Here is a 56,960-nt window from a genome sequence, read left to right as displayed (position 1 = left end):
CACATGTCGAAATCCTTCAGACGGGTCAACGGGCGGTCGATTCCGGGCGAGGATACTTCGAGCGTATAGTTGTCATCGATCGGATCGCTGACATCCAGCACCGCCGAAACGGCCGTGGAAATCGCGCCGCAATCATCGACCTCGATCCCGCCCTCGGGCTTGTCGGCCATGATCTGCAATACGCGTGTCTTGCCGCCCATCAGGCGGATACGAACCAGCTCGAATCCCAGATCCTCGATCGTAGGGGTCACGAGTTCCGCGAGGCGCTGGTCAATAGCGGTCTTGGCAATAAGGTCGCTCATCATCGGGTCCAGACATAAAAAAACGGGCCGTAGCGGCCCGTATGTGCATCCGGTTGGAGCCTCGGGTTTGGACCCCGACGCGCCGCTGTTGCGCTGCATATAGCGCAGCAGCGCAGCAGACGCAAGCTTGCTAGACGCCCCAGCTCATGGAGGCATAGCGGCGGGTGTAGAAAATGCCCATCATCCCGATCACGAGGCAGACCAGCGTCACCTCTACCGGATAGGCAAGCTCGGTGTTGTGGGGGCTGTAGTTCAGAAAGACGAACCCGCGGATCTGGTCGATGATGTGGAACAACGGGTTCCAGTCGAACATCCCCAGCATTGCGGCGCTCAGGGTATTGGCCAGAAACATCTTGCCCGAGGCGACCATGTTGATCCGTGTATAGAGCGACACCAGCAGCTTCACCAAGCTGGGGTTCCACGGCGTTGCCGCATATCCGATCAGCCCGATGGCCGCGCCGCTGGCCCATGCCAACATGAACATCGCACCGGTCATCACGGGGTTGTCGATATGGATGGGCGTCACTACCGAATGATATATGAACAGCACCACTGCCGCAGACAGCGCCTGATTGTAGAGGGAGCCGAAGGCAGCCGCCGCCACCGCGATGATCGGGTTCATCGGGGCGTGTTTCATCATCTGCGAGGTCGGCCCCTCGGCCGAGGCGACTGCGGAAACGGTCTTGATGTGGGTCATGTAGATGAAGATGCCCGACATTACGTAAAGCACGAAATCCCCGCGGATCGCAAAGCTGCGCATGCTTGCCACGCTCATCAGCAGGTAGAACACCGTGACCAGCATCAGGGTCTGGAGCATGTTCATGATCAGGCCGATGATCGCGTTCCCGTGCCCCTTGCGGATGGAGCGTACGGTCGCGTGGAATATCGTTTCGCCGGTGATGAAGGCGGATCGCAGAATGCCTCGGCGGGCCGTCGGTGTGTAAAACATCGCGATCTCCTGATGGGGCGGGCTATGCTTGCCGTTTGGAACAGTTCGCATAATAGTGGGATACAGCCCCGTAAGCAACGCACCCCTTCGTCAGGTGCGTATGGCCATACCGGCCTGCGGGCAAAAGAGGAGATGCCGATGGATTTCGACGCCTTGGTTCCAACAATGCGCAAGCTGGCCTTGCTTGCTGGTGACCGGATTATGGAGATTTACGATTCGGCCGATTTCGAGATGCGTGTGAAATCCGATGACAGCCCCGTCACCGCCGCAGATGAAGCGGCGGATGAGATCATCTCCGAAGGGCTGCGCGCGGCATTTCCCGATGTGACGCTGATTACCGAAGAGCAGGCCGACAGCCATGCCCTTAGCGCCAAGACGTTCCTGATCGTCGATCCGCTGGATGGCACCAAGGAATTCATCCAGCGTCGTGGCGATTTCACGGTCAATATCGCCTATGTCGAAGATGGCGTGCCGTTGCGCGGAATTGTCTATGCACCTGCCAAGGGCCGTCTGTTCTACACGGATGCTTCTGGCCAGTCGGTCGAGGAGACCGGTGCCCTGCACAAGGATGTCGTGGGGGATCTGGTGCCCATGGCGGTGTCCAAGCCCGACAATGCCGCACTGATGGTTGTTGCGTCCAAATCCCACCGCGATCAGGCAACCGATGATTATATCGGCAAATACATGGTCCGTGACATGACCAGCGCCGGTTCCAGCCTGAAGTTCTGCCTCGTCGCAACGGGGGAGGCCGACATCTATCCGCGCCTTGGTCGTACGATGGAGTGGGATACCGCTGCCGGAGACGCGGTCCTGCGCGGCGCAGGCGGAACGGTCGTGCGTTTTGATGACCATACACCGCTGGCCTATGGCAAGGGCGGCTGGGACAATCCGTTCTTCATTGCATATGCGCCGGGTGTGGAACTGAAGTAATGTCCGTTCTGATCGCTATTCCTGCCCGCTATGCCTCTACCCGCTATCCGGGCAAACCGCTGGTGGAGCTTCGCGGCCCCGACGGCGCTGCCAAGACCCTGATCCGCCGCAGTTGGGATGCCGCCATGGCCGTCAGGGGGGTGGACCGGGTGGTGGTTGCCACGGATGATGCCCGCATCCGCGACCATGCCGAGGGCTTCGGTGCCGAGGTCGTCATGACCTCTGCCGAATGCCGCAATGGAACGGAGCGTTGTGCCGAGGTGGCAGCCAAGCTGCCGGGGTATGATATCGTGGTGAACCTGCAGGGAGATGCGCCGCTGACACCCGCCTGGTTCGTCGAGGATCTGGTGGCAGGGTTGCGGGCCGATTCGCAGGTGGAAATTGCAACACCGGTGCTGCGATGTGACGGCGCCGCCCTGAACGGATTGCTTGCGGACCGGCGTGCGGGCCGCGTGGGCGGAACCACGGCGGTTTTCGGGGCGGCACGTCAGGCAATGTATTTCTCCAAGGAGGTGATCCCCTTCACCTCCAGAACCTACGCCGAGGGCGAATCGACGCCGGTTTTCCACCATGTCGGGGTCTATGCCTATCGCCCCGAAGCACTGGCCAAGTACCCCGGCTGGAACATTGGCCCCTTGGAAACTCTGGAGGGTCTGGAGCAGCTCAGGTTCATGGAAAACGGCCACCGCGTTCTATGTGTAGAAGTAGAAGCGCGGGGGCGCGAATTCTGGGAACTGAACAACCCAGAGGATGTAGAACGTATAGAGTTAATGCTCGCGACACAGCGTGAATGCGCCGGTTGAAAATCGCCTATCTGCCAGCGAAATTGTTGATTTCGTTGGCAGTCATACTATTGTTCGCAAAATCACAGGGCAAAGGGTTGTCATAAGCCGTGGCAAGGTCCTAACCTGAAGATCAATTCCGCGTGTTAACGCAAAAAGTGAGAGCCATGAGCATTAAAAAGGTAACGAAAGCCGTTTTCCCGGTCGCTGGCATGGGGACACGTTTCCTGCCTGCCACGAAATCGGTCCCGAAAGAAATCCTGTCGCTGGTTGATCGTCCTTTGGTGCAATACGCAATCGATGAAGCCCGTGCGGCAGGTATCGAGGAGTTCATCTTTGTCACCTCTCGCGGCAAAAGCGCTCTCGAGGATTACTTCGATGTATCGCCCACGCTTGAAGCGTCGCTCAAGGCATCGGGCAAGACCGAGTTGCTGGACGTCCTGAACAGCACGAACATGGATGACGGCAAGATCGCCTATGTGCGTCAGCACCGCGCCCTTGGCCTTGGCCATGCTGTCTGGTGCGCCCGCCGCCTGATCGGCGACGAGCCTTTTGCCGTGATGCTGCCCGATGATGTCATCACCGGTGACACGCCCTGCCTGAAGCAGATGGTCGAAGTATATGAGCAGACCGGCGGCAACGTCGTAGCTGCCATGGAAGTGCCGACCGAGGCGACCAAATCCTACGGGATTCTGGATGTTTCCGAAGATATGGGCAACATGGTCCGCGTGAAGGGCATGGTTGAAAAGCCGAAATCCAACCCGCCATCCAACCTTGCCGTGATCGGCCGCTACATTCTGACCCCGTCGGTGCTTGAGACGCTGGACAAGAAGGAAACGGGCGCCGGTGGCGAAATCCAGCTGACCGATGCCATCGCGCAGGAAATCAAGGCATCGAACAACGTCTACGGTTTCCGTTTCCGCGGTGAGCGTTATGATTGCGGTTCCAAAGCCGGCTTCCTTCAGGCAACCGTTGCGTTCGGCCTTGCCCGCGAAGATCTGCGTGAGGAATTCAGCCACTTCCTGCAGGACATCGTTTCCAGCCATAAAGTGGCCCAGTAATCGGTGGCCAAGGCAAAGGCTGGCCCGCCTCCGGCGGCCATTCAGGAGCTTTCGCCTTTGAAGCCATCCGCGCAGACCGCGCGGGTGGCTTTTTCATTGTTCCTGCGGCGGATACGGCTGCTGCGCCGGGCAATGCGGCATCGCCACGATCTGACAGCCGTGCGGGATGTAACCGCTGGTATCCACCCGGAGGCCATTCTGGGGTTCGCCTGCATCCGGAACGAACGTCTGCGGTTGCCGTATTTTCTGGATCATGCCCGCCGCCTGGGAATCAATCATTTTCTGGTGGTGGATAACGGCAGCGATGACGGATCGCTCGAATATCTGGCCGAGCAGCCCGATATCTCGCTTTGGCAAACGGGGGCAGGATACAAGGCCTCGCGTTTTGGCGTGGATTGGACAACCTGGCTGCAGGCGCGCTACGGGCACGGGCATTGGTGCCTGACGCTGGATGCCGACGAACTGCTGATCTACCCGCATTGGGAAACCCGCGATCTGCGGGCATTGACGGGATGGCTGGACGGGCAGGGGCAGCCGATGTTTCCGGCGATGATGCTCGATCTTTTTCCCAAAGGGCCGCTGACCGCGCATCCCTATGCGGCCGGGGATGATCCGCTGGTGCATCTGCATTGGTTCGACCATGGCAATTACTCGGTTCAGGTGCAGCCGCGCATGCGCAATTTCTGGATACAGGGCGGGCCGCGCAGCCGTGCGCTGCTGGCCGATCCACGTCGCGGGCCCACGCTGAACAAGGTACCTCTGGTCCGGTGGCGTCGCGACTACGTCTATGTCAATTCGACGCATTCGCTGTTGCCCGCGCGTCTGAACCGCTTTTATGCCGAAGACGGCGGAGAGCAGGCATCGGGTGTTCTGCTTCATACAAAGTTTTTGTCCTCCGCCCCTGAACGCTCCGGGATAGAAAAGGCACGCGGGGAGCATTTTTTCGACAGCAGCCTGTTTTCGGGGTATTATGATGCATTGATTGCCGATCCCGACCTGTGGCATCGCCACGCGCAGCGTTTTCAGGGCTGGCGTCATCTGGAGGCCTTGGGCCTTATGTCGCGGGGCGGATGGGTATAAGGTGCTGTTTACATTCAACGCATGTGTTTCTAACGTTCTGAAAAGCGGCAATGGGACGGCTCAAGTCTCCGCCTCGTCAGGAGGGGTTTTGTGGGTTTGAAGGAGAAGGTCCGGTTGCGTGTCCAGCGCGAGGTCCGCCATATGCGTGCGCGCAGGCGGCAGCGGGATCTGGCGATCGTGGCAAACCGGACGGGGCGGATCCAGCGGGGGGATATCCTTATCTTCTGCACCCTGCGGAATGAGCGGATCCGGTTGCCCTATTTCTTCGAATATTACCGCAAGATGGGTGTGAACCACTTCATCTTTGTCGACAACGGAAGCGATGACGGCACCCGCGATTATCTGGTCCGGCAGGAAGATGTCTCGCTGTGGTCCACTACGGCAAGCTACAAGCGGGCGCATTTCGGGATCGACTGGCTGAACGGACTGATGCGGCGTTACGCCCATAACCATTGGTGCCTGACGGTCGATCCGGATGAGTTTCTGGTCTATCCCTTTTGCGATACGCGGCCCTTGCGTGCCTTGACCGACTGGATGGACAGCTGTTCCCTGCGGTCGATGTCGGCAATGCTGCTGGATATGTATCCGCGCGGTGCCATCGGCGAGGAGCCTTATCGCGAGGGGCAGGACCCGTTCAAGATCGCCTCATGGTTCGATACGGGCAATTACCAGATCAGCCGGAACGGGCAGTTCGGCAATGTCTGGATACAGGGTGGCCCCCGTGGCAGGGCCTTTTTCGGTGATAATCCGTTTGCCGCCCCGGCATTGAACAAGATTCCGCTGGTGCGATGGCACAGGCGCTATGCCTATATCAGCTCTACCCACATGATGCTGCCGCGTGGTCTGAACAACACCTATGACCGCTGGGGCGGAGAGCAGGTGTCAGGCTGCCTGATGCACGCGAAATTCATCGATACCTTTGGTGCCAAGGCCGAGGAAGAGATGCGACGGGGTGAACATTACGCCCAGAGCCGCGAATATGCCGCCTATCAGGAACAGCTGTCGCAAGAGCCGAAGCTATGGACCCGGTGGAGCGAGCAATATGTGAACTGGCGGCAGCTCGAAATTCTGGGCCTCATTTCCAAGGGGAATTGGGCATGAGCGTCGGATTTGTCATGCTGTGCCATACCGCACTGGATCGCGCGGCCGAGGTTGCACGGCATTGGGCCAAGCAGGGCTGCCCCGTGGTGATCCATGTAGACAGCCGCGTGCGATACCGTCTGGTACGGGAAATGCGCGACGAACTGTCCGATGTGCGCAAACTGGTAAAGTTCAGCCCCCGCTATCGCTGCCAATGGGGAGGGTGGAACCTGGTCGCGGCCACGCAGGCAGCATCGCAGGTCATGCTGAAAACATTTCCCGATGTGCAGCATGTCTATCTCTGCTCCGGCTCGTGTCTGCCATTGCGCCCTGCGGCTGATTTGATCGCCTATCTGCAGGATCGCCCCGATACCGATTTTATCGAGTCCGTCACTACCGAGGAGGTGGGCTGGACGATAGGTGGTCTGAACATCGAGCGGTTCCGCTTGTTTTTCCCCTTCTCCTGGCGCAGGCATCGTCGGCTGTTCGACATGTCGGTCCGGCTTCAGCGCCGTCTGGGCATCAGGCGACGTATCCCTTCGGGCATGGTCCCGCACCTTGGCAGCCAATGGTGGTGTCTAAGCCGCAGGACGTTGACAGCCATTCTGGACAACCCCGAACGGCAGGCGCACGATCGCTATTTCAGCCGGGTGTGGATCCCTGATGAAAGCTATTTCCAGACTTTGGTCCGCCGCTATTCCACGGCCATCGAGAGCCGTTCCCTGACGCTGTTCAAGTTCGATTTCCAGGGTAAGCCGCACATCTTCTATGACGATCACATTCCGCTTTTGCGGCGGTCGGACTGCTTTGTCGCGCGCAAGGCATGGGCGCATGCCGATGAGCTGTATGAGACATTCCTGGGCGATTGCCCCGAAGGCGTTCAGCGGTCAGAGCCCAATCCGGGGCGGATCGACCGGCTGTTTTCCGCGGCCAGAGAGCGCAGGCTGCGGGGCCGGGCGGGGCTTTATAACCAGGGGCGTTTTCCGGTCGACAATTTTGAGAACGGCAAGACCGCAGGTCCCTATTCGATGTTCCAGGGGTTCTCGGATCTTATGCCCGACTTCCCCGACTGGCTGGCCAAGGTCACCGAAAGCCGTGTCCACGGGCATCTGTTCGCGCCGGGGCGGGCCGAGTTTTCAGGCGGTGACACGATCATCGAAGGGGGGCTTTCCGATTCCGCCTCCTTGCGCGATTACAATCCCAAGAGTTTCCTGACCAGCCTGATCTGGAACACGACACCGGAGCGGCAATGCTTCCAATTCGGGCCTGCCGATAACCAGAAGCTGAACGGCTTCATTGCGGCGGATCCGAATGCCCAGATTTCGGTTATCAGCGGTGCATGGGCGGTGCCTCTTTATCGGTCCGGCCTGCCGTTTTCGGAAATCCGGCGTGAGGCCGCACGTCTGCAGCGGATCGAGATGGAGTTTCTGGAGCTTCTGTCCCGCCACTGGGTCAAGGCCCGTGTGCGCGTGTGGAACCTGTCCGAATTTCTGGATGATCCGCTGGAGCTTCTGCAGCTTCTGGTCGAGGAAATTGCCCCCCGCCTGCGCCCCCGGCTGACGCAGCCCCCCGAGATCGTCGATCTGGCCGGATTTGGCCGCTTCTTGCAGGATCTTCGCAATCAGGGCATGCAGCCTATGGTCATGGGGGATTATCCCGCCAATGACCAGTTTCACACGCCCGACCGGCACGGCCACCCCTTACTGGTAAGTTGAGATGACCTTCACAAGTTTTGCAATGTTTGCCGCGATGCGGACCGGTTCCAATTTTCTGGAAGCGAATCTGAATGCGATGGAAGGCGTCACCTGCCATGGGGAGGTTTTCAATCCGGCCTTCATGGGGCAATTGAACCAGACCGAGATGTTCGGCATTTCCCTGGCGGAACGTGACCGGGATCCGCTGGCGACATTGGCCGCCATGCGCGACCAAACCAAGGGCCTTGCCGGGTTTCGCCAGTTTCAGGACCATGACGTCCGCATTACCGAGGCGGTCCTGAACGACCCCAGCTGTGCCAAAATCATCCTGACGCGCAATCCGCTGGAATCCTATACCTCACTGTTGATCGCGCGGGCGACGGGGCAATGGAAGCTGACCCATGCGGGCAATGTCCGGAACGCCAAGGTGCATTTCGACCCCGAAGGGTTCGAAGAGCATCTGGACAACCTGGGCCATTTTTATGCGGGTGTCATGCGGCAGTTACAGATAACGGGCCAGACCGCCTTCCATATCGACTATGAAGATATCCAGGACATCAATGTTCTGAACGGCCTTGCAAAGTTTCTGGGGGTCGAGGCGCGGCTGGCCGAACCCGACAGCAAATTGAAAAAACAGAATCCGGCCCCTCTGTCGGAAAAGCTGGAAAACCCCGAGGCCGTCACCGAGGCACTGGCCCGCATCGACCGGTTCGATTTTGCGCGCATTCCGAATTTCGAGCCGCGCCGCGGTCCGTCGGTTCCGACTTTTGTCGCAGCCAAGGATGCCCCGGCCATGTATCTGCCGATGCGGAACGGGCCGGATGAACAGGTCGTGGCATGGCTGTCCGAATTGGGGGATGGCGTCATCGAACGGATGGACCAGCGTTCGTTGCGCCAATGGCGGGAGGCACAGGGTGCCCCGTTGAGCTTTACCGTATTGCGGCACCCCTTGGCGCGGGCCTATGCGGCGTTTTCCAACCAGTTGATCACCGGCGCCCTGCCGGGAATACGCCAACAGCTAGTACGCCGCTTTGGTGTGCCCTTGCCGCCCGTGGGGCAGGAGATGCCGTTCGAAGAGCATCGGGCCGCCTTTGTGGCTTTCTTGCGGTATCTGAAACTGCATACGTCGGGGCAGTCGGGGGTTCGGGCCGAGGCAGGCTTTGCCACGCAGCAAGCTATGCTGGAAGGGTTTGGCCAGTTGCGTGCGCCGGACCTGATCCTGCGCGAGAACCGCTTGGCCGAAGGGCTGGCCTATCTTGCCAGCCAGCTGGATCGTCCGGCCCCGGTTCTGGGGGCCTCGGTCCCTGTGGGTAGCGTGCCGCTGGCGGCGCTGGTGGATGACGAGATCGAGGATACTGCCCGCGAAGCCTACCAGCGTGATTATGACGCCTTCGGCTTCGGGCAGTGGCGCGACGAGAGTTAGGCTGCCTGCGAGGCGCGCGCCTCGGTCAGGATGGCATAAAGCTTGGCCGGATCGGTATTGGCGCGCAGCTTCTGGCAAATCTGTGGGTCGCGCATCGTGCGCGATACCAATGCCAACGCCTTTAGGTGATCAACACCTGAATCCTTGGGCGCGAACAGGGCAAAAATCAGATCGACAGGCTGACGGTCGACGGAATCGTAATCCAGCGGTTTTTCAAGACGGATGAACATGCCCTGAATACCCGGCAGGCTGTGCAGCCGGGCATGGGGCAGGGCGATGCCATGGCCCACACCGGTGGGGCCAAGGCCCTCGCGTTCCTGCAACCCGTCGGTCGCGCTGGCGGGGGTCATGCCGTAGGCAGTGCCTGCGAGGTCCCCCAGCTCCTGAAACAGGCGCTTCTTGCTGGTCAGATGGCCGATCACACGAACGGCCTCCGGGGCGAGAATTTTCGTCAGTTCCATGGCATCTCCGACCGGACTTGGTATCTATCCGGCGTTGCGCGGATCGATCCAGCCGATATTACCGTCATCGCGACGATATACGACATTCACGCCTCCGTGTCCTTCATTTCGGAAGACCAGCATCTTCTGGCCTCCAAGCTCTAGCTGCATGACTGCTTCGCCTACGGTAATGGCAGGCACCTTCGCCTCCATCTCTGCGATAATCATGGGTTCATCCCCCTCTGATGTCGCACTTTCAGCCTCGTCAGTCGGCGCGAGGATATATGAGGATGCGCCGCCGAATTCAACAGGCGTCGTACGGTCGCGATGGTGATCGCGCAGGCGACGTTTGTAACGACGCAACTGTTTGTCCATTTTTTCGCGCGCCGCCTCGAATGCGGCATAGATCTCGGTCGCGCGGCCCTTGGCGGAGGCATTCAGGCCGGTCGAAAGGTGGATCATCGCCTCGCAGGTATATTCGTGTGCCATGCGTGAGAAAATTATGACAGCGTCGGTCGGGCGCTGGGCATATTTTTCGACCACTTCGTTCAGTTCGGATTGTACATGGGTCTGGAGTGCCTCGCCGATGTCGATCTGCTTGCCACTAATCTGGTAACGCATGGTTTTTTCCTCCTTCGAACTTACGGGACACGAAAGCCCCATGATTCAATGATGGGGGGTTCGCGGGCAAAATCCAGTCCACCGGGCATGGGGCGGCGAATTTACGCACCCCCTGATTGGGCGTCAGGCCCCGTCAAACGTCAACGATTCGTGACAGACACAGATTCAGGAAAGAGAAAAGCTATCGCCCAGATAAACCTGACGAACCATCGGATCCGCCACGATTTCCTCGGTCGTCCCGTTTTTCAGGATCGTCCCGTCGTGCAGGATATAGGCGCGGTCCACGATGCCCAACGTCTCGCGAACGTTATGGTCGGTGATAAGAACGCCCAGTCCACGTGTTTTCAGATCATGCACCAGATGGCGGATTTCGGCCACCGCGATGGGATCCACGCCGGCAAAGGGCTCGTCCAGCAGAACGTAATGCGGATCGGCGGCAAGGCAGCGCGCAATCTCGGCACGACGACGTTCCCCGCCCGAAAGGGCCAGCGCCGGAGAGCGGCGGATATGCGTAATCGAGAATTCGGTCAACAGCTCTTCCAGGCGTTCGCGTCGGCGATGTCGGTCGGGCTCGCGGATCTCCAGCACGGCCAGGATATTGTCCTCCACCGTCAGTCCGCGGAAAATAGAGACTTCCTGCGGAAGATAGCCGATCCCGAGCCGTGCGCGACGATACATCGGCAGCGCCGTCACGTCGCGCCCGTCCAGCACGACCGCGCCGCTTTCGGGTGTTACAAGCCCCGCGATAGAATAGAAGCAGGTGGTCTTGCCCGATCCGTTCGGTCCCAGCAGGGCCACCACCTCACCCCGGTTCAACGTGAGGGAGACATCGCGGATCACGGTGCGCCGGCGATAGCTCTTCTGCAGGTTCCGGATTTCCAGGCCTGTGGCGTTCACTGGCGTGCACCCGGCTGGAACAGGGTCTGTACCCGTCCCTCCATCCGGCCATTGCCCGATTCCAGATCCAGAACCAGTCGCTGACCCGACATGGTGCTTGGCCCTTGGGTCAGGATGACATCGCCGGTCATAATCACCTCACCCGAGGCGATGGTGTAGCTTGCTTCTTTCGCCTCGGCTGCGATTTCGGCATTGGCCAGGGTGACGCCGCCGGTGGCATGCATGGTGCGGATCTCGTTCTGCTCGGTGCCGTATTCCACGCGAACCTCCCCCGCGGCCAGCCGCAGGTCACCCTGCGCCACGCGGACATTCCCGCTGAAGGTCGCCATTCCCGTTGCCTGATCGACCGAAAGCTGATCGGCATCGACGCTGACAGGGGCCGACGTATCCTGTTCGGCTGTTCCAAGGTCAATCTGGGCCCCCTGGGCAGAGGCCATGATCGGAGCCATGGCCAATGAAGCCAGCACGAGCGTCGCTTTCAGCATGGATCCTCTCAAAACATCATTCCTTTGTTGGCGTGTATATCAGCTTGACCCCGTCGGTGAAGTCCAGCAGGTAATTTCCCGCGCCGGCCTGTCCGACGGTCAGCGTCATTCCGCCCGCAGTCAGCTGCCCCATGGGGGCCTGTGCCGTGATCGGGCCGTCACCTGTCATTTCCGTGCGGTCCAGAAACATGTTCGCCTCGGGCATGCGGATGTCATAGCCCTGCGAATTATAGATATGCACCTGCCCTGTCAGGGTAACCTGGCCGCCATTGGGGTCATATATGCCCGATGCGGATTGCATGCGGGTGCGGACGCCGTCCTGCGTGTTCAGATCCACCCGCATCGCCGTCATGCTGGCGGGGCGATCCTTGGTCGGGGGGCGCGCCTCGGCGGCGGCAATGCTCAGCAGGGCGCCATCCGCCGTCACACCCGACCATGTGGGCAATGTCAGTCGCGGATCCATTGCGCGGCCTTCGATATCCACCGTCGAATAGGGAAGGGCATCTTCCGGATCGATCGTGCGGGATACCAGAAAGATCGTGGACAGCATGACAAGCGCGACCAGCGGCAGAACTATCTTGAGCAATGCCACCAGCCGTGAATGCCGGTCCCGGATCCGCGCCATATCAGATAACTCCGGCCCGCAGGCAGTCATGGATATGGATCAGGCCGACCGGGGCACCATCCCTGACAACGAACAGGGCGGTAATCTTGCGTTCCTGCATGATGGCCACCGCCTGCTCGGCCAGGGCATCGGGGCCGATGGTGCGGGGCGCGGTGGTCATCACCTCGGCCGCGCGGTGGGATAGCAGCCCGTCCATGTGGCGCCGCAAATCCCCGTCGGTGATCACACCGGCCAGCCTGTCGCCGTCGACCACGCCCAGAACGCCAAAGCCCTTGCCGCTCATGACAAGCAGCGCCTCGGTCATCGGCATGTCCACAGGAACCAGCGGCAGGTCGCTGTGCATCAGATCCCGCACATGGGCCAGCTTGGCACCCAGTTTGCCACCGGGATGGAAAACGCGGAACTGGGCTGGCGTGAATTCACGATGTTCCATCAGCGCCAGCGCCAGGGCATCGCCAAGCGCCAGTGTCATGGTGGTGGATGTGGTGGGCACGATACCTGTTCCGCAGGCTTCTGGGGCGGAGGGCAGAACCAGAGCCACATCCGACTGGCGAAGGAGCGTGGAGTCCGCGCGTGAGGCGATCCCTATCATCGGAATGGAAAAGCGGCGTGTATGGGCGATCAGATTTGCAAGTTCCGGCGTTTCACCGGAATAGGACAGCACCAGTACCACATCCTCGGCGGTGACCATGCCCAGATCCCCATGGCTCGCCTCGGCCGGATGCACGAATTGCGCAGGTGTGCCGGTGGAGGCGAAGGTGGCAGCGATCTTGCGGGCGATATGGCCCGATTTTCCCATGCCGGACACGATCACACGCCCCCGCGCCCCGAGGATCATGCCAACGGCGGCAACAAAGCTGTCATCCAGCGCCTCTGCCAATGTCACGAGGGCGGCAGCCTCTATTCCGATCACGCGGCGGGCGGTGCCCAGATAGTCAGTGGTGGAAGATGTCATTGGGTTCGTCCCATCCCATAAGGTCCAACTTGGCGCGCGTCGGCAGAAAATCAAAGCAGCTCTGTGCAAGCTCCATCCGGTCTTCGCGTTGCAGCCGCCGCTCCAGTTCCCGCATCAGGGCATGAAGATGCAGCACATCGGACGCTGCATATTCCTTTTGTGCCTGTGTCAGCACATCTGCGCCCCAATCCGACGTCTGCTGTTGCTTTGATACGTCCACGCCCACCATTTCCGACAGCAGATGCTTCAATCCGTGCCGGTCGGTAAAGGTGCGGATCATCCGCGAGGCGATTTTCGTGCACCAGACCGGGGCGGTCGTGACGCCGAAGGCGGCATAAAGCGCAGCGATGTCGAAGCGCCCGAAATGGAACAGCTTCAGAACTTCCGGATCGGCCAGCAACCGTTCAAGGTTCGGCGCGCTTTTCTGGCCCTTCGTAATCTGGACCAGATGGGCGTGGCCATTGCCCGAAGACAGTTGCACCACGCACAATCTGTCGCGCCGCGGATCAAGGCCCATGGTTTCCGTGTCAATTGCCACAACCGGGCCTAGGTCGAGGCCGTCGGGCAAATCGCTTTTGTACAGATGTATGGTCATGGATATCCGCGCCGCCTTTGTCGTGCCCCAGCTAAGCCTTCCGGCCGCGCGGCGCAAGAAAGGCCTCGTCCTTTGCGCTGCGCGATGCGGGCGCAGGCAGGATCATGCGCGGGTTGGCGGGCATATCCTGATACGCCCGCCAATTCCATTCATTCAGCGGCAGAATAGGTGACGGTTACCGGGTCAAGCCCGTCAATGCCGCCCCGAACCACGCTTCCGGCCACGACAGGGCCGATGCCGGCAGGTGTGCCCGTCATCAACAGATCACCGGGCTGCAGGTGGTAGAAACGCGAAAGGTAGCTGAGAACCTCGGCACAACCACGGGCCATGGCCGACAGTTTGCTGTCCTGTTTGATGTCGCCATCCAGCGTCAGCCACAGGCGTTGATCCGCGATCGGCCCCATCGCCTCTTTTCTGGTAATGGGGGCAATGATCGAGGACTGCTCGAAATTCTTCGCAAAATCCCACGGGCGGCCTTTCTGTTTGGCAGCCGCCTGCAGATCGCGTCGCGTCATGTCCAGGCCGGAAGCGTAGCCGTAGATCGCGGCTTCTGCCTCTGCTTCGGTGGCTTGGAACAGGGGGGCGCCGATGGCAATCACCAGCTCCATTTCATAATGCAGATTTTCAGTGCCCGGCGCATAGGGCACGGTTGCCCCCGATTGCACCAGGGTGCTTGCATCCTTCATGAAATAGAAGGGCGCCTCCATGTCGACGCTAGACCCCATTTCCTTGGCGTGATCGGCGTAATTCTGACCAACGCAGAAAATGCGGTGAACGGGGTACCCTTCGTCCTCCCCGACAACCGGCAGAATGGGGTAGGATTTTTGCGGAAACAGGCTGCCCGTCATTTCGAGGCTCCGGGCTGTTTTGCAAAGCGCAGATAGGGCAGCTTGATGTCCAGATCGCCGAATTTTTCACGGGCCTGATCGTCGTTGAGGCTGAGTGCCACGATCACATCCTGACCGGGCTGCCAGTTGGCGGGGGTTGCGATCGGTACGCCGTCGGTGGCCTGTACGGCATCCAGAGCGCGCAGGATCTCGGCAAAGTTGCGGCCGACTGACATCGGATAGGAAATGGTCAGGCGTACCTTCTTGTCCGGCCCCACCAGATAGACCGTCCGTACAGTGGCGGTATGGGCCGGCGTGCGCCCTTCGGTCGGGGTGTAATATTCAGCGGGCAGCATGTCATAGGCCTTGGAAACGGCCAGGGAGGTATCATCGATGATCGGAAAATCGGCAGGATTGCCCGCCACCGCCTCGATATCATGCTTCCATTTCGCATGCTCTTCGACGGTGTCGACGGAAACACCGATCACCTTGGTGTTCCGCTTGGCGAATTCGCCCGCCAGCTGTGCCACGGCGCTGAATTCGGTGGTGCATACGGGCGTGAAATCACGCGGGTGGCTGAACACGATGGCGTAACCGTCACCGATCCAGTCATGGAAACGGATCGTGCCTGCGGTGCTCTCGGCGGTAAAGTCGGGGGCGATGTCATTGATGCGGATGGACATGGAAATCTCCTTCTTCCGGTTTCAACATAGGGGCCCGCCGCGATCAGGCCAGATGCGCGCGGAATGCAGTCACGACCTGTTCATAGACCGCGCGTTTGAACGGGACGATTGCGGCAATCATCTCATCGGCCCCGATCCACTTCCATTCGGCAAACTCGGGATGCTCCCCATCGATGCGGATCTGGTCGTCCCTGCCGTCAAAGCGGAACAGAAACCACTTCTGACGCTGGCCGCAGTATTTGCCGCCCCATATCCGGCCCAGAAGTTCGGGCGGCAGATCGTAGGTGACCCAGTCATCCGTCTTGGCGACAAAGGTCACCAGATCCTCGGTGACGCCGGTTTCCTCCCACAATTCGCGCAGGGCGGCGGCGCGGGGCTTTTCCCCTTTGTCGATGCCGCCCTGGGGCATTTGCCACGCCGGCGCATCGCTATCGATCCGCCGCCCGGCGAATATATGCCCCTGGGCATTGATCAGCATCACGCCAACGCAGGGACGGTAGGGCAGATTTGTCATACTTTCACCTCTTGCGCCTGCTGGACGCCGACCTCGAACACACGTTTGTAGCGTTCGATCTCGTCCTTGGGGCCAAGCGCCTTGTTGGGATTGTCCGACAGCTTGACCGTCGGGCGGCCATTCGCCGAAACGGCCTTGCATACAAGGCTGAAGGGATCCAGCGCGCCGTCGGGCACCAGTCCGCGGAAATCATTGGTCAGCATGGTGCCCCAGCCGAACGAGGCCTTCACCCTGCCGCGGAACCGGTGATGCAATTCCTCGATCTTGTCGACATCCAGCCCGTCCGAGAAGATGACAAGCTTTTCACGCGGGTCCTCGCCCCGGCTTTCCCACCACGCGATGGCCCGTTCAGCCGCCTGCGCCGGATCACCTGAATCGATGCGGATGCCGGTCCATGTCGTCAGCCAGTTGGGGGCCCGTTCCAGAAAGCCGGTCGTGCCGAAAGTGTCGGGCAGCATGACCCGCAGATTGCCGTCATGCTCTTCGTGCCAATCGGCCATCACGCGATAGGGGGCCTGCGCCAGTTCGGCATCGTCATTGGCCAGTGCGGCATAGACCATCGGCAGCTCATGCGCATTGGTTCCGATCGCCTCCACTTCGCGGCGCATGGCGATCAGGCAGTTGGATGTCCCGAGAAACTTGTCCCCCAGGCCTTCCAGCATGGCCTGCACGCACCAGTCCTGCCAGAGGAACGAATGGCGGCGTCTGGTGCCGAAATCGGCAATCTTCAGATCGGGGATCTGCTTCAGCCGCTCGATCTTCTCCCACAGCTTGGTCATGCCACGGGCGTAAAGCACCTGGATCTCGAACCGGCCAAGGCGTTCCAATACAGCGCGAGAGCGCAATTCCACCAGAATCGCAAGGGCGGGAATTTCCCACAGCATCACCTCGGGCCATGAACCTTCGAATGTCAGCTCGTATTGGCCGTCCTTCTTTTCCAGCTGGTATGGCGGCAGCTCTAGATTTTCGAACCACTCCATGAAATCGGGGCGGAACATCTGGCGTTTGCCGTAAAAGGTATTGCCGCGCAGCCAAGTGCTTTCGCCGCGGGTCAGGCGCAGGCTGCGAACGTGGTCCAGCTGCTGGCGCAATTCCCCCTCATCCACCAGTTCGGCAAGGCGGATGGTCTTGGTGCGGTTGATCAGGCTGAATTTGACCTGCGTATCCGGCTTGTTCCGGAAGATGGACTGGCACATCAGAAGTTTGTAGAAATCGGTATCGATCAGCGACCGCACGATGGGGTCAATTTTCCATTTGTGGTTGTGCACGCGCGTTGCGATATCGACCATAGGTTCATTCCTCCAAGATCACGCCACTGGCGCGCATTGCATCGCAGGCCAAGGCAAGCGATCCGTTCAGGTCAATCGCGCGGCAGGCGTTCATCGCCACCCGCACGCGGTATCCGGCCTTTGCCGCATCCATGGCCGAATAGGCCACGCAGAAATCGGTCGCGAGGCCGCAAAGCACCAGATCTGTTACGCCCCTGTTGCGTAGGTAGCCGTCCAGACCCGTAGGGGTAACGCGGTCATTCTCGAAAAAGGCCGAATAACTGTCGATCTCGGGCCGGAACCCTTTGCGCAGGATCAGATCGGCGCGGTCGGATCGCAGCTTGGGGTGCAATGTCGCGCCCAATGTGCCCTGCACGCAATGCCTGGGCCACAGAACCTGCGGGCCGTAGGGCATTTCCATCTGCGAATAGGGGGGCTGCCCCTGCACATCGGCAAAGCTGGAATGATCTGCCGGATGCCAATCCTGCGTCGCGACCACGATGCCGAAGCGGTCCATCATGGCATTGATGGGGGCGACGATGTCATCCCCCCCGGCAACAGCCAGAGCACCACCCGGGCAAAAATCAGGCTGCATATCGATGACGATCAGGGCGTCCATCGGTTCCTCCTCCGCGAAAGCCATGCGCAGGCGTAAAAGGCGGGAACGGCATCGTCAATGGCAGGCACAGGCGCGGGTCTTGATTTAATCGGCGATTCGGCGCATCTGGCTGTGCATGATCATCATTGCCGCACTTTATCATTTCGCCCGCTTTCCCGACCCGTCCGCCCTGATCGCGCCCCTGCGTACGGTTGCGGCAGATGCGGGTGTGCGCGGCTCCTTGCTGATTGCGCCCGAAGGGGTGAACGGCACGATCGCCGGATCGCGCGAGGGGATCGATACCGTGCTGGCGGCCCTGCGCGCCCTGCCGGGATGCGATGGCCTGGAATGGAAGGAAAGCACGTCCGAGACGTTTCCATTCGACCGCCTCAAGGTGCGTCTGAAGCGCGAGATCGTCACGATGCATCAGCCTGACGTGGATCCGCAGACGGGAACCGGCCATTACGTGGCGCCGGCCGATTGGAATGCGCTGATCTCTGATCCCGATGTGGCCGTGATCGACACGCGCAACGATTACGAGGTGGAGATCGGCACCTTCAAGGGGGCGATCGACCCGGCAACCACCAGCTTCGGAGATTTCCCCGCCTGGTGGGAGGAGAACCGTGAGCGTTTCGCCGGCAAACGGATTGCCATGTTCTGCACGGGCGGAATCCGGTGCGAGAAATCGACGAACTATCTGTTGGGGCAGGGGGTGGAGGATGTTTTCCACCTGAAGGGCGGCATCCTGAAGTATCTTGAGGAAGTGCCCGAGGAGCAGAGCCTCTGGCAGGGCGAATGCTATGTGTTCGACAAACGCGTATCCGTAACCCATGGTCTGGGGCAGGGGAAATACAGGATGTGCCATGCCTGTGGCCGCCCGGTTGCCCCCGAGGATCGCAGCCACGCCGATTATGAACACGGTGTTTCCTGCCCCCGATGCATCGGGGAATACAACGATGAGGATCGTGCCCGCTTTCGCATGCGCCAGAAGCAGCGCGGCTGACGGTTGCGGCACTGTTCCGCCCGCCCTACAACGGACGAAACCACGGAGACGCCAATGCCACCGAAACCCGTCATCCTATGCATCCTTGATGGCTGGGGCCTGAGCGACGAGAAAACCGCGAATGCCCCGCATCTGGCAAAAACGCCGAACATGGACCGGCTGATGGCCACCTGCCCGCATGCCACGCTGACCACCTTCGGCCCCGATGTGGGTTTGCCCAAAGGGCAGATGGGCAATTCGGAGGTGGGCCATACCAATATCGGTGCGGGCCGCGTGGTGGCGATGGATCTGGGGCAGATCGATCTGGCGATCGAGGATGGATCGTTCTTCAGCAATGAAACGCTGACTGCCTTCATCGGTGCGATGAAAGCCTCGGGCGGGGCGGCGCATCTGATGGGTGTCCTGTCCAACGGCGGTGTTCACGGGCATATCCTGCATCTCATGGCTGCGGCACGGGCAGTTGCATCCGGCGGCGTGCCCGTCGTGCTGCATCTTGTGACCGACGGGCGCGATGTTGCGCCGTCTTCCGCAATGAAGTTCCTGCATGAGCTGACGGACTCCCTGCCGGACGGGGTAACGATCGGCACCGTATCCGGGCGCTATTACGCGATGGACCGCGATAACCGCTGGGAGCGCGTCATGCGTGCCGCCGATGCCATGGTCGATGCCAAGGGCGAGGCTGCTGCCACCGCGGCCGAGGCCATCGAAGCAGCCTATGCCCGTGGCGAAACCGATGAATTCATTCCGCCCACGGTGATTGGCGGTTATGCAGGCGCCCGGGACGGGGATGGCTTCTTCTGCCTGAATTTCCGTGCGGATCGCGCGCGGGAAATTCTGGCAGCGCTGGGCGATCCGTCATTCGAGGCCGCGCCGCGCCGTGCGGTGAATTGGGCGGGCATGATCGGCATGGTCGATTATTCGTCTGAACATGACCGTTACATGGCCTCGGCCTTCCCCAAGCAATCCATCGTGAACACCCTGGGCGAATGGGTGGCAGCGCAGGGCAAAACCCAGTTCCGGCTGGCCGAGACGGAGAAATACCCCCATGTCACGTTCTTTCTGAACGGGGGGCGTGAACAGCCATTCGCGGATGAGGACCGCTTCATGCCGCAATCTCCCAAGGTTGCCACCTATGACATGCAGCCCGAAATGTCGGAGCCGGAGGTGGCCGAGCAACTGGTCGGTGCAATCCGCCACGGCTACGATCTGATCGTCGTCAATTTTGCCAATCCGGATATGGTCGGTCACACGGGGGTGCTGGAGGCGGCAATGGCCGCATGCGAGGCCGTTGATACCGGTCTTGGGCAGGCGCTGGAGGAGTTGGAGCAGGCAGGCGGTGCCATGCTGGTCATCGCGGACCACGGCAACTGTGAAACCATGGTGGACCCTGTCACCGGCGGCCCCCACACGGCACATACGACCAATCCGGTTCCGGTGGTGCTGGTCGGTGGCCCCGAAGGCGCAACGTTGCGGGCTGGACGGCTGGCAGATGTGGCCCCCACGCTGTTGCAGCTGATGGGACTGCCCCAACCGTCCGAGATGACAGGCAAGAGCCTTATCGGATGATTGCACGCGCGGCCCTTCTGAGCTTGTGTCTGGTGGCACCTGCCCATGCACAGGACGTGGCCGCGCAAGCACAATCGGCAGCGGCAGGGCTGCGCGAGGCGGTTTCGAACATGCAGGCCGCCCGCACGGGGCGTGACAGGGTAAAGGCCCTGACCGAAACCATCGGCAACTACGAAGACGGGTTGGCCGCCCTGCGGGAAAGCCTGCGACAGGTGGCCCTGCGGGAAGCGGCGCTGCGTCAGGATCAGGGGCAGAAGCGGTCGGATGTCTCGCAGCTTCTGGGAGCGCTGGCGCGGATGGAGGGGGATCCCGGCCCGATGCTGATGCTGCACCCCGGGGGGCCGCTGGCAACCGTGCAGACGGGGCTTATCCTTGCCGATATCGCACCCGCGCTTCAGGCAGAGGCCGATGCGATCGAGGCGCGGTTGACCGAACTGAAAGAGCTTGGGGATGTGCAACGTGCCTCTGCGGCTACATTGGCCGAAGGACTGCGTGTGGCGCAGGAGGCGCGGACGGCTCTGGGTCAGGCCATTTCCGACCGGACGGATCTGCCCCGAAGGTTTACCGATGATCCGGCCGTGCTGCGTGCCCTGCTGGAAAGCTCGGACTCGCTGGATGCCTTTGCCCGGCAGCTTGATCCGGGGGGGATGCCTGCGGGTTTCGTGGCTGCAAAGGGAACGTTGCCGCTGCCCGTACATGGAACGATCGTGCGGGGCGCGAACGAAAGCGATCAGGCCGGTGTACGCCGCCCTGGCATCATCCTTGCCGCCCGCCCCGGTGCGCTGGTGACAGCGCCCTATGCGGCAACCATACGGTACCGCGGGCCCCTTCAGGGCTACGGAAATGTGATGATGCTTGAGCCGGGAGAAGGGTATCTGATGGTGATTGCCGGGCTGGAAACGGTGTATGGCGAGGTAGGTGAGGTTGTACCGGCCGGTGCGGCTTTGGGCTTGATGCCGGGCGGTGATCAGGGTCTGGTGGATTTTCTGGATCAGGGAACCACTTCTACCCGAAGTGGGCCGCAAGGTTCGGGTGAAACGGAAACGCTGTATCTGGAATTGCGTCAGGGAACCGGCCCGGTCGATCCGGCGACATGGTTTGCGCAAACGCAGGAATGATGGGACGGGTATGAGGAAATATGTTCTGGCCGCTTTGGGCGGTACCGTGGCAGGCGTTCTGGCCACCACGCAATTGGCCGCGCCGCTGATCGCGCAGGAACAACGGCACGATACGTCCGTCTATGAGCAGCTTGATCTGTTCGGCGATGTATTTGATCGCATTCGCAAGCAATATGTCGAGGATGTGGACAGCCAGAAGCTGATCGATGCCGCGATCAACGGCATGCTGACCTCGCTGGACCCGCATTCCAGCTATCTGCCGCCGGATGATTTCGATGATATGCAGGTACAGACACGCGGCGAATTCGGCGGCCTCGGGATCGAGGTGACGCAGGAGGACGGCTTTGTCAAAGTCGTCACGCCGATGGATGATACGCCGGCCGCCGCTGCCGGTATCCAGCCTGGCGATTTCATCGTCGCGGTTGACGGGGAATCGTTGCAGGGTCTGCCCTTGGATCAGGCCGTTGAAAAAATGCGCGGGCCGGTCGGGTCCGAGATTGTGATCAGCATTCTGCGCGAGGGTCGGGCCGAGCCGTTCGACGTGTCACTGGTGCGCGATACGATCAAGCTGACGGCTGTACGCTCCAGCACCGTGGGCGGGCATACCATCGTCCTGCGTGTTTCCACCTTCAACGATCAGACCTATCCCGGTGTGGAGGAGGAACTGAAGAAGCGTGTGGACGAGCTGGGCGGCATGGACAACGTGAACGGCGTCGTTCTGGATCTGCGCAACAACCCGGGCGGTCTGCTGACGCAGGCGATCAAGGTGTCCGATGCGTTTATCGAACAGGGCGAAATTGTTTCCACCCGTGGCCGGAACGATCAGGACAACGAGCGCTACAATGCAACCCCGGGAGATCTGGTGGATGGCAAGCCGATAGTCGTGCTGATCAACGGCGGTTCCGCCTCGGCCTCGGAAATCGTGGCGGGTGCGCTGCAGGATCATAAGCGTGCGATCGTTGTCGGCACCAAGAGCTTTGGCAAAGGCTCTGTCCAGACGGTCATTCCGGTCCGGGGAGAGGGCGCAATGCGCCTGACCACCGCACGGTATTACACACCGTCCGGTCGCAGTATCCAGGCGCTTGGCGTATCACCCGATATTGTGGTGGATCAGCCTGCACGTGATCTGGAAACCACACCCGACAGCGCAGAGACGACATCCGCGCGGGCTCCGCGTTCGGAATCCTCGTTGCGGGGCATTCTGTCGAATGATTCGATGACGGATGAAGAGCGTCAGCAGCTTGAGGCTGATCGTGCGCTGGTCGAAGAAACTGCAAAACTGCGGGAAGAGGATTATCAGCTGGCCTATGCCGTCGATATCCTGCGTGGCCTGTCGGTCGTGAACGGCAAATAATCTGCCTGTGGGCGCCTTGTGACATTCCGAAACGGAATGCGCAGGGCGCCCCTATTCCTCATCTTGAATGCGGCCGCGCCCTGCCTTTATGGCACCGCGATTTGCCTTGGCCGCCAAGCGCCGACGCTGGCTGCCAAGCGTCGGCTTTGTCGCGATGCGCCGTTTGGGCGCAACCAGCGCCTGCCTGATCAGATCGGCCAGCCTTTCACGTGCAATTTCGCGATTCCGGAGCTGACTGCGGGTTTCATCAACCTGCAGAACAAGGGCCCCCTCATTTGTCCAACGCCGTCCAGCCAGCCGTTTCAGCCGGGTCTTGACGGGATCAGACAGATTGGGGGAGCGTTCGGCCTCGAACCGCAGCTCAACGGCGGAGGAAACCTTGTTCACATTCTGCCCGCCGGGACCCGAAGCACGCATGAACGTTTCGGTCAGTTCCCAGTCGGCGATCGTGATGGCAGGGGTAATGTGCAGCATGCTTCAACATAGAGAAAGGGTCGCCATTTCCGACGACCCTTTCCGAGATCCAAGGAGATGAGCCAGTTAGGTGTCACCCCAATTCGGTTGGCGTTCCGCCAGAGGGCTGCCTCTAGCTTACATTCTCCCGAACTGTCCCGACGCGTCTCTCCAATATCACTCTAGACACTGGATCACCTCCTTTCAAATACGTTGCCGATAATTAGGAGGTTGGCACAGATTCGGCATATGTCAACGCCTCTCACCCAATTTGGGCGATCCTTTTTTTCACGATCAGGCGGAAGGGCAGAAGGGCCACAAGGGCAAGGAACAATTTCACGCTCCAGTCCGCTGCGGCCAGCGATATCCACAGGGGCAAGGCCGGCCCCACGCCCAGCATCGGCACCGGTTCATTCGCCCATGCGATATCGGCCGCAGGATCCAGAAAGGACAGCGGGGCGGCAAAGGCGATTCCGAAGAACAGAACCGTGTCGAAGATGGAGCCTGTCAGCGTGGAAATGACAGGGGCGCGCCACCATCTGCCCCGCCGCAGACGATCAAAGATCGCGACATCCAGAAGCTGTGCCACCAGAAATGCCATCCCGGATGCCAAGGCAACGCGGTATGTCACCAGAGGGCCGAACTCTCCATCGATCTGGGTGCCGATCAGCGAACAGATCAGCCCGGTGATGAAGCCGGCAACCACGACCTTGCGTGCGGCCGCGGGACCGTAAAGCCGGTTCGTGACATCCGTAACGAGAAATGCGAATGGATAGGTAAAGGCCCCCCACGTAAGCCAGTCCCCCAGCAGAATCTGCACGAGGATGTTCGAGGCGACGACAATCAGCGCCATCGCGATGATGCCGGGGATAAGGTTGCGGGTCATTGCGGCTCCGGGGTTTGCGGGGACGGTGGATACCGCAAATCGGTCACTCCGCAAAGCGGTATTCAACAAACTCCGTCCGCTCGAACGGCATGAAGTTGTCATCCGAGATCATCGTCAGAACCAGCGTCCGCCCATCCCGCCAGACAGAAAGCCCCTCCAGATTGTCGAACTTTCCGGGGCGAGAGGTGAAGAGTGTCGTTTCCTCGCTGCCATTCAGCGCGAATCTGCGGACGCGGGTGGCAAACCCGAGGCCCAGAAATGCCCGCTCCAGAATATAGAGATGGTCGTCCAGCACATCGGCATCGGCCACGCGGAAGACCCCGCGCCGGGGAATGGCGAAATCCCGAACCCATTCGCCAGACGCCAGACGCCAGACGGTAAAGGTATCGCCATTGGGAATTTCGGGAATGGTCAGGACAGTATCACCGTCAAGGGCCACAGCCTCCAGCCCGCCGTTGAAAGGAAGCTCTGCAAAGGGGCCGTTGGGCAGGCGGACCGGGGTGGCCTTCAGGGTGGCATATCGCCGGATGCCGATCCGCTGCTCGAAGCTGACAAATGCAGTGCCGTCGGGGGCCAGTGCCATGCCTTCCGAATCGGAATCCGCAACTTTTACCGCTTCGCCGTTTTCGGCGCGCAGGGCTGTCAGGGGTGTGGCATCCACGCCAATGATCCGATGCTTTTCACGCAGCAGCGTGCCTGTCAGCCAGTTGCCCTTGTCTGTTATGGCGGTGAAACGACTGCCGTCCTGTGACACCTCCAGCGCGGAAAACCCGCCAAAACGGGGGTCATCCGCAGTCCATCGAAAAGTGGTCGCATGGTTGCCGCCTGCAGGCAGTTGCCACGAGGCCAGGGCCGCGATGACAACCAGCAGCGGAAACGCGATCAGCGTGCGCGCAAGACGTCGGTACATTGCGCGGGCAGATCGGCCATGGTGAAGGTGCGGGGCGAGGGGCTGGCGGGAACGGCGGGGCCTGCGGGTGCGCTTTGCGGGTTCAGATAATCGGTGACCCACCAGGACAGGGTCTCATCGCAGCCGTTGCCGCCCTTGGACAGCTCATTGACCGTCGGCGTCTGCGGTGTGCAGTTCCGGGATCCGGCAGGGCACTTCAGGCGGATGTGAAAATGGGTGTTATGCCCTGCGATGGGGCGGATCTTTTGCAGCCACGGGGTATCGGCGGCAGTTGCGGTCTGGCACATCCGGATCTTGACCGCGGCAGCCACGAAAATGCGGTCCACCCGATCGTCCATTGCTGCGGATTGCAGCAGCGCCTGGTGTTGCGGCGTCCAGTTCGAATTGACCGACCGTTGATCAGCGGTGCGGATGGAGATGGAGGAAATGCTTTCCCGTTGCGCGCGGCTAAGCGTCAGGCTGCTGGGGGGCAGCATCCAGACATCTGCATCAAGGCCGATCTGGTGGCTTGCATGCCCCGAGGTCATCGGCCCGCCGCGTGGCTGGCTGATGTCCCCTATGTACAGGCCACGCCAGCCCAGTTTGGTGGCGGCCACCGACAGCTGTTCCAGAAACGTTATCATTTCCGGCTGACCCCAGTTCCGGTTGCGCGACAGGCGCATGGCTTGCCATGTGGGGCCGGTTTCCGGCAGCTGCACCATTCCCGCGCCACACCCGCGGCTGTAGAAGCCCACGGGTTCGGACCGTTGCGCCGAAGGGCTGGGCATCGCGCCGAACAGCTGGTTCGCCAGTGGTTCGGCCCCCGCGGGCAGGGCCAGGGACAGGATCGTGGCGATGGCGGCAAGGGGGCGGATCATGGGGCACGCTCGGGTTTGGGGACGCTCGGGGCTTTGACCCACCATAGCAGGACCAGCCCGCCAAGAAAGAGCGCGATGACCGGAAGAATGCCAATTCGCTGCGATCCGCTGATTTGGGTTGCAATTCCGATCAGCAGCGGGGCCATGAAGGCTGTTGCCTTGCCGGACAGGGCATAAAGGCCGAAACCTTCGGTCAACCGGCCGGGTTCGGCCTGCCAAAGCATCATCGTCCGGCTGGAGGCCTGAAGGGCGCCCCCTGCCGCACCGATCAGCCCGCCTATGACATAGAATGCCAGATTGGCATGCCCCGCCGAAACGGGCACGCCTAGCAATGTTCCGGGGGTAATGGTGGGGACGATCATCGCTGCTGCCACCAACGTCAGCAGGGATGTGATCAGGACGGGACGCGCCCCGAACCTGCTGTCGGCGCGGCCCCCCAGCCACGCGAAAAGCGCCCCGGTGACCGAAGCGAGGATGCCGAACAGGCCTACCTCGCGCACCTCCCACCCCAGAACGCCGACGGCATAGATCCCGCCGAAAGCATAGATCCCGTTCAGCGCGTCACGATACAGCATGGACGCCCCCAGAAATGCTGCAAGGCTGCGCTGCTTTGGCAGGCGGGCAAGGCTGGCGCGCAATTCCGGCCATGCGCGGGCTGCCGCGGCTTTTACGCCCATATCCCCCTTGGGCGGGGCAGGAACAAAGGCAAAGAACGGCAAGATGAATAGCGCATACCACAGCGCCGTCAGCGGGCCTACAATACGGGTCCCGGCCTCGGTTGCGGGATCAAGGCCGAAGGCGGGCGGCAGGCCCAGCATGGTCAACCCCTGGGCATCGCTTTGGAAAAAGCCCAGCATCAGGATCAATGCGATCAGCCCGCCCACGTAGCCAAAGGCCCATCCGGCGCCCGAGATCCGCCCCATGTCCTGGGGGGCGGCAAGGCCGGGCATCAGGGCATTGGTGAATGTGGTCGCGAATTCCATCCCGATCAGGCCAATCCCGAAGCAGGCCAGCGTCCATATGACGTGCGGATCATCCGGGGCGGCGAACCACAGGCCGGAAGCGCCCGCGACATACATCAGCGAAAACACGGCAATAAAGCGCAAGTGGCCGCCGGCACGATCCGCGATCGTGCCCAGAAGCGGAGACAGGATGGCAATGACTGCCCCGGTGATTGCAAGGCCATAGCCCCAGATTGCCTGTGCCGAGGCGCCATCCCCGATGATCCGCGCCATATAGGGGGCGAAGATGAATGTGATCAGCAGCGTGCTGAACGGCTGACTGGCCCAGTCAAAGAAATACCAACCCCAGATCTGTCTGCGCATTCCCGCCCCCCCGATGCTGGCGGCATCAGGCGTCAACCCGATGCGACGTGCAAGGCGGTTGTGCCGAAGGCTGCGATTGCTTAGGTCATATGGGCAACCTTATCAGCCCGGATGGACCATGGTTTCCCTATTTCAGATCCTGCTCATGATCCTGAGTGTCGTGCAATTCGTGATTCTGGCCCATGTGATCATGAGCTGGTTGATCAATTTCCAGGTTCTGAACCTGCGTCAGCCGTTGGTCTACCAGATCTGGAGCGGCCTTAACCGGTTGTTGGAACCGATGTACAACCAGATCCGCCGCGTTCTTCCGCAGATGGGCGGTCTTGATCTGGCACCGCTGGTGGCCTTGCTGGCGGTTTATGCCCTGCGCATCATCATCGTGAACAACGCTGCGGCATTCTACTGATCCGACATGCCCGAACCTATCGCGTTGCTTCGTTCTGTTTTCGGGTTTGACGGGTTTCGCCCGGGGCAGGCCGAGATCGTGGACGCGGTTCTGGCAGGGCGCAACACCTTGGCCATCCTGCCGACGGGTGGGGGAAAATCGCTCTGTTTCCAGCTGCCGGCGCTGTGCCGTGCAGGGGTGACGGTTGTCATCTCACCCCTGATCGCGCTGATGCGCGATCAGGTCCGGGCCCTGCGCGAGGTGGGGGTCGAAGCCGGAGCGCTGACGTCCGCCAATACCGAGGCCGAGAACGAAGAGGTGTTCCGCGCACTGGATGAAGGGCGGATGAAGCTGCTCTATATGGCGCCCGAACGGTTGAGCGTGGCCGAAACCATGCTGCGCCGCATCGGTGTCACGATGATTGCAGTGGACGAGGCGCATTGCGTCAGCCAGTGGGGCCATGATTTCCGGCCCGATTATCTGCGGATCGGGGCATTGCGCCGGGCGCTGGATGTTCCGCTGGCGGCCTTTACCGCGACGGCCGATGCCGAAACGCGTGAGGAAATTGTAAGACGCCTGTTCGACGGTGCCGCGCCCGAGACGTTCCTTGGCGGTTTTGACCGGCCGAACCTTCATCTGGCCTTTGCGGTCAAGGATTCGCCCCGCCGGCAGATTCTGGATTATGCGGAACGGCGCCGGGGTTTGTCGGGCATCGTCTATGCCGCCACGCGGGCCAAGACCGAAACATTGGCACGTGTATTGAACGAGGCAGGGCATTCTGCAGCCTTTTACCACGGCGGCATGAATGGCGATGAACGGCGCATGGTCGAAACCCGCTTCATGCGTGAGGACGGGCTGGTTGTTGTCGCCACGGTTGCCTTCGGCATGGGAATCGACAAGCCGGATATCCGCTGGGTCGCCCATGCGGACCTGCCGAAGACTGTCGAGGGCTACTATCAGGAAATCGGGCGGGCCGGGCGGGATGGTGCCCCTGCCGACACCCTGACACTTTATGGCCCGGATGATATCCGCCTGCGGCGCAGCCAGATCGATGAAAGCCCCGCCCCGCCCGAACGGCGGGCGGCCGACCATGTCCGGTTGAACGCATTGCTGGGGCTGGCCGAGGCGATGGCCTGCCGCCGTCAGGTCTTGCTGCAATATTTCGGCGAGGAGAGCGCTCCTTGCGGAAATTGCGATCTTTGCGCGCGCCCGGCAGAATTGTTCGATGCAACGGATGCCGTACGCAAGGCGCTGTCGGCAATCCTGCGGACGGGTGAACGGTTTGGCAGCGGCCATCTGATCGATATTCTGACCGGACAGGACACGGCCAAGGTGCGCGAGCGGGGGCATGACAGCCTGCCTACCTTTGCCGTTGGCCGCGATCTTTCCAAACCTGCTTGGGGGGCCGTGTTCCGGCAGATGATGGGGCGCGATCTGGTCCGGCCCGACCCCGAGCGCCACGGCGCCTTGCGGATGACGGATGACGCGCTGCCGGTCCTGCGAGGGGAAGCGCCGATCACCCTGCGCCGTGATACCATCGACCGTGCCACGACCCGAACCGTCGCCAAGACATTGGTGCGGGACGAGGATGCGCCGTTGATGTCTGCCCTGAAAGCCAAGCGCCGGGCCTTGGCCGAAGCGCAGAATGTGCCTGCCTATGTGATCTTTACCGATCGTACCCTGGCCGAGATGGCCGAAGTACGCCCTGCGGATCTGGATGCGATGGCGCGGATCGGCGGGGTCGGTGCCCGCAAGCTGGAAAGCTATGGCGACACATTTCTGGCGGTTATCAACGGAGAGGCCCCCGCCATGCACCCGCAGCGGCGGCGCCTGGCAGGGCGGGATGCGGGCATGATCTTTGACCGGCTGGTGGCGGAGCACCTGCGGCTGGCACGCGGAGAGGACGGCACGGGCAAGCCGCTGTCCTGTTCCACCGCAGTGCTGCGCAAGATTGCGGAGGCAAAACCACGGTCCATGGCCGATCTTGAGCGTGTAGGCGCACTTGGCGCGGCACGTCTGGAGCGGTTCGGTGAGGCATTTCTGGCATCGGTGAACGCGTCCGGGGAATGATGTTCCGGGTCAGGCCTTCCGGCAAGGCACAGATTTCGAATATATTTTCATCTTCGGATTGATGTTTTTATGGATTTTGCCATCTTTCGGTTGCGTCTTGGGCGTGTCAGATGAAGGATGCAGAAGTTACTGCAGCTCAATCACCAGGAAACCAAGAAAGCGGCCATGGCACTTGATGATCGGCAACTGACCCACCTACAGCGGCTTGAAGCCGAAAGCATCCAGATCATGCGCGAGGTGGTGGCCACTTCGACGAATCCGGTAATGCTCTATTCGGTTGGCAAAGATTCGGCATGTATGCTGCATCTGGCAAAGAAGGCGTTTTACCCTTCGCCTCCGCCTTTCCCGCTGTTGCACGTGGATACAACGTGGAAGTTTCAGGCAATGTACGCCCTGCGCGACAAGGCAGCAGCGGATGCAGGAATGCAACTTCTGGTCCACCACAACCCCGAGGCTGTGGAAAAGGGCATCAACCCCTTTGATCACGGCTCGCTTCATACGGACATGTGGAAGACGGACGGCTTGAAGCAGGCGCTGAGCGCCTACGGCTTTGATGCGGCCTTTGGCGGTGCGCGTCGCGACGAGGAGAAATCCCGCGCGAAAGAGCGTGTTTTCTCCTTCCGCAGCGCGAACCACCGCTGGGACCCCAAAAGCCAGCGCCCCGAATTGTGGAGCCAGTACAACGCCCGCAAGGCAAAGGGTGAATCAATTCGGGTCTTCCCGCTGTCCAACTGGACCGAGTTGGACATCTGGCAGTACATCCAGCTGGAGAAGATCGAGATCGTTCCGCTGTATTTCGCGGCCCCGCGCCCCGTTGTGGAACGCGATGGCATGCTGATCATGGTCGATGATGACCGTTTCCCGCTGCGCGATGGCGAAACCCCTGAGATGAAGTCGATTCGTTTCCGGACCCTGGGCTGCTACCCGCTGACGGGTGCCGTGGAATCCGAAGCGGCAACGCTGTCGGAGGTCATTCAGGAAATGCTGCTGACCACCACATCCGAACGCCAGGGCCGCGCGATTGACCACGACAGCGCCGCTTCGATGGAAAAGAAAAAGCAGGAAGGATACTTCTGATGTCCGAGCAGTCGCATGAATACAAGGTCGATGCGCTGATCGCAGAAGACATCGACGCCTATCTGTCAAAGCACCAGCATAAGACGATGCTGCGCTTCATCACCTGCGGATCGGTGGATGACGGTAAATCCACGCTGATCGGTCGCCTGCTGTATGACAGCAAGATGATCTTCGAGGATCAGCTGGCCAGCCTGACCAAGGATTCCAAGGCAGTTGGAACCCAGGGGCAGGAGATCGATTTCGCGCTTCTGGTTGACGGCCTTGCCGCCGAGCGGGAGCAGGGGATCACGATCGACGTCGCCTATCGCTTCTTTGCGACGGACAAGCGCAAGTTCATCGTCGCGGATACGCCCGGACACGAGCAGTATACCCGCAACATGGTGACCGGCGCATCCACTGCCGACCTTGCAGTGATCCTGATCGATGCCCGCCAAGGTGTTCTGACGCAGACACGTCGCCACAGCTACATCGTCAACATGCTGGGCATCCCAAACGTCGTTCTGGCTGTGAACAAAATGGATCTGGTCGGATCCAGCGAAGAGCGGTTCGACGAGATCGTGGCCGAATACCGTGCCTTTGCCGATCAGATCGGCATCAAGGAATTCACCGCCATCCCGATCTCGGGCCTGCGCGGTGACAACATCGTGGATCGTTCTGTCGCGATGGACTGGTATAAGGGCCCGACGTTGATGGCCCATCTGGAAACGGTTCCGCTTTCGGATCGTGGCGCGGCGAACCGTCCGTTCCGTATGCCCGTGCAATGGGTGAACCGTCCGAACCTCGACTTCCGTGGTTTTTCGGGAACGATCACTTCGGGAACTGTTCACCCCGGAGACGGGGTGCGTGTTCTGCCCTCGGGCAAGACATCGACCGTGAAATCCATCGTCACCTACAATGGTGATCTGGATAGCGGCGTGGCCGGGCAGGCCGTGACCATCACGCTGAACGATGAAATCGACTGTTCCCGTGGGAACGTCCTGTCGGTGGCAGACAATCCACCCGAAGTGGCAGACCAGTTCGAAACGACACTGATCTGGATGGACGAATCGGAAATGCTTCCGGGCAGGCCGTACATCCTGCAGATCGGCACCCAATCGGTTACGGCAACGATCACCGAGCCGAAATATGAGGTGAACGTCAATACGACCGAGCAGCTTGCCGCCCGTACGCTGAAGCTGAACGCGATCGGTGTGTGCAACATCTCCACCGACCGGCCGATCGTCTTTGAAAGCTATGACGATGACCGGACGATGGGCGGGTTCATCCTGATCGATCGTATGACCAATGCCACCGTGGCAGCCGGTCTGGTCCACTTTGCCCTGCGTCGTTCGCAGAACATCCATTGGCAGGCGGTTGATATCGATCGTAATGCCCATGCCCTGCAGAAGGGTCAGAAGGCAAAGGTTGTCTGGTTCACCGGTCTTTCGGGTTCGGGGAAATCCACGATTGCCAACCTTGTGGAGAAGAAGCTGCACTCCATGGGTCGCCATTCGTTCCTGCTGGATGGGGACAACGTGCGCCACGGGTTGAACCGCGATCTGGGCTTTACCGATGCCGACCGTGTGGAGAACATCCGCCGTGTTGGTGAGGTGGCACGCCTGATGACGGATGCGGGCCTGATCGTCATGACGGCATTCATCTCGCCGTTCAAAGCGGAACGCCAGATGGTGCGTGACCTGATGGAAGAAGGCGAATTCGTAGAGGTGTTCGTGAATACCTCGTTGGAAACCGCCGAAAGCCGCGACGTCAAAGGTCTGTACAAAAAGGCTCGCGCCGGTGATCTGAAAAACTTCACCGGGATCGACAGCCCCTATGAGAAGCCGGAAAAGGCGGAAATCACCGTCAATACCGACGAGATGACGGCCGAGGAAGCTGCGGAAATGATCGTGGATCGCCTGCTGGCGATGTAATCCATCCGCTTGGCCGGGTCATTGAGCCCCCCACCTGTCATGGCTGGGGGGCTTTTTCATGCGCTGTTTCAAACGGAAGGGTAGGGGGGATGTGAAAAAGCCCCGCACGGTGGCGGGGCTTTGATCGGTAGGGCGTGTTGAAAAGCTTTTAGTTCCGGCCCATCGCGCTGGTCAGGCGGTTTGCGCGCAGTACCAACAGCGTTACCACCGCCCCCGAGAGCAGATAGACACCGGCAGCCCAAAGGCCGAACGTCGCAGCGGCAAAGAGTGCGATGAACGGTGCGAAGCCCGCGCCAAGAACCCATGCCAGATCAGATGTGCAGGCGGATGCTGTGTAGCGGTAGCCCGGAGCAAAGCTTGCCGCAACGGCACCCGAGGATTGCCCGAAGGTCAGACCAAGCAGCGCAAAACCGACAAGGATGTAGACCGTCTGGCCGGCAGTGCCGAGGTTCAGCAGGACCGGAGCGAGGATTGCGAAGATCGCGATGCCCGTTACGCCCATCGTGAGTAATTTGCGACGACCGATCTTGTCGGATAGAATGCCCGAGGCTGCGGTGGCAAAGAAATAGACGAACGATCCGATCAGCATGGACGTCAGGAATGGTGTGATCGGAACGGCCTGGCCTTCGTCCTGGACGAACAGGAAGACATAGCCGAGCGGGAAGATCGTCATCATTTGCAGCAGGGCAAAGCTGGCCAGAGGTGTCAACGCACCCAGGCAGATCTGCCGGCCTTCGGCCTTCCATGTTTCAGCGACGCCTGTTGCAACCAGTTCGTTGGATTCAAACATCTGCTCGTATTCCGGCGTTGCGACGATGCGCAGACGGGCGAAGAGGGCGACAACGTTGATCGAGAAGGCAACGAAGAACGGGTAGCGCCATCCCCAGTCGAGGAAGTCCCCGGCTGACATGCCGGCGATCAGGTAGATGAACAGACCCGTCACAACCGCCAATGCGATGGCTGCGCCCAGTTGCGGGATCATCGCGTACCAGCCACGTTTCTCCGAAGGCGCGCTCAGCGCCAGAAGGGAGGCCAGACCGTCCCATGCACCGCCAAGCGCGAACCCCTGGCCGATACGGAACAACATGATGATCCCGATCGCCCAAGCACCTGCCACATCATAGGTGGGAACAAGGCCCATCGCGACGGTGGATGTGCCGAGAATCAGCAGTGCCAGCGTCAGCTTTGCCGAGCGACCGTAATTCTTGTCGACCCAGATGAAAAACAGCGAGCCGAACGGACGTGCCAGAAATGCCAGCGCGAATATTCCGAAGGAATAGAATGTGCCGGTCAGCGGGTCCGCAAACGGGAACAGGCGCGCCGGAAAGACCAGCACGCAGGCGATGGAAAAGACGAAAAAGTCAAAGAATTCGGACGTACGACCGATGATGACGCCAATCGACATTTCACCGGGATCGGCCTCGTGGCCGCCGTGATTGTCGGAATGCAGGCGGCGCGCGTCCTGCTCTACCGTCGAACTTGCAGGAATGGCCACGGGGCTCCCCTCCGATAGGAATTGATCGTTTTGATGTGTGCCTTTCTTACACTAGACTTTGGATTGGGCAAATTGTCCAATGTTGCGTCCTCGGCTCTGGTATTATCGCAGAGTCGTAAAAAGCCACCTCGGCCATACGTCCGACCGTTCCGAATGGATTCGCCGTGAAAACCCTTCGTCTCGCCCTTCTGGGCTCCCTCCTCTTTCTCGCCGCGTGTAAAACAGTTGTTTTGGCGCCTGCGGGCGATGTTGCCGCGCAACAACGCGATGTATTGGTGATCTCGACGCTGCTGATGCTGTTGATCATTGTTCCGGTGATTGCACTGGTCGTTGTGATCGCATGGAAATACCGCGCTTCGAATAAAGATGCCGAATACGATCCCGAATTCCACCACTCCACACGTCTGGAGCTGGTGATCTGGTCGGCTCCGCTGCTCATCATCATCTGCCTTGGTGCGTTGACCTGGGTAGGGACACACCTGCTGGATCCTTACCGTCCGCTTGATCGCGTGGCCGCAGGCAAGCCGATCACCGAGGACTACAAGCCCTTGCAGGTCGAGGTTGTGGCGATGGACTGGAAGTGGATGTTCATCTACCCGGAATACGGCATTGCCACGGTGAACGAATTCGCGACACCGGTTGACCGTCCGGTAGAATTCTCGATCACGGCCACGTCGGTCATGAACGCGTTCTACATTCCCGCGATGGCCGGCATGATCTATGCCATGCCGTCGATGGAAACGAAGCTGCATGGCGTTCTAAACCGTCCGGGCGTTTATGACGGTCTGTCGGCGCACTATTCCGGCCACGGTTTCTCGCACATGAAGTTCAAGGCGCATGCCGTGCAGCCTGCCGAATTCGACGAGTGGGTGGCCAAGGTCCGCGAAGAAGGGACCGCTCTGGACAGCACCACCTATGCCGAAATGGAGCAGCCTTCGGAGGCCGTTCCGGTCACCTACTACAACAGCGTAGAGCCGGGCCTGTGGCATGCCATCGTCAACCGTTGCGTCGACGGCACCCGTATGTGCGTGGACGAAATGATGGCGCTGGACGAGCTGGGTGGTTTCGGTGCCGCCGGTACGATGAACGTGACCGAGCTGACGACCAATGTGTTCACACGCGGTCCGACGCCGTTCGGCAATGCACCGGTTACCGTCGATGCCTTCTGCACCGTGCTGGATTCGCAGCGCATCTATGGCAACGATGAGGTTATCGTTGCGGCACGCGACACTTCGCGGCTGCGTGGCCATGGGCTGGACCGTTCGGGCCTGTCCTTGACGCCGGTCATCACACTTCTCGCCGCGCCCCAGGGCGCACAGGCCCTCTGACGGAATAGGCAATATGTCCCTTACCGAATTTATCTTTGGCCGCCTGACCTGGGCCGCCATTCCAATCCATGAACCGATCCTGATCGGCACCTTTATCGGGGTGGCGGTCATCGGTTTGGCCGTTCTGTCGGCCATGACCTATTATCGTCTCTGGGGTCCGCTCTGGTTCAACTGGGTCATCAGTATCGACCACAAGAAGATCGGCGTCATGTACATGGTGCTGGGTATCATCATGCTGCTGCGCGGTTTTGCCGACGCGCTGATGATGCGCCTTCAGCAGGTGCTCGCCTTCGGCGGCAGTGACGGCTATCTGAATTCGCACCACTACGACCAGATCTTTACCGCGCATGGCGTGATCATGATCTTCTTCGTGGCGATGCCTTTCGTGACCGGCCTGATGAACTTTGTCATGCCGTTGCAGATCGGTGCGCGGGACGTTGCGTTCCCGTTCCTCAACAACTTCTCGTTCTGGATGACCGTCGGCGGCGCGATCCTGACGATGCTGTCGCTGTTCATCGGTGAATACGCGCAAACCGGCTGGCTGGCATTTCCGCCACTGTCGGGCATCGGGGCCTCACCTTCCGTCGGTGTGGACTATTACATCTGGGGCCTTCAGGTTGCCGGTGTGGGAACGACACTGTCGGGTATCAACCTGATGGTCACGATCATCAAGATGCGCTGCCCGGGCATGACCATGATGAAGATGCCGATCTTCACATGGACCGCGCTTTGCACCAACGTTCTGATCGTTGCATCCTTCCCGGTTCTGACGGCTGTGCTGCTGCTGCTGACACTTGACCGTTACATCGGTACGAACTTCTTTACTGCCGATCTTGGCGGTAACCCGATGCTTTACGTCAACCTGATCTGGATCTGGGGCCACCCGGAAGTCTACATTCTGATCCTGCCGCTGTTCGGTGTGTTTTCCGAGGTTGTCGCGACATTCTCCGGCAAGCGCCTGTTCGGCTATACCTCGATGGTTTACGCCACGATCGTCATCACGATCCTGTCCTACGTTGTCTGGCTGCACCACTTCTTTACGATGGGGTCGGGGGCGTCCGTGAACTCGTTCTTCGGGATCACGACCATGATCATCTCCATCCCGACCGGGGCGAAGATCTTCAACTGGCTGTTCACCATGTACAAGGGCCGCATCAAGTTCGAGCTTCCGATGCTCTGGACGCTGGCGTTCCTGATCACCTTTACCGTTGGCGGCATGACCGGCGTTCTGCTGGCTGTTCCTCCGGCCGACTTCGTTCTGCACAACTCGCTGTTCCTTATCGCCCACTTCCATAACGTGATTATCGGTGGCGTGGTGTTCGGTGTGTTCGCCGGTATCAACTACTGGTTCCCGAAGGCCTTTGGCTTCCGCCTTGATCCGTTCTGGGGCAAGGTTTCGTTCTGGGGCTGGGTGCTCGGATACTGGGTTGCGTTTACACCGCTCTATATTCTGGGGCTGATGGGCGTGACGCGCCGGACACGTGTGTTCGACGATCCCGACCTGCGGATCTGGTTCATCATTGCAGCACTTGGTGCGGTTCTGGTTGCAATCGGTATCGGTGCCTTCATCCTTCAGATCGTCGTTTCGATCCTGCGCCGTGACCAACTGCGCGACGTGACGGGTGATCCATGGGGTGGTCGTACGCTGGAATGGTCGACATCGTCGCCGCCGCCGAATTACAACTTCGCGTTCACACCGGTTGCCTATGATCTGGATACTTGGGCGGACATGAAGGCGCGGCAGTACGAACGTCCGGTTTCCGGTTACGTGCCGATCCATATGCCCAAAGGGACCGAGGCCGGGATCATCCTGTCCGCCTTTGCGACGGCCTGTGGTTTCGCGCTGATCTGGTACATCTGGTGGCTGGCTGCGCTGAGCTTCGTCGCGATGATCGGCTATGCGATCTATCATACCTTCAACCGCGATCGGGACTATTACATCCCGGCGGAAACGGTCGCCGAGACCGAGAACGCCCGCACCAAGCAACTTGCGGAGATCTGACGCATGAGCACGGTTACCTTGCCCGAAGACGGCTCTTTCCACCTGACGGAAGAGCCGCACCACCCGGAAGGCGGCAACACCATGCTGGGCTTCTGGATCTATCTGATGAGCGATTGCCTCATCTTTGCGGTCCTGTTCGCAACATATGCAGTGCTTGGCGGCTCCTATGCCGCCGGGCCCGACCCGAAAGAGCTGTTCGATCTAGATCTGATCGCGGTCAACACGGCGATGCTGCTGTTCTCCTCGATCACCTACGGCTTCGCGATGCTGGCAATGCAGAAGCACAACAGCAACCAGGTCATTGGCTGGCTGTTGGTGACGGCTGTTTTCGGTGCCGCGTTCCTGGGTATCGAGCTGTACGAATTCCATCACCTTATCCACGAAGGTGCGGGTCCGCAGCGTTCGGCCTTCCTGTCGGCCTTCTTCCTGCTGGTCGGGACGCACGGTCTGCACGTGACCTTCGGCATGATCTGGCTGTTCACACTGGTCATCCAGACGCGGAAGTTCGGCCTGACTTCGGCCATGCAGCGTCGTCTGAGCTGCCTGTCGTTGTTCTGGCACTTCCTTGATGTGATCTGGATCGGCGTCTTTTCCTTCGTCTACCTAGTGAGGATGATCTGATGGCACATCACGCCCATTCGGACGCACATCACGGCGATCACCATGGTGAAAGCCACAGCCACGGTTCGTTCAAATCCTACATGATCGGCTTTGTCCTGTCGGTGATCCTGACGGCCATTCCGTTCTGGCTGGTCATGACCGGCGGATTGGACAGCCGTGTGGCGACGATCCTTTCGGTGACGGGGTTTGCCATCGTGCAGATCATCGTTCACGTCTATTTCTTCCTGCACGTCACCTCGGATTCCGAGCAGGGCTGGACCATGACCGCTGGTGTCTTCACGTTGGTCGTTGTCGGCATCATGGTTTCCGGTTCGGTCTGGGTGATGTTCAACATGAATGAAAACATGATGCCCGCGCATGACATGGTGCTGGGCAACCCGGAAGGCGTTGTTCAGAGTGAGTGATCAGGGAACGAGCCGTCGGCCGCGTTCCACGACCTCGCTGGCCATTCTGGCAGTCTTGGCAGCAGCAGGCATTGCCCTGCTGCTGTCGCTTGGTATTTGGCAGGTGCAGCGCCTTGCGTGGAAAACGGATCTGATCGCCCGTGTCGATGCGCGTGTCCATGCAGAACCCGTTGCCGCACCGGGCCCGGACAGCTGGGCCACCGTCAATCGTGCTGATGACGAATACCGACGCGTTTCGGTGACAGGCACATTCAACAATGATCAGGCGTTGTTGTCGCAGGCTGTTACGGAACGTGGTGCAGGGTTCTGGGTGATGACGCCGCTGCAAACCGCGGATGGCACCTATCTGATCAACCGTGGCTTTGTACCATCCGAGAGCCGGGACGATTATTCCCGCCCTACGGACGTGCAAACCATCACCGGCCTGCTTCGGATCACCGAGCCCAAGGGCGGTTTCCTGCGCAAGAACGACCCTGAAGGCGGCCGCTGGTATTCCCGTGACGTGGCGGCAATGGCTGCCACGCAAAAGTTGGACAATACGGCACCATTCTTTATAGATGCCGACGCGACCGGGACAGGTGCCCCCTATGGCGGGATGACCGTCATCGCATTTCCGAATAGTCACCTGAGCTATGCCCTGACATGGTTCGCACTTGCGCTAGGTCTGGCAGGAGCGTCTGTCTATGTCGGGGTCCTTGAATGGCGATCGCGCCGCGCCTGAGCGATGAATTGGCCGATGGCCGTAACCTGACCATGCTGGTGCAACTGCGCTGGCTTGCGGTTGCAGGGCAGGTGGCGACGATTGCGATCGCCACCCTTTTTCTTGATATCAAGCTGCCGCTGGTTCCGATGGGACTTGTGCTTGCCGGCCTCATCGCCATGAACCTTGTCAGCAGAACACGGTTCCGGCATTGGCGATGGGCCGCTGCGGCCGAAATGGTCGTGGATGTGCTGGCATTGACGACCCAGCTTGGGCTGTCCGGCGGGGCCACCAATCCGTTCACAATTCTCTATCTGTTGCAGATCACTCTTTCGGCCGTGCTGCTGCCCCGAGAGGTGACATGGACCCTGGTCGCCCTGATCAGCGGATTGTTTGCTCTGCTGATCCCCTTTCATGTGCCACTGGTCTTGCCGATCGGTCTTGACCTGTTTCCGCTCTATCTGATCGGAATGTTCTTTGCGCTGATCCTTGATGCGGTTCTGATTGCCGCCTTTGTGACCCGGATCACCGCCAACCTTCGGGACCGGACGCAACGGCTGGCCATCATGCACCAACGCGCGTTGGAAGAGGATCATATCATCCGTATGGGCCTGTTCGCATCAGGGGCCGCGCATGAACTGGGCACACCCCTCGCCTCCATTTCCGTCATTCTGGGGGACTGGCGGCACGCGGCCACCGACCCGGAGCAGGTGGAGGAAATTGCGGCCATGCAAAAGGCGATCGACCGCTGCAAGGCGATCGTGACGGGTATTCTGATGACCTCGGGCGAGGCGCGCGGGGAATCGCCGCGTCCGACCACAGTCAACGCCTTTGTCGAGGAACTTGCGAACGACTGGAGCGATCAGCGCGATTTCGAAGGGTTGGCCCTGAACAACAATTTCGGGGACGATCTGCCCGTCGTGCTGGAAGCCACGTTGAAGCAGATGCTGATGAACGTGCTGGATAACGCGCTGGAGGTTTCGCCCGACTGGGTCGCCCTTGACGTGGAGCGTGAGGGTGACGATCTGATCCTGACCATCCGTGATAGGGGGCCAGGTTTCGATTATTCCATTCTTGAAAATCTTGGTCGGCCCTACCGTTCCACCAAAGGCAGGCCGGGCCGAGGGTTGGGCCTGTTCCTGACCATCAGCGCGATCCGCAAACTGGGTGGGGATATAACCGCGGCCAACCTGCCGCATGGCGCCGAAGTCACATTGCGCCTGCCGCTGGAATCATTGGCATTAAGGAGAAAAAATGTCTGAAGGCCTGATGCTTCTGGTCGAGGATGATGCCGATTTCGCGGCAACATTGAAACGGTCGCTGGAAAAACGCGGTTATGCGGTGCTGACTGCCCCCGGCCCGGATGCGCTGCCAGAGCTGTTGGAGCGGCATACACCGACGCATGCCGTGGTGGACCTGAAGCTTCAGGGCGGATCCGGTCTGGTCTGTGTGGACCAGCTGCACCGTCATGATCCGGACATGATGATCGTGGTTCTGACCGGCTTTGCCAGCATTGCCACGGCGGTGGAGGCCATCAAGCTGGGGGCATGTCATTATCTGACAAAGCCTTCCAACACCGACGATATTCTGGATGCCTTCAAACGCGGTGAAGGGGATACGGGCGTTGCGGCGGGCACACAGCCCACGACCATCAAGACGCTGGAGTGGGAACGTATCCACGAAACACTGGTCGCCACCGATTTCAACATCTCTGAAACAGCACGACGGCTGGGGATGCATCGCCGGACATTGGCCCGCAAACTGGAGAAATGGCAGGTACGCTGAACGGCAGCTATCGCCGTTTGGCGGCGTAGCAGGCTAAAGGCTGGCGCGGTTCGGGCAGGGGCAAAGCAGTCTTCTTTGGCTGGTGGATCGCCTGAATTTCAGGGTGCGTTCTTCTATACAGCAGGATTAATGTATAGGCTTTCCTGTCAGGGACGGTATGGCAGGAAAGCAATCCGGTCATTGACGTTGCCTTGCCGGGGGCATTGCGCTTTTTGCCCTGATGGCGGGGCGAGGCCTTGTTCATGCGGCATACGGCGGCACGCCAGGGTTTCGACCATCAAGCGATCGTGTCACAAAAGACCCTTGAGCGAGCTGCAAAAGGATCACGACAAATGAACTGGATGCGTTGGGTAGTTCTGGGCAGCACGGCAATTGTGGTATCCGTTGCGCTCAATGGCTGTGATGTGTGCTTGGGTACGGGGAGCTGTCAGCCGGCGCCTGATCCGGACCGTACCGGGGGGCCAAGATGGCTGCTGGATGCATCGGTAGCTGAACGGGTAGACTATTACGGTAAGAGTTGTGACGCGAACCCCTATATGGTTATCGGGAATCCCGATACACCGCCGTTATCGCGAGAAGCCTGTATCGAGGTGCAGATAAAAGAAGCCGTCCATTCGGCATGTATGTACACCGCGCCTTCAACCTTTTCCGGTGACGTCACATTGGAACAGAGAACGGCGGCGTGGCAGCAATGCGAAGCCGAGGCTTTGAAGCCGCATGATTTCTGATCCACCCGGGAAAAAGCGCCACGTATCCCCTCTCGCATCTCCGGCAGCGCAGGTGGGGTCGGACAGCATGACGGGCCTCTCCTTGCGTCTCTTTTGGAACATTGAACCGCACATCGCGTTTCTGGGTAAATCCAAGGAGAAGTTTTCATGACCGATACACCGCGCCTTCAGGATCCCCGCACACTGTACCCCCAGCCGCCATTTCCCCGACAGCCGCAGCCTGCGCCCGGAAAAGTTACCGCAATGGACCCGCTGCCGGATCATGGCGAGGACAGCTATCGCGGGTCCGGCAAACTGGTTGGTCGACGGGCAATGATCACCGGTGGTGATTCCGGTATCGGCCGTGCCGTTGCCATTGCCTTTGCCCGCGAAGGTGCAGATGTCGCGCTTTCCTATCTGGAGAGTGAGAGCACCGATGCAGAGGCGGTTGCTGCGCTGATCCGCGCGGAAGGGCGCAATGCCGTCCTGCTTCCCGGTGACATTACGAATGAGGATTGGTGCAAGGACATGGTTGCAAAAGCCGTGGCCGAGCTTGGCGGTCTGGATACACTTGTAATCAACGCAGGGCACCAGCAATTCCGCGACAGCATAGACGAGCTTACGACAGCGGATTTCGACAGGACGATGAAAACGAACCTTTATGCGATGCACTGGATCGCACAGGCAGCGACGCCGCATATGCCACCAGGGTCAGCCATCGTGACCACAGCCTCGGTGCAGGCGTATTCACCGTCGGATATTCTGCTGGATTATGCCACGACAAAAGCGGGGATCGTGGCCTATACCCAAGCGCTGTCAAAGCAGATGATCAGCAAGGGCATCCGTGCCAATGTGGTAGCACCGGGTCCTTTCTGGACGCCATTGCAACCCTCGGGTGGACAGCCGCAGGACAAGCTCACGCAGTTCGGGGGGCAGACATCCTTTGGCCGACCGGGCCAGCCCGCCGAAATCGCACCCATCTATGTGTTTTTGGCAAGCCATGAAGGCAGTTACATTACGGGTGAAGTCTATGGTGCGACGGGTGGTTCCGGCGTGGCATGACGTTTCTGGGTATAAACCGGCAGATATGTAGTGATACACGTCTGCCGGACCGTATCCGTCTTCTCGTGCGGGATCGGGACCGGTTTTCGTAGGCATGGGACAGCTTGAAGCCGGATAAACTGACCTGCAGCGGCCTCTGCCCGGGTTCTAGTTAGAGACTGGTTGCATCGTAGCGATGTTGCCGGAGTTTTTAGGTCAAGGTATTCAATATACGCTCAGGCTATCTTATAGCTGTCCAACTAAATGTACCCGTTGTGATCCGGGGGGCTTCAGAATTGTTGATCGCACGGAGCTTGCTGATCGCAAATCTCGCCAAAATATGGAGATACTCCGAGGTCCGTTCGGCTAGAGCTTTGGCCCTCTCGATACCATTGTCCCGATAGACCTCCGGGATCTGAGGTAAGAATATCTGCGCGCGGGAGTGGGCTTTTATCGTACACGCTTCGGTGCTCCGGTGTTGCGGGCGATTTTTGCGAGTAGAGTGGCGTCACAACATCGGTAGGCCGCGGCTTGTTTCTCTGCCGGGTTGACCTGCCCCCCACTGGTCCCTCATTCATAACGAGAGTCTGCAGTTTGGATTTCGGTATTCGGCTTGGTCATCTTTCGCAAGCGCGCCGGGCGCGAAGCCCTCAAATTGCTCAAGCGTCCGGCGCGCTTGCTGCGGCGTCTGGTTGGCCAGGGACGAGTGTGGCCTGATCGTGTTGTAGTCGTAGCGCCAGAGCGCCAGCTTTCGCCGTGCGTCGTCCAAGCTGTCGAAGATTTCTTCGTTGAGTAGCTCGTCCCGCAGGCTGCCGTTGAAGCTTTCGACGAAGGCATTCTGCTGGGGCTTGCCTGGGTCGATGTAGTGCCACGGCACCTCGTTCTCGTCGGCCCATTTGAGGATGGCCCGACTGGTGAACTCGGTGCCATTGTCACTGACGATGCAACCCGGCTTGCCGTAAATCCGGATCAGGGAGCTGAGTTCCCGGGCGACACGCGCCCCTGACAGGCTGGTGTCCGCGACGAGGCACAGGCATTCCCGGGTGCAGTCATCAATCACCGCCAGGATCCGGAACTTCCGCGACGCGCCAAAGCTGTCGGACACGAAGTCCAACGACCAGCGCGCGTTGGGCCACGCGGCAACCGGCATCGGCGTCCTCGTGACGCGCGCCCGTTTCCGGCCTCGCCGTCGTTTCACCGAAAGCCCTTCCTCGCGATAGATGCGATACAGCTTCTTGTGGTTCATGATCATGCCCTTGCGTTCCAGCAGGACCCCGATCCGGCGATACCCGAACCGACGCCGCTTGCCGGCGATCTCCTGCATCTCTTGGCGGATATCGGCACTGTCCGGCGGGCGTTCACGCCGAACGGTCTTGGGATCGACACCAACCAGCCTACAGGCCCGGCGCTGCGAGATGTCATGATCCCGCATCACCCGGAGCGCCGCATCTCGCCGCTTCGTCAATGTCGTCAGTTCTTTCCCAGCAGGTCTTTCAACACGACATTGTCCAGCATGGTGTCCGCAAGCAGGCGCTTCAGCTTGGCATTCTCGTCCTCAAGGGCCTTTAGCCTGGCAGCCTCGGACACCTCCATGCCGCCATACTTGGCCTTCAGCTTGTAGAACGTCGCAGTGCTCAGCCCATGCCTACGGCACACTTCCGCAGTCGGCATCCCGGCCTCCTGCTCCTTGATCATTCCGATGATTTGCGCCTCGGTGAAACGGCTCTTTCGCATGTGTCTGCTCCTTCAGAGTTGGCGCAGACTCTACATTACGGTGAGGGATTTCGCGGGGGGCAGGTCACCTGACCCGCCTCGACTTCGTCATCCTGGACGAACTGGGCTATCTGCCCTTCGCCCAGTCAGGCGGCCAGCTGCTGTTCCACCTGATCAGCCGCCTCTACGAGCGCACCTCGATCATCGTCACCACGAACCTTGCCTTCGGCGAATGGCCGACGGTCTTCGGCGATGCCAAGATGACCACGGCGCTCCTCGATCGGCTCACCCATCATTGCGAGATCATCGAGACCGGCAACGAGTCTTGGCGCTTCAAAAACCGCGCATGACCGGGGCCTGACCCGCCTCCACCACTGATCAGTTCCGTCGGCTCAGGCCCCGGCGCAAACCGCTTCAAGGGGGTCAATTTTGGACGCCGATAGGGGGTCAGTTTTGCGTGCCGATTGACACCCGATGACGTGGCGGAACTCCAGCACCGATCCGGGCCAGCCATGGGTCAGGATCATACGCTGCAACTGCTCAGCTGATCACGAATGTCGGCTTAGGGCTCTGAGCCACGATGTTTCCCTGTTCAGAATGGAACGGTTTTGAACAGGGGTGGGTAAGGGTGCTCAAAACGGGTCTTGCGCGGGGGTTATGAACATCTAGGATGTGAGCAACCCTTTTGAACGGTTTTTGCCTATGTCCCGCACCTTTGCCTATGTCCGCGTCTCCACCATCCAGCAGACCATCGAGAACCAGGTGCAGGAGCTGGAGACGGCCGGCTTCACCATCCCGAAGCGCCGGATCGTTTCCGAGACCATCTCGGGCAGCGTGCCCGCGCAGCAGCGCCCGATGTTCGCCCGCCTGATCGATCGGCTGGAGGAGGGGGACGTGCTGGTGGTCACGAAGATGGACCGGCTCGGCCGCGATGCGATGGACGTGGCGCAGACCGTCAGCCTGCTTGCCGGAATGCAGGTGCGCGTTCACTGCCTCGCCCTAGGCGGCAGCGACCTGACCAGTCCAGCCGGACAGTTCACCATGACCATCTTGAACGCCGTCGCGCAATTCGAGCGCGAATTGCTGATCGAGCGGACCCATGCGGGTATGGCCCGCGCCCGGTCGCAAGGAAAGATTATTGGGCGTCCCTCCACTCTGTCAGAGACACAGAAGCAGAGTATCCGCGCTGAGTTGCAGGCTGGAGTGACGGTTTCGGATCTCGCTCGTCGCTATGGGTGCAGCCGCATGACTATCGCTCGCTGTCGTGGCGGAACATATCGATGACTAAGCAGGCCAAGATGAAAAAAATCATGTTTCTGGCTGCTTGGACATCAACAAGACGCAGCAGTGCGACCGGTGCCGCACTGCTGCATTTTAGCCTTCACAGCTGATAGGTAGTCATTTCTATCTTTTGAAAAGGCGGTGCCAGAGCGTTACGAGCCAAGATACGTGCACAGGCTCAGGGAAGGAAGCAACGGCCTGAGGTTCAGTCGCTGTTTTTCCATCAACGGGAGGTAGCGTCGGCACCAGTCCTTTTGCCTTGGCTGTCCTTGCCTGCTCCGTCTTGATATCTCGATCTGACATCGGAGCACACCAGTTGATCCGTCCACCCTCGATGACATAGTGCGAACGACACGCCAGCGACCCGTTGCCGATTGACGGGCGCACGCTCATGCCCACGCCATTCCAAGTGATCTTCCAGTCCGTAGGACTAATCGGCGTGGAAACTTCGCGCCCGCAGCCACAGGCGCAAAGATGAGCCATCGCATCGAAATCGAGGGCAAGGTAAAGAATACCCGGCTCAAGGCTCTCCGGGATTTCCTTTACGAAAGCAGTTTTGAGGCGGTCAACCTTCATGGTAACCGTTCCTCGTTCAACAAGTGGTTTCCATCGACAGCGTAGACGGAATGGTGCTCATGCTCGAGGTCCAGGTAAAAGCCCACCATTCGTTTCCAGCGCCCGATGGCCAAGGTCGCATTGAGGGCATTGAGGTCGGCTACCTGAATATTACGACCGTAAAGATCGTTGTCACCGCCCGTCATGGCAACACGCCCGTTCCAAACATGATCTCGTTTTTCGCGCGTGCTTGAAGTGACCCGAACTTGGCCGATGATATGGTCGTCTACTAAATCGAGCCCCATTCCGACGTCGATGAAGGGAAGGTCCAGTCGCTCAAGCCCCCGGATAATCCCCATCTTCGCAGGTCCTGCATCCATGCAAAGAAACACGATGTCAGCTCCCGCGAGCTGTTCAAGGTTTCCATCCCCAAGATACATGCGGTTGGCAACGATGCCTTTGTGCATATTGCTGTAAATCGCGTGCCAGTAGTCCACCTTCCACGGTTTGGTTCGTAGGATGTCGACGGACGGCGCACCAGGCCCTCGGAAGGCATTGTGCTGAAGGAATCGGTCGCCGTCGAATAGATCGATCCTGCGGACAGGTGTCTTGGCAAGCAGGTCCAGCAAGTAAGCGCCCGTACCTCCGAGTCCCACGATCACAGCCCGCTCTACCGCCAGTTTGTCAGTGATTTGACTTATGCCAGCGCGGGTGCTTGCGGTGTCTAAGTATTGAAACGGGCTGTTCTCTTCGCCACCCCGGACCTGGAAGGTCCGGGGTGTTGCCGAGGGATCAAGGGCAGCGGCCGGGTTGGAGATTATCCCGACATAGGTCGTGATCTTATGATAGTAATCTCTATAACCCTCCAGCGGCTTGTTGGAGAACGCCCGGTCTACAATTAGGCCGCCTCCCAAGTCCTGACGTTGATCATGATAGGTAATGGCTGCGATAGGCTGACCGGCCATATCGCAAGGTTGATCCCCAGCAAACATCGCAACATGGTTCTGTGGGGAAACGGTGACATCTCCGCTAAGTGTCAAATCGGAAACTAGCTTTCCAAGGCAGACCTCTTTCCGATCATTCACGTAGGGTACGTCGTGAACGACCAAGTGATTGCCGTTGATTTCGATGTCGAAACCTTCGTCCTGAAGGCGCGCGAGGTCGGGATTATGAGCGATTAGTGGGTGTGGCACCGAAAATCATCCCTTCATGAACTTGCACGGATTGGCCCGCCACGAGGGAGCCTTCGGGTTGGGCGGGCCCGCCATGACGGAAGCCAACGGTATAGATGATATCGGGATTTGGAGCGGCATCCGGAAAGGCCAGGCTCACCACAGTATCGTATGTGATCATCCCTGCAGGGACAGTGCGCTTGCGGCCATTGATCACAATCGTCACCTCCCGTGGCGGTACCGGACGGGTGATAAATTGCTCCGCGTTCTTGCCAGCAAGCGACACGACGGCACCTCGTGCAATAACCGTGTCATGCTGGCCATCGAGGACGATGTCATGATCGTGCGGGACTTCGCCATACCGCCGAAGTTCGTCTTCCGAAATCGTCTCGTCGCCCCACTCCCATGCTCGTTCGTTGAGTGTGAAGGAGAACAGGCGGTCGCTCTCAAACGCACGGAAGGCCGAAACCTCGCCCTTGATAAGCTTCGCCTTATCGTCAAGGCCGATGGAAGTCGTGCCTAGATCGCGAATTTCGATCAGGATGTAGGAGCTGGCAGGATTGAGTCTGGCAGCAGCGCGCAGGTCGCGCCCGCTCGGATCGTTGTCGTCGATGGCAAAGTGCTGATCGTTCACCGTAAAGGCAAAGCCACGCTGGCCAGCCGCTTGCTTCAGATCGTTAGGGGCATCGTTAGGGGGAGTCATGATCTAGGCATCCTTTCTAAGCTCCCAAAATGGGAACACTTTTAACATGGCGCGCCTGATCCCAGTTGGCAAGAGGGTTGATCCCAAAACGGGAACGTTTATGATCCTGTCTACCGAATGCTGCTGTCTGAGGGCCGATGAAGCTGATGGGTATACCAAAACTGCTAGCTGCGGCGGCCGACGCATCGCCTGCGGCGCCAGGTGCATGCGCGGCTCTTTGCGCAGAACTCAGCGACGGCTGCTGGGAGGATGCAAATGCTGTGAGTGCAGCATTCCCCAACGGGAAATGGTCGAAGGAACAAGTTACCATCAGAATCGATGACGTCCTCGAAGCAGTCGTTTTATTCAACTTCAAAAGGGGTATCGCCTTGATTGACTCCAGCAATCAAAACACGAAGCCAAGATCTGCCGCCACGTCGAAGCGGCGGGCTTCTCTATGAACATCGTTCCGATCCGTTCTCAGGAAAGTTACGAAGCTTCTCTTGCGAGAGCAGAGGAGCTTATGAGCGCGACCGATGCTGATCTGCTGGATGAACTGGAAGTTCTCCAAACGCTCATAGAGCGTTGGGAGAACGATCAGCATGACATTCCGACTCCTACGGCTATCGAGGCTATCCGGTTCCGCATGAACCAGTCCAATCTCCAGCCAAGAGACCTTGAGCCATACATCGGATCTCGCGCTCGTGTGTCGGAGGTTCTATCGGGTCGGCGTGATCTATCAATCGACATGATACGAGCTTTGCATAAGCATCTAGGTATCCCTGCTGCTTCATTGATATCATCACCGCAGCCGGAACCATCGACCAGAATAGGCAAGCCATCCAAAGCGGCTCTTGATAAGTTAAAAACGTTCGGAGTGCTTAAACCGCGAGAAACGTACGAGCAATTTATAGATCGATTTTTTCCTTCTGCGTCTGCGCCGGCTCTCCTACGCAAAACTCGAACCGAACGTACAAATGCAAAAACTGATTTTGGCGCAGTACAGGCTTGGTGTGCAGCGGTTCTGTCTAAAGCTGATGCCGTGACAATGCCGGCCAAACGGAATCCGATTAAACCTGAGTGGGGGCATGAACTTGCTAGGTTAAGTCAGCGACCCGACGCCTTGTCATCAGTTGAAACAACTCTGCATGGATACGGGATAATATTTGTTGCGCTCGAGCATTTACCGGGGACCTATCTAGATGGCGCAGCTTTGTGTCGGACTGATGGCCGACCTGTCATCGCCATGACACTCCGTCATGATCGATTAGATAACTTCTGGTTTACGCTTCTGCACGAGTTTTGCCATGTTTCAATGCATCTAAATGCGGACCGCCATCTCATTTTGGACGATCTGGATGTGAAAGGTGGTGATGATATCGAAGACGAGGCTGATCAATTTGCACAGGAAGCTCTTATACCCTCAGGTATCTGGAAAAAGCACGTTTCGGAGAATCTTGATATCAACGGAATCATGCAGATTGCGCAATATGCAGAAGTGAATCCCGCAGTCGTAGCAGGACGCTGGCAGAGGGAACACCAAGATTACAGGCGCTTCTCGAAATTATTGGGACGTGGTGAGGTTAGAGCAGTCCTTATTTAATAAAACCGCAGTTATTTCGATTGCAAAATCAAACCGCTAATCAAAGGTTAAAAATATGAGTTCGCGATGGATACCGCGTAAGGAACACCGGAGGCAGGGTCGTAACGGAGCAATTGTAAATGTCCGATCAAGTTGGGTTTGCCTCTCAGAAGGTGTGAAAGCCAAGTCATCTTCGATGAGGCATCAGTGCCCCGTGTGCAAAGCGGAGATTGTCTCAGTGCGCATGAAAAGGGGCGGTTCCGCACATTTCGAAGGAGCCAAGGGCCTTGGCCATATAAAACACCACTGTATGCACGTGGGCGAGCGCATTTCACGACGGCGGGATAAAGAGACACCTGACCTATTCGATTGAATTCGGAAGATGATTCGCTCAGATTGATCCGAAATCAGGGCGTAGCAGGTTTAAATAGAACCTAATTAAGCATGGAGCTTTAGTTAGCGAAAACTTTCATATCAATTTCGGTGGATATTAGTTTGGGAAGATTTGTATGTTATCTTGGATTGTTGATAGTCAGATTTTAATTTATAAAAAACCAGAGAGGCTCCGGTTATTGTAAAAATTATTATACACAGAAAGCAGATAATACGAATGCGGCTGAATATAAAGCCTCCTGCTCTCAAATTTAATAACTTGAAATCTTTTCTATGATGGAATGCATGGGCTACGCCGTGAATGACGTTGTCATTTCCCTCTGCTCCCTCGGTTATAGGGCTATCTATATTTAGACCGGACCGTTCAATAAGTTCTCCAAATTTCATACACATAGCGGCATGAGCATCAAACCGCGCGTATAGCTGCAAAACGACCCATATCAGAATAGCTCCACCTAAAAATATTGATCCACCAAAGGTCATATCCTTAACCTTGTCATAGGCAACCGGTGTAGCCCCCGCTACGGCAACTAAGGAAGCGATCGACAATTGGGAAAGATTGTCATAATGACGATGGAGGCTAAGTGCCTCGTGATACAGATCGGCCTTATTCATGTATGCACCGGGATGGTTGATAAGGAATTATATACCGATAACGAATTCAACGCTTCTTTGAGGTTATAATTTCTAAGTCTTTGCTTCCTTCTGGTCAAGGTAAACAACGTGAACCAAGCATGAACTTATCCTGGACTTGACCCTGGGTTTGCCGCTACCTATACGGTAGAAAAACCGGGGACCAAGCCATGTTCGACCTGCAGCATTCCGTATGCCACTATATCGCCGACAAGCGGACGGCCATGGGCCTCAACCAGCGCGAGTTCGCGGACCTGTTGATGCTAGGCGATGGCGGAGAGCGGACGGTTGGAGGGTGGGAACGCGGCGAGCATCGTCCGACCCGTGCGCGGTTCGACCAGATCCGGAACCTGCCGGATCGCATTCCGTTCCGCAGCCCGTTCGCAGACAGCGAACGTACTCCGGATTTCCGGTTTATCGATCTGTTTGCCGGAATCGGCGGGATCCGGCTTCCATTCCAGGATATCGGCGGGCATTGCGTTTTCACATCGGAGTGGGACAAGTTTTCCCAGAAGTCCTACGCAGCGAATTACGGCGAGGTGCCTCACGGGGACATCACTGTAATCCCCGCGCATAAGATACCCGCACATGACCTGCTTCTTGCCGGTTTCCCTTGTCAGGCCTTCTCCCAGGCCGGCTTGCGGCAGGGCTTCAATGACACCCGTGGCACAATGTTCTTCGAGATCCAGAGGATCCTCGCCTATCACCGGCCGAAAGCGTTCCTGCTCGAGAACGTCAAGCAGCTCCGCGGCCATGACAAGGGCCGTACGCTCAAGACGATCCTCGCCATTCTGGAGGGAAGGGAGGTCGCCAGCATTCCGGAGAGTGTTCCGATGAGCGAGGAAGCCCGCAAGAGCCGTGGCATTCCTCTGAACTACCGCGTCAATTTTGCGGTGCTTTCCGCGAAGAACTTCGGTGTGCCCCAAAACAGGGAGCGGGTCTACATCATCGGCTTTGACCGTGATCAGGTGCCGGAAGCAGTCGAACGGGATCTGTCCAAGAAAATTCTGGACAAGTTGCTGGAGCAGCGGTCGGTCACCTGCCTTGGTGACGTCCTCGAGGACAATGCGACGGTCGATCCGAAATATACCCTCTCGGACCGGCTGTTCGCAGGACACCAGCGGCGGCTTCAGGAACACCGGGAGAAGGGGAACGGCTTCGGCTACAGCCTGTTCAACGTGAAAAGCACATACTGCAACACGATCAGTGCCCGTTACTACAAGGACGGAAGCGAGATCCTGATCGACCAGAGCGACATCGGTCGCAATCCGCGTAAGCTGACACCGCGCGAGTGTGCCCGCATCCAGGGGTTCCCCGAGGATTTCAACGTCGACGCGGTATCGGATGTGCAAAACTACCGGCAGTTCGGGAATTCGGTGGCGGTGCCGGTCATACGCGCGATTGCCAGGGAGATGGCTGGCTATCTGAAAGGCTGACCAGTGGCCGATATCGTTTCGCCGGAAACGCGCAGCCGGATGATGGCAGGTATCAAGGGCAAGAATACGAAGCCCGAGATGGCTATAAGGAGTCTGTTGCATAGGGCCGGATTCCGGTTCCGCCTGCATCGTAAGGACCTTCCGGGACGGCCCGATATCGTGCTGCCGAAGTTCCGCACTGCCATTTTCGTGAACGGTTGCTACTGGCATGGCCATGAGCGGTGCGCGCTCTACAGGCCACCCCTGAGCCGGACCGGGTTCTGGACCGCCAAGATCTCGGGAAACAGGGAGCGGGACGCGCGGAAGACAGCAGAACTTCTCACAAGAGGCTGGCGTGTCATCGTCATCTGGGAATGTGCCCTCAAGGGGCGGGGCAGGCTTGAAGAAAACTTCTTGATTGAAACGCTCACCGCGTCCATTCTAAGTGCGTGTGTCGCCCGAGAAATTCGCGGCGCCATCGTCGGGTGATCCGAAACCTCCATGCAACCCAGCATATAAATCCAACCGTCCATCTTGAACGGGGACGAAGCGCGTAGCGCGTCAAGAATCGGTGACAGAGGCACGTGAATGTCTTACGTGTGTCGAAAGACACCATGATGGACGCTTACATGCCTGTATTTGATAGAATAATTGCTGCAAATGGTGTTCTGACAGATACACGGGAGCCACGTGTAGAGGCCGTGGTGGATTTTAGCAATTCCGGTCGGCGCGGCGAAGGTTGGTTCACAATATCTGTTTCGCAGCTTCGGCAAACACTTGTCGACATCTCCGAACACCTCGCGAGATTCACGCCGCATTACGATGAAAATGCTTGGCGGGAAGCTTTCAGGAATTGTCTTCAGAACGACGTAGCCAAAACTATGGGAAGCGTACAGACGCTGCCATTTTTCGAGCTGCTTGCAAAAGTTATTCACTATTCGAACAGTGAAGAGGATCGCGTTGTAAAAACCATCAACCTCGATCCAGATGCAATTGCGAATGCTATTGCACAAATCGATCAATATCTTGACGCCCTGCAGGATGCTGTTCCGGCTGAAGAGCAAGAGCAAGAGCAAGAGCAAGAGCAAGAGCAAGACGAGGTAGAGCGCCTCGTTGGTGGGCGCAATCTGATAATCTACGGTGCTCCGGGTACAGGAAAGTCCCATAAGATTAACGAGCTTGTAGCGGGAGGAAATTCGGTCAGGACTGTCTTCCATCCTGACACGCAAAACAGTGATTTTTTCGGATCGTTGAAGCCTCGGACCCATGACGACAAGATACGTTACGAATTCGCACCCGGGCCATTCATGATTTCTGTCCGCGATGCCCTTCTGGATGCAGGTAACCAGCATTTTCTCGTTATCGAGGAGCTGAACCGCGCTCCTGCGGCAGGAGTATTCGGAGAACTTTTCCAGCTGCTGGATCGTCAGGAGAATGGCACCGGAACATATGAAGTCGACTTCCCTAATCCGGAAAGTCTGGCATGGATGAGATCAGAAAAAGGACCGAAAATCCATAAGCTTCGGATCCCCTCTAACCTGAGCATTGTGGCGACAATGAACAGTGCAGACCAAGGCGTGTATCCGCTGGATACGGCTTTCCGCCGGCGCTGGATCCAAGAATACCTGCCCCTCGAGGGCCAGGATGCGCCTGACGGTCGGATCTCCTATGTTGATGCAAGTAATATCCACAAGTCCATGCCTTGGCGCGACTTCGTGCGGACGCTAAATAGCTGGTTGACGGAGAAGCTGGACGTTGCCGAAGACCGGCTGTTGGGACAATGGTTTGTAAAACCCGGCGAACTCGGTGAACGTGTACCGGCAAAGATCCTGCTGTACCTCTGGGATGATCTTCTGCGGCACGGGGGAAGGGACATCATTTTCGCGAAAAACCTCCGGACATATGGCCAACTGGATCAGGCTGCTTCTGGGGGGGCGCCAGTGTTCTCGACCGTGTTTCTCGAGAAACTCGATGCGGTATCGACGCCTGATATGGCCGTAGCTGACGGTGCCGGGGATGCCGTTGGACAGTAATCCGGTCGTCTATAGTGACCGGATGGCCGTAGATGAACTGGACAGATCGGCCAAGCCATTGCTCGATGCAATGCGGGAGTGGGGTATCGGCAAGGTCGACGGAAACGCCCGTGTGCGGTTCTGTGGTATTGTGCGGGGTAAGGACGGTAAAACAGCCGTTTTCCTCCCGCTGGCCATGCCCGATCGATCGCTGGATGCTGCGAAGCTGACGATGAAGACGCTCGCACGCTACGGACGGGAGGCTTCGGGCCGGGAGTTTGCCGGTGATGGCGAGCATGGCAACCCCGGATCCCTTGCAGTCATCAAGTCACTGGCTGACGATTTCAGGCAGAACGGTCTTTTTCACGAACGGCAGCGTGTCTGTGCAAGAAACACCGGCAAACCTGACTGGAAGCGTACCGTGACGCGCGCACAGGCTTTTCCTTCGGGAGAAGGGGAGCTGATATATCCTGACATAGCTACCACTAAAGCAGTGAACAGCAGCGAAACGCTACTTGCACAGGTTCAGGCCGCGGTTCTTTCCGAGATAATCGAACAGCACGGATGGTGGATTGACGGCGCGCGCGCCCGTCGCCCCGAGTTGAGGTGGCAGAAGAAGCCCTATCAGCCCAGAAGCCTGTGGCCGGTTCTTCTGGAAGCATTACTTCCTAGCCTCTATTCGGCGCGTTCGATTTTCCTGGCGACTTATCTTGGATATTATCTGCGCGACTGCAGGGCGTCCGCAGCGGGAAGCTTTGTCTTCGGCGTCGAGGATTTCCATACGGTGTGGGAGGTCATGCTTCGCCAGACACTCTTGCACGTGGAAGGGAACTGGAATGCCCGCTTGCCCCACGCTGTCTATGAAACCGTTCCGGGTGGCACATCGGATGCACCCGAGCGTGGAATGCTAACGGATATCATACTCCGCGATGATACAGGCTACACGATCATCGATGCGAAGTACTACGCTGCCACCTCGGCTAGTACCGTTCCGGGATGGCCGGATATCGCCAAGCAGATGTTCTACGAAATGGCCCTACGGAGCGTTGTCGGGACCGGCGCCAGAATCCATAATTGCTTTGTTTTTCCGGGGAAGAATGAAACCGGGGGGATGTTCCATCAGGTAACTATGAGGCAGAAATCCGACGGAACGTACCTGCAAGATTTCCCGAAGATAGCCTGTCACTACCTGCCGATGCCTTCAGTCATGAACAACTATTGTCAATATCGCTCGGATACTGCGTTCCCACCTGCATGTTTGCAGCTGGGAGGTGAGGATGGAAAGGATATCAAATGCCGAGCATGAGCATTCAAATGCTGCGCTACTTAGGGGCAACCTGCGGGGCTTATTCGACTGTAACCGCAACCGAGGCAAACCATGACCGGTCGGTTACGCTCGATCAACACGAAAAAAACATATTAAATAATTTCTTGCCGTTAGAGGATATTCCTCGGCAGCACGCTGCTATGGAGGGAATTCCCTTCCTGGTTTTGGCTGGCAATATTGAAGCCGAACGGCACCTCATAATCAAGTATCCTAAGCCCGAGGGAAACGAGCTTCGCCTTTATATGGGAAATGAGCGGGGATTTTCAGGGCAAGCAGGCGAACAGTTTGTCATTTTTCGCCGTGCCAGAGAACCGTACCCGGTCGTGGGCTTTCTAGCGCAGGCTAACTTTGATATCATAGAAGCTGGAGACCACGAGGCTCGACCAGAAGATGAAATTGCCGTGGATATGTTTGCCGGAGCTGAAGGTCAGCTAGATATCCAGCGCGCCATCGGTCATCTCCGAGATCCAAGATTGGAAATGCGCCTCATCTATAGCAGGAGTATTGAGCAAGCTGTTATAGCTTTGGAACGAGCGGATTACTTGTGCGAGATCAACCCACGGCACCAGACTTTTGTCTCTCGGGTGTCCGGCCGGCAGTTTGTTGAGGCACACCACCTGATGCCTGTTAGTCGTGCCGCATATTTTACGTACAATTTGGACGTTCATCAAAATATCGTAGCGTTATGCCCGAATTGCCATCGAAACATTCATCATGGAACGTTGGAAAATAAAAGGGCACTCATTGATCATATTTATACGCAAAGGGTGAATTTATTAAGGCATAATGGGTTGCTATTCACATTGGGCGATCTTTTCGTAGCATACGGAGTTTGACCGAGGGCAATTCATTTCCGTGATCATCGAACGTGGCTTCTCGAGTAGCTTCTGCTTCACTTCCTGTTGAATGTCACTCAGAGCTGACCCAGCAGCAGTCGAAATTGTCACTGAGATTTGACCCATGTGGAACCTTGCCCCTGACGGGATTTGTCAGGGGATATTGGAGTGATCGACATGGGATTTTTGAGCGTCATTCGGCGTTGGGCTTTGCGGGACAAGATGCCCATCCGCGAGATTGCGCGGCGGACCGGGCTGTCCCGCAACACCATCAGGAAGTATCTGCGTGCGGGGATCGTTGAGCCCCAGTTTCAGACACCGGCGCGACCGAGCAAGCTGGACCCGTATGCAGAAAAGCTGTCAGGCTGGCTGGTGACCGAGCAGCGCAAGTCGCGCAAGGACCGGCGCACCGCCAAGCAGATGCACGCTGATCTGGTTCAGCTTGGCTATGACGGCTCGNTATGAGCGGGTCGCGGCCTTCGTGCGGGACCTGGAAAGGAGACAGGCAACGCGCGCAACAGACGACGGATCGCGGGACATTCGTGCCGCTTGT

The 56,960-nt window shown here is 58.9% G+C and carries 56 protein-coding genes and 2 pseudogenes (1 of these 58 running past the window's edge); 33 read left to right on the top strand and 25 right to left on the bottom strand.

The window, feature by feature from the left end; genetic code table 11:
• Positions 1–302: the beginning of a ribosome maturation factor RimP gene (rimP, locus tag TR36_RS00290; RefSeq protein WP_153010451.1), read on the bottom strand. It extends 313 nt beyond the left edge of the window; 302 of the gene's 615 nt are visible here — the first part of the coding sequence; the start codon lies at positions 300–302; its stop codon lies beyond the left edge, outside the window.
• Between the two features lie 130 nt (positions 303–432).
• Complete coding sequence (locus TR36_RS00285; RefSeq protein ID WP_045393327.1) at positions 433–1,251, bottom strand: ABC transporter permease; 819 nt, start codon at positions 1,249–1,251, stop codon at positions 433–435.
• Positions 1,252–1,389: 138 nt separating this feature from the next.
• Here TR36_RS00285 and cysQ point away from each other — a divergent pair, with 138 nt between their 5' ends.
• The 7 genes from cysQ to TR36_RS00250 all read left to right on the top strand — a co-directional run bounded on the left by cysQ (position 1,390) and on the right by TR36_RS00250 (position 9,301).
• Positions 1,390–2,181: a 3'(2'),5'-bisphosphate nucleotidase CysQ gene (cysQ, locus tag TR36_RS00280; protein WP_045393325.1), complete on the top strand. Its 792-nt coding sequence runs from the start codon at positions 1,390–1,392 to the stop codon at positions 2,179–2,181.
• Positions 2,181–2,984 (top strand): 3-deoxy-manno-octulosonate cytidylyltransferase, encoded by an 804-nt coding sequence (locus TR36_RS00275; RefSeq protein WP_045393323.1) that lies wholly within the window; start codon positions 2,181–2,183, stop codon positions 2,982–2,984. The genes cysQ and TR36_RS00275 overlap by 1 nt, the downstream gene beginning before the upstream one ends.
• Before the next feature lie 146 nt (positions 2,985–3,130).
• On the top strand, positions 3,131–4,024 hold the full coding sequence (gene galU, locus TR36_RS00270) for a UTP--glucose-1-phosphate uridylyltransferase GalU (RefSeq protein ID WP_045393321.1): 894 nt from the start codon (positions 3,131–3,133) through the stop codon (positions 4,022–4,024).
• Positions 4,025–4,156: 132 nt separating this feature from the next.
• Entirely contained in the window at positions 4,157–5,104 is a 948-nt protein-coding gene (locus TR36_RS00265; RefSeq protein ID WP_082714829.1) for a glycosyltransferase family 2 protein, read from the top strand.
• 90 nt (positions 5,105–5,194) lie between these two features.
• Positions 5,195–6,205, top strand: a complete 1,011-nt coding sequence (locus TR36_RS00260; RefSeq protein ID WP_045393318.1) for a glycosyltransferase family 2 protein — start codon at positions 5,195–5,197, stop codon at positions 6,203–6,205.
• Positions 6,202–7,899, top strand: a complete 1,698-nt coding sequence (locus TR36_RS00255; RefSeq protein ID WP_062762044.1) for a beta-1,6-N-acetylglucosaminyltransferase — start codon at positions 6,202–6,204, stop codon at positions 7,897–7,899. The genes TR36_RS00260 and TR36_RS00255 overlap by 4 nt, the downstream gene beginning before the upstream one ends.
• Position 7,900: 1 nt before the next feature.
• Entirely contained in the window at positions 7,901–9,301 is a 1,401-nt protein-coding gene (locus TR36_RS00250; protein ID WP_045393313.1) for a hypothetical protein, read from the top strand.
• On the opposite strand, the gene TR36_RS00245 is transcribed toward TR36_RS00250, so the two are convergent.
• The 12 genes from TR36_RS00245 to pncA all read right to left on the bottom strand — a co-directional run bounded on the left by TR36_RS00245 (position 9,298) and on the right by pncA (position 17,830).
• Entirely contained in the window at positions 9,298–9,762 is a 465-nt protein-coding gene (locus tag TR36_RS00245; RefSeq protein ID WP_045393311.1) for a PTS sugar transporter subunit IIA, read from the bottom strand. The two genes, TR36_RS00250 and TR36_RS00245, sit on opposite strands and share 4 nt — an antisense overlap.
• A gap of 24 nt (positions 9,763–9,786) precedes the next feature.
• Complete coding sequence (gene hpf, locus TR36_RS00240; protein WP_045393308.1) at positions 9,787–10,362, bottom strand: ribosome hibernation-promoting factor, HPF/YfiA family; 576 nt, start codon at positions 10,360–10,362, stop codon at positions 9,787–9,789.
• Positions 10,363–10,527: 165 nt separating this feature from the next.
• Entirely contained in the window at positions 10,528–11,259 is a 732-nt protein-coding gene (lptB, locus tag TR36_RS00235) for an LPS export ABC transporter ATP-binding protein (RefSeq protein ID WP_045393307.1), read from the bottom strand.
• A complete protein-coding gene (gene lptA / locus TR36_RS00230) occupies positions 11,256–11,744 on the bottom strand; it encodes a lipopolysaccharide transport periplasmic protein LptA (RefSeq protein WP_153010450.1) in 489 nt (162 codons plus the stop codon). The genes lptB and lptA overlap by 4 nt, the downstream gene beginning before the upstream one ends.
• Before the next feature lie 16 nt (positions 11,745–11,760).
• A complete protein-coding gene (gene lptC, locus TR36_RS00225) occupies positions 11,761–12,369 on the bottom strand; it encodes an LPS export ABC transporter periplasmic protein LptC (protein ID WP_045393305.1) in 609 nt (202 codons plus the stop codon).
• Between the two features lies 1 nt (position 12,370).
• On the bottom strand, positions 12,371–13,324 hold the full coding sequence (locus TR36_RS00220; protein ID WP_045393303.1) for an SIS domain-containing protein: 954 nt from the start codon (positions 13,322–13,324) through the stop codon (positions 12,371–12,373).
• The gene (locus TR36_RS00215; protein WP_045393301.1) at positions 13,305–13,919 is read right to left on the bottom strand and encodes a ribonuclease D; all 615 of its coding nucleotides are present in this window, start codon (positions 13,917–13,919) and stop codon (positions 13,305–13,307) included. Before TR36_RS00215 ends, TR36_RS00220 begins: the two co-directional genes overlap by 20 nt.
• A 149-nt stretch (positions 13,920–14,068) precedes the next feature.
• A complete protein-coding gene (locus TR36_RS00210; RefSeq protein WP_045393299.1) occupies positions 14,069–14,767 on the bottom strand; it encodes a fumarylacetoacetate hydrolase family protein in 699 nt (232 codons plus the stop codon).
• A complete protein-coding gene (locus TR36_RS00205; protein WP_045393297.1) occupies positions 14,764–15,429 on the bottom strand; it encodes a peroxiredoxin in 666 nt (221 codons plus the stop codon). The genes TR36_RS00210 and TR36_RS00205 overlap by 4 nt, the downstream gene beginning before the upstream one ends.
• A gap of 43 nt (positions 15,430–15,472) precedes the next feature.
• Positions 15,473–15,943 (bottom strand): RNA pyrophosphohydrolase, encoded by a 471-nt coding sequence (locus TR36_RS00200; RefSeq protein WP_045393295.1) that lies wholly within the window; start codon positions 15,941–15,943, stop codon positions 15,473–15,475.
• The gene (pncB, locus tag TR36_RS00195; RefSeq protein ID WP_045393293.1) at positions 15,940–17,232 is read right to left on the bottom strand and encodes a nicotinate phosphoribosyltransferase; all 1,293 of its coding nucleotides are present in this window, start codon (positions 17,230–17,232) and stop codon (positions 15,940–15,942) included. Before pncB ends, TR36_RS00200 begins: the two co-directional genes overlap by 4 nt.
• Positions 17,233–17,236: 4 nt before the next feature.
• Positions 17,237–17,830 carry a bifunctional nicotinamidase/pyrazinamidase gene (gene pncA / locus TR36_RS00190; RefSeq protein ID WP_045393291.1) on the bottom strand — a complete coding sequence of 198 codons (594 nt, stop codon included), beginning with the start codon at positions 17,828–17,830 and terminating at the stop codon, positions 17,237–17,239.
• A gap of 115 nt (positions 17,831–17,945) precedes the next feature.
• Here pncA and TR36_RS00185 point away from each other — a divergent pair, with 115 nt between their 5' ends.
• Genes TR36_RS00185 through TR36_RS00170 form a run of 4 tightly spaced genes read left to right on the top strand, consistent with a single transcriptional unit; the run spans position 17,946 to position 22,850 of the window.
• Positions 17,946–18,812 carry a rhodanese-related sulfurtransferase gene (locus tag TR36_RS00185; RefSeq protein WP_045393289.1) on the top strand — a complete coding sequence of 289 codons (867 nt, stop codon included), beginning with the start codon at positions 17,946–17,948 and terminating at the stop codon, positions 18,810–18,812.
• Between the two features lie 54 nt (positions 18,813–18,866).
• On the top strand, positions 18,867–20,378 hold the full coding sequence (gene gpmI, locus TR36_RS00180; RefSeq protein WP_045393287.1) for a 2,3-bisphosphoglycerate-independent phosphoglycerate mutase: 1,512 nt from the start codon (positions 18,867–18,869) through the stop codon (positions 20,376–20,378).
• Entirely contained in the window at positions 20,375–21,496 is a 1,122-nt protein-coding gene (locus TR36_RS00175; RefSeq protein ID WP_237763486.1) for a murein hydrolase activator EnvC, read from the top strand. The genes gpmI and TR36_RS00175 overlap by 4 nt, the downstream gene beginning before the upstream one ends.
• A gap of 10 nt (positions 21,497–21,506) precedes the next feature.
• The gene (locus tag TR36_RS00170) at positions 21,507–22,850 is read left to right on the top strand and encodes a S41 family peptidase (protein ID WP_045393285.1); all 1,344 of its coding nucleotides are present in this window, start codon (positions 21,507–21,509) and stop codon (positions 22,848–22,850) included.
• A gap of 51 nt (positions 22,851–22,901) precedes the next feature.
• On the opposite strand, the gene arfB is transcribed toward TR36_RS00170, so the two are convergent.
• From arfB to TR36_RS00145, 5 genes are all read right to left on the bottom strand, one after another.
• Entirely contained in the window at positions 22,902–23,324 is a 423-nt protein-coding gene (arfB, locus tag TR36_RS00165; protein ID WP_045393283.1) for an alternative ribosome rescue aminoacyl-tRNA hydrolase ArfB, read from the bottom strand.
• Between the two features lie 241 nt (positions 23,325–23,565).
• Complete coding sequence (locus TR36_RS00160; protein WP_062762042.1) at positions 23,566–24,189, bottom strand: queuosine precursor transporter; 624 nt, start codon at positions 24,187–24,189, stop codon at positions 23,566–23,568.
• A gap of 43 nt (positions 24,190–24,232) precedes the next feature.
• Complete coding sequence (locus TR36_RS00155; protein WP_052362679.1) at positions 24,233–25,099, bottom strand: esterase-like activity of phytase family protein; 867 nt, start codon at positions 25,097–25,099, stop codon at positions 24,233–24,235.
• Positions 25,072–25,956: a penicillin-insensitive murein endopeptidase gene (mepA, locus tag TR36_RS00150; protein WP_045393279.1), complete on the bottom strand. Its 885-nt coding sequence runs from the start codon at positions 25,954–25,956 to the stop codon at positions 25,072–25,074. The genes TR36_RS00155 and mepA overlap by 28 nt, the downstream gene beginning before the upstream one ends.
• Positions 25,953–27,281, bottom strand: a complete 1,329-nt coding sequence (locus TR36_RS00145) for an MFS transporter (protein WP_045393277.1) — start codon at positions 27,279–27,281, stop codon at positions 25,953–25,955. Before TR36_RS00145 ends, mepA begins: the two co-directional genes overlap by 4 nt.
• 118 nt (positions 27,282–27,399) lie before the next feature.
• Between TR36_RS00145 and TR36_RS00140 the strand changes: the two genes are divergently transcribed.
• The 4 genes from TR36_RS00140 to cysN all read left to right on the top strand — a co-directional run bounded on the left by TR36_RS00140 (position 27,400) and on the right by cysN (position 32,723).
• Positions 27,400–27,687, top strand: coding sequence for a YggT family protein (locus TR36_RS00140; protein WP_045393275.1), 288 nt, complete (start codon positions 27,400–27,402; stop codon positions 27,685–27,687).
• A gap of 6 nt (positions 27,688–27,693) precedes the next feature.
• Positions 27,694–29,736, top strand: a complete 2,043-nt coding sequence (gene recQ, locus TR36_RS00135) for a DNA helicase RecQ (protein WP_062762039.1) — start codon at positions 27,694–27,696, stop codon at positions 29,734–29,736.
• 165 nt (positions 29,737–29,901) lie between these two features.
• On the top strand, positions 29,902–30,813 hold the full coding sequence (cysD, locus tag TR36_RS00130; RefSeq protein ID WP_045393475.1) for a sulfate adenylyltransferase subunit CysD: 912 nt from the start codon (positions 29,902–29,904) through the stop codon (positions 30,811–30,813).
• A complete protein-coding gene (gene cysN, locus TR36_RS00125; protein WP_045393271.1) occupies positions 30,813–32,723 on the top strand; it encodes a sulfate adenylyltransferase subunit CysN in 1,911 nt (636 codons plus the stop codon). The genes cysD and cysN overlap by 1 nt, the downstream gene beginning before the upstream one ends.
• A 148-nt stretch (positions 32,724–32,871) precedes the next feature.
• Here the strand turns inward: cysN and TR36_RS00120 are convergent, their stop codons facing one another.
• Entirely contained in the window at positions 32,872–34,218 is a 1,347-nt protein-coding gene (locus TR36_RS00120; RefSeq protein WP_237763485.1) for an MFS transporter, read from the bottom strand.
• A gap of 164 nt (positions 34,219–34,382) precedes the next feature.
• Between TR36_RS00120 and cyoA the strand changes: the two genes are divergently transcribed.
• From cyoA to TR36_RS00075, 9 genes are all read left to right on the top strand, one after another.
• On the top strand, positions 34,383–35,546 hold the full coding sequence (gene cyoA, locus TR36_RS00115) for a ubiquinol oxidase subunit II (RefSeq protein ID WP_045393269.1): 1,164 nt from the start codon (positions 34,383–34,385) through the stop codon (positions 35,544–35,546).
• A gap of 13 nt (positions 35,547–35,559) precedes the next feature.
• On the top strand, positions 35,560–37,548 hold the full coding sequence (gene cyoB / locus TR36_RS00110) for a cytochrome o ubiquinol oxidase subunit I (protein ID WP_045393267.1): 1,989 nt from the start codon (positions 35,560–35,562) through the stop codon (positions 37,546–37,548).
• Between the two features lie 3 nt (positions 37,549–37,551).
• Positions 37,552–38,169, top strand: a complete 618-nt coding sequence (cyoC, locus tag TR36_RS00105) for a cytochrome o ubiquinol oxidase subunit III (protein WP_045393265.1) — start codon at positions 37,552–37,554, stop codon at positions 38,167–38,169.
• Positions 38,169–38,573, top strand: coding sequence for a cytochrome o ubiquinol oxidase subunit IV (cyoD, locus tag TR36_RS00100; RefSeq protein ID WP_045393263.1), 405 nt, complete (start codon positions 38,169–38,171; stop codon positions 38,571–38,573). Before cyoC ends, cyoD begins: the two co-directional genes overlap by 1 nt.
• Complete coding sequence (locus TR36_RS00095; protein ID WP_237763484.1) at positions 38,566–39,294, top strand: SURF1 family protein; 729 nt, start codon at positions 38,566–38,568, stop codon at positions 39,292–39,294. The genes cyoD and TR36_RS00095 overlap by 8 nt, the downstream gene beginning before the upstream one ends.
• On the top strand, positions 39,273–40,535 hold the full coding sequence (locus TR36_RS00090) for an ATP-binding protein (protein WP_062762037.1): 1,263 nt from the start codon (positions 39,273–39,275) through the stop codon (positions 40,533–40,535). Before TR36_RS00095 ends, TR36_RS00090 begins: the two co-directional genes overlap by 22 nt.
• Positions 40,528–41,058 carry a response regulator transcription factor gene (locus TR36_RS00085; RefSeq protein ID WP_045393258.1) on the top strand — a complete coding sequence of 177 codons (531 nt, stop codon included), beginning with the start codon at positions 40,528–40,530 and terminating at the stop codon, positions 41,056–41,058. Before TR36_RS00090 ends, TR36_RS00085 begins: the two co-directional genes overlap by 8 nt.
• Before the next feature lie 332 nt (positions 41,059–41,390).
• Positions 41,391–41,786 carry a hypothetical protein gene (locus TR36_RS00080; protein ID WP_045393255.1) on the top strand — a complete coding sequence of 132 codons (396 nt, stop codon included), beginning with the start codon at positions 41,391–41,393 and terminating at the stop codon, positions 41,784–41,786.
• Positions 41,787–41,933: 147 nt separating this feature from the next.
• Entirely contained in the window at positions 41,934–42,827 is an 894-nt protein-coding gene (locus TR36_RS00075) for an SDR family oxidoreductase (RefSeq protein WP_045393253.1), read from the top strand.
• Positions 42,828–43,380: 553 nt separating this feature from the next.
• Here TR36_RS00075 and TR36_RS00070 read toward each other — a convergent pair.
• Positions 43,381–44,540, bottom strand: a protein-coding gene (locus TR36_RS00070; protein WP_153010449.1) for an IS3 family transposase whose coding sequence is annotated in 2 segments (ribosomal slippage) — positions 43,381–44,291 and positions 44,291–44,540 — 1,161 coding nt in all. Because the reading frame shifts where the segments join, the coding sequence is not laid out codon by codon here.
• Positions 44,541–44,593: 53 nt separating this feature from the next.
• On the opposite strand from TR36_RS00070, the pseudogene TR36_RS14815 reads away from it, so the two are divergent.
• Both TR36_RS14815 and TR36_RS00060 read left to right on the top strand, forming a co-directional pair.
• Positions 44,594–44,869 (top strand): annotated as a pseudogene (locus TR36_RS14815) (ATP-binding protein); the annotation flags it as partial.
• A gap of 352 nt (positions 44,870–45,221) precedes the next feature.
• Complete coding sequence (locus TR36_RS00060) at positions 45,222–45,803, top strand: recombinase family protein (RefSeq protein ID WP_062762034.1); 582 nt, start codon at positions 45,222–45,224, stop codon at positions 45,801–45,803.
• Positions 45,804–45,923: 120 nt separating this feature from the next.
• On the opposite strand, the gene TR36_RS00055 is transcribed toward TR36_RS00060, so the two are convergent.
• From TR36_RS00055 to TR36_RS00045, 3 genes are read right to left on the bottom strand one after another with little or no spacing between them, the layout of a single operon-like run.
• On the bottom strand, positions 45,924–46,376 hold the full coding sequence (locus TR36_RS00055) for a DUF6527 family protein (RefSeq protein WP_052362693.1): 453 nt from the start codon (positions 46,374–46,376) through the stop codon (positions 45,924–45,926).
• Positions 46,373–47,548, bottom strand: a complete 1,176-nt coding sequence (locus TR36_RS00050) for a ThiF family adenylyltransferase (RefSeq protein ID WP_045393625.1) — start codon at positions 47,546–47,548, stop codon at positions 46,373–46,375. The genes TR36_RS00055 and TR36_RS00050 overlap by 4 nt, the downstream gene beginning before the upstream one ends.
• Complete coding sequence (locus TR36_RS00045; RefSeq protein ID WP_062762032.1) at positions 47,523–48,230, bottom strand: multiubiquitin domain-containing protein; 708 nt, start codon at positions 48,228–48,230, stop codon at positions 47,523–47,525. The genes TR36_RS00050 and TR36_RS00045 overlap by 26 nt, the downstream gene beginning before the upstream one ends.
• Positions 48,231–48,666: 436 nt before the next feature.
• On the opposite strand from TR36_RS00045, the gene TR36_RS14725 reads away from it, so the two are divergent.
• On the top strand, positions 48,667–49,812 hold the full coding sequence (locus TR36_RS14725; RefSeq protein WP_045393633.1) for an ImmA/IrrE family metallo-endopeptidase: 1,146 nt from the start codon (positions 48,667–48,669) through the stop codon (positions 49,810–49,812).
• A 453-nt stretch (positions 49,813–50,265) separates the two neighbouring features.
• Here TR36_RS14725 and TR36_RS15420 read toward each other — a convergent pair whose 3' ends face one another.
• Entirely contained in the window at positions 50,266–50,799 is a 534-nt protein-coding gene (locus TR36_RS15420; RefSeq protein WP_153010448.1) for a hypothetical protein, read from the bottom strand.
• A 188-nt stretch (positions 50,800–50,987) separates the two neighbouring features.
• On the opposite strand from TR36_RS15420, the gene dcm reads away from it, so the two are divergent.
• From dcm to TR36_RS00005, 6 genes and pseudogenes are all read left to right on the top strand, one after another.
• On the top strand, positions 50,988–52,253 hold the full coding sequence (dcm, locus tag TR36_RS00030) for a DNA (cytosine-5-)-methyltransferase (RefSeq protein ID WP_045393636.1): 1,266 nt from the start codon (positions 50,988–50,990) through the stop codon (positions 52,251–52,253).
• A 3-nt stretch (positions 52,254–52,256) separates the two neighbouring features.
• Positions 52,257–52,721 (top strand): very short patch repair endonuclease, encoded by a 465-nt coding sequence (locus tag TR36_RS00025; RefSeq protein WP_062762030.1) that lies wholly within the window; start codon positions 52,257–52,259, stop codon positions 52,719–52,721.
• A gap of 140 nt (positions 52,722–52,861) precedes the next feature.
• On the top strand, positions 52,862–54,265 hold the full coding sequence (locus tag TR36_RS00020; RefSeq protein WP_192841299.1) for an AAA family ATPase: 1,404 nt from the start codon (positions 52,862–52,864) through the stop codon (positions 54,263–54,265).
• Positions 54,249–55,550, top strand: a complete 1,302-nt coding sequence (locus tag TR36_RS00015) for an LlaJI family restriction endonuclease (protein ID WP_045393640.1) — start codon at positions 54,249–54,251, stop codon at positions 55,548–55,550. Before TR36_RS00020 ends, TR36_RS00015 begins: the two co-directional genes overlap by 17 nt.
• Entirely contained in the window at positions 55,547–56,407 is an 861-nt protein-coding gene (locus TR36_RS14810; RefSeq protein ID WP_237763483.1) for an HNH endonuclease, read from the top strand. The genes TR36_RS00015 and TR36_RS14810 overlap by 4 nt, the downstream gene beginning before the upstream one ends.
• 177 nt (positions 56,408–56,584) lie before the next feature.
• Positions 56,585–56,960, top strand: a pseudogene (locus TR36_RS00005) (helix-turn-helix domain-containing protein); the annotation flags it as partial.

Origin of the sequence: Falsirhodobacter sp. alg1, from assembly GCF_000739715.2 — a bacterium.
Taxonomy (GTDB): Bacteria; Pseudomonadota; Alphaproteobacteria; order Rhodobacterales; family Rhodobacteraceae; genus Falsirhodobacter.
The sequence above is the reverse complement of the archived record's forward strand: the minus strand, read 5'-3'. Positions and strand labels throughout refer to the sequence as shown.

Coding starts and splice junctions, on each gene's coding strand:
- TR36_RS00285 (WP_045393327.1), bottom strand. CDS start 1,251: ATGTTTTACACACCGACGGCCCGCCGAGGCATTCTGCGATCCGCCTTC.
- cysQ (WP_045393325.1), top strand. CDS start 1,390: ATGGATTTCGACGCCTTGGTTCCAACAATGCGCAAGCTGGCCTTGCTT.
- TR36_RS00275 (WP_045393323.1), top strand. CDS start 2,181: ATGTCCGTTCTGATCGCTATTCCTGCCCGCTATGCCTCTACCCGCTAT.
- galU (WP_045393321.1), top strand. CDS start 3,131: ATGAGCATTAAAAAGGTAACGAAAGCCGTTTTCCCGGTCGCTGGCATG.
- TR36_RS00265 (WP_082714829.1), top strand. CDS start 4,157: ATGCGGCATCGCCACGATCTGACAGCCGTGCGGGATGTAACCGCTGGT.
- TR36_RS00255 (WP_062762044.1), top strand. CDS start 6,202: ATGAGCGTCGGATTTGTCATGCTGTGCCATACCGCACTGGATCGCGCG.
- TR36_RS00250 (WP_045393313.1), top strand. CDS start 7,901: ATGACCTTCACAAGTTTTGCAATGTTTGCCGCGATGCGGACCGGTTCC.
- TR36_RS00245 (WP_045393311.1), bottom strand. CDS start 9,762: ATGGAACTGACGAAAATTCTCGCCCCGGAGGCCGTTCGTGTGATCGGC.
- hpf (WP_045393308.1), bottom strand. CDS start 10,362: ATGCGTTACCAGATTAGTGGCAAGCAGATCGACATCGGCGAGGCACTC.
- lptA (WP_153010450.1), bottom strand. CDS start 11,744: ATGCTGAAAGCGACGCTCGTGCTGGCTTCATTGGCCATGGCTCCGATC.
- lptC (WP_045393305.1), bottom strand. CDS start 12,369: ATGGCGCGGATCCGGGACCGGCATTCACGGCTGGTGGCATTGCTCAAG.
- TR36_RS00220 (WP_045393303.1), bottom strand. CDS start 13,324: ATGACATCTTCCACCACTGACTATCTGGGCACCGCCCGCCGCGTGATC.
- TR36_RS00215 (WP_045393301.1), bottom strand. CDS start 13,919: ATGACCATACATCTGTACAAAAGCGATTTGCCCGACGGCCTCGACCTA.
- TR36_RS00210 (WP_045393299.1), bottom strand. CDS start 14,767: ATGACGGGCAGCCTGTTTCCGCAAAAATCCTACCCCATTCTGCCGGTT.
- TR36_RS00205 (WP_045393297.1), bottom strand. CDS start 15,429: ATGTCCATCCGCATCAATGACATCGCCCCCGACTTTACCGCCGAGAGC.
- TR36_RS00200 (WP_045393295.1), bottom strand. CDS start 15,943: ATGACAAATCTGCCCTACCGTCCCTGCGTTGGCGTGATGCTGATCAAT.
- pncB (WP_045393293.1), bottom strand. CDS start 17,232: ATGGTCGATATCGCAACGCGCGTGCACAACCACAAATGGAAAATTGAC.
- pncA (WP_045393291.1), bottom strand. CDS start 17,830: ATGGACGCCCTGATCGTCATCGATATGCAGCCTGATTTTTGCCCGGGT.
- TR36_RS00185 (WP_045393289.1), top strand. CDS start 17,946: ATGATCATCATTGCCGCACTTTATCATTTCGCCCGCTTTCCCGACCCG.
- gpmI (WP_045393287.1), top strand. CDS start 18,867: ATGCCACCGAAACCCGTCATCCTATGCATCCTTGATGGCTGGGGCCTG.
- TR36_RS00175 (WP_237763486.1), top strand. CDS start 20,375: ATGATTGCACGCGCGGCCCTTCTGAGCTTGTGTCTGGTGGCACCTGCC.
- TR36_RS00170 (WP_045393285.1), top strand. CDS start 21,507: ATGAGGAAATATGTTCTGGCCGCTTTGGGCGGTACCGTGGCAGGCGTT.
- arfB (WP_045393283.1), bottom strand. CDS start 23,324: ATGCTGCACATTACCCCTGCCATCACGATCGCCGACTGGGAACTGACC.
- TR36_RS00160 (WP_062762042.1), bottom strand. CDS start 24,189: ATGACCCGCAACCTTATCCCCGGCATCATCGCGATGGCGCTGATTGTC.
- TR36_RS00155 (WP_052362679.1), bottom strand. CDS start 25,099: ATGTACCGACGTCTTGCGCGCACGCTGATCGCGTTTCCGCTGCTGGTT.
- mepA (WP_045393279.1), bottom strand. CDS start 25,956: ATGATCCGCCCCCTTGCCGCCATCGCCACGATCCTGTCCCTGGCCCTG.
- TR36_RS00145 (WP_045393277.1), bottom strand. CDS start 27,281: ATGCGCAGACAGATCTGGGGTTGGTATTTCTTTGACTGGGCCAGTCAG.
- TR36_RS00140 (WP_045393275.1), top strand. CDS start 27,400: ATGGTTTCCCTATTTCAGATCCTGCTCATGATCCTGAGTGTCGTGCAA.
- recQ (WP_062762039.1), top strand. CDS start 27,694: ATGCCCGAACCTATCGCGTTGCTTCGTTCTGTTTTCGGGTTTGACGGG.
- cysD (WP_045393475.1), top strand. CDS start 29,902: ATGGCACTTGATGATCGGCAACTGACCCACCTACAGCGGCTTGAAGCC.
- cysN (WP_045393271.1), top strand. CDS start 30,813: ATGTCCGAGCAGTCGCATGAATACAAGGTCGATGCGCTGATCGCAGAA.
- cyoB (WP_045393267.1), top strand. CDS start 35,560: ATGTCCCTTACCGAATTTATCTTTGGCCGCCTGACCTGGGCCGCCATT.
- cyoC (WP_045393265.1), top strand. CDS start 37,552: ATGAGCACGGTTACCTTGCCCGAAGACGGCTCTTTCCACCTGACGGAA.
- cyoD (WP_045393263.1), top strand. CDS start 38,169: ATGGCACATCACGCCCATTCGGACGCACATCACGGCGATCACCATGGT.
- TR36_RS00090 (WP_062762037.1), top strand. CDS start 39,273: ATGGCGATCGCGCCGCGCCTGAGCGATGAATTGGCCGATGGCCGTAAC.
- TR36_RS00085 (WP_045393258.1), top strand. CDS start 40,528: ATGTCTGAAGGCCTGATGCTTCTGGTCGAGGATGATGCCGATTTCGCG.
- TR36_RS00080 (WP_045393255.1), top strand. CDS start 41,391: ATGAACTGGATGCGTTGGGTAGTTCTGGGCAGCACGGCAATTGTGGTA.
- TR36_RS00075 (WP_045393253.1), top strand. CDS start 41,934: ATGACCGATACACCGCGCCTTCAGGATCCCCGCACACTGTACCCCCAG.
- TR36_RS00060 (WP_062762034.1), top strand. CDS start 45,222: ATGTCCCGCACCTTTGCCTATGTCCGCGTCTCCACCATCCAGCAGACC.
- TR36_RS00055 (WP_052362693.1), bottom strand. CDS start 46,376: ATGAAGGTTGACCGCCTCAAAACTGCTTTCGTAAAGGAAATCCCGGAG.
- TR36_RS00045 (WP_062762032.1), bottom strand. CDS start 48,230: ATGACTCCCCCTAACGATGCCCCTAACGATCTGAAGCAAGCGGCTGGC.
- TR36_RS14725 (WP_045393633.1), top strand. CDS start 48,667: ATGAACATCGTTCCGATCCGTTCTCAGGAAAGTTACGAAGCTTCTCTT.
- TR36_RS15420 (WP_153010448.1), bottom strand. CDS start 50,799: ATGAATAAGGCCGATCTGTATCACGAGGCACTTAGCCTCCATCGTCAT.
- dcm (WP_045393636.1), top strand. CDS start 50,988: ATGTTCGACCTGCAGCATTCCGTATGCCACTATATCGCCGACAAGCGG.
- TR36_RS00020 (WP_192841299.1), top strand. CDS start 52,862: ATGCCTGTATTTGATAGAATAATTGCTGCAAATGGTGTTCTGACAGAT.
- TR36_RS00015 (WP_045393640.1), top strand. CDS start 54,249: ATGCCGTTGGACAGTAATCCGGTCGTCTATAGTGACCGGATGGCCGTA.
- TR36_RS14810 (WP_237763483.1), top strand. CDS start 55,547: ATGAGCATTCAAATGCTGCGCTACTTAGGGGCAACCTGCGGGGCTTAT.